The following is a 55,341-nucleotide window of genomic DNA, read 5'->3' on the forward strand; positions in this document are numbered from 1 at the left end:
CTTGAACATCAAGGTCGGATCGAGCGGCGGCCGGCCGTTGTCGGCGCAGTAAAGGCCGGCAACGCGATCGTGGATGAAGGAAAAGTCGATCACCGCATCGATCCGACGAAGCAGGTGATCCTTCGGACGGGCGGTTGCCCGGCCTTGTTTTATGCGGCTGCGTTGTCGACAGCCCATTTTCTGAGGATTTTCGCGGCGCGCTCCTCGTTGATCTCGACCATCCGCGCCAATTTGCGTTCCGGGCCTTCCTTGACGCGACGGTTGAAGTTGCCGTCGTCGTCGCCAAGGCTGAGCAGGTCCTCGGTACTGTCGAAGCCGAAGTCCGAACCGAAGCCGTCCATGAGTGCACCACCGGCGCCCACACCTCCCGCCGGAGCGAAATCCGGAAGTTCGAGACCGGCGCTTTCCGGCGAGGTGTCGCCGATGACTGCCGTGCCGTTACCCGTCACGCTGCGGATCATCGGGCGGACGCCCATCCAGATCACCAAGAAGGCGACCGCGACGAAGGCGAGCGAGTTGATGATGCCGGCCAGGTTGCGGCTCAGCATATCCATGACGCGGACGCCGCCGCCGGTTTCCTCGAGGAGCTGGTTCTCCAGGAAGTCCATTGCCGTGACGGTCACCACGTCGCCGCGGTTGGTGCTGATACCAGCCGCCGATGCCACGATCTTCTGCATTTCGGCAAGGTAAGCATCAACTTTCGCCTGGTCGGCGGGTTCGCCGACCATCTGAGCAATGCGACCCTTGTTGACGACGACGGCGATGGAGAGCTTTTCGATCTTGTAGCTGTTACGCGTCGTTGCGGTCGTCTTGCTGTTGATTTCGTAGTTGGTCTGCTCTTCTTTCTTGTCAGACTTGTCCTGCGATTCTGGACCGCTGGCGCCACCCGAGTCAGGCGCTGCCTGCGGGATGTTCTGCTCGACCGTGGTCGCGTTGTCGGACTGCTTCTGCTGTGACTGCGAGGCTTCCTTGGTCGTGCGAATCGAGCGCTCGACCTTCGATTCCGGATCGTAGGTCGTTTCCTGGATCTGCTGGCTGTCGGTGTTCAGTTCCGCCGTGACGCTGGAACGGAAGTTGTCCATGCCGAGGAAAGGTGCGAGCGCCTTGTCGATGTTGGTTTCAACTTCGCCCTGGACGTTCTGAACGATGTTCAGCGAACGGTTCAGCGAGCTGTTGCTGGCTTCGTCACCGGAAGCGAGCAGTTGCCCAGCCGAATCAAGGATTGTGACATCACCGACGTCGAGGCCGGGAACGGCTGACGCAACAAGGTGGCGGATCGACGTCGCGGCGTTGCGGCCGGTGGCGGCACTTGCGCGGATCATCACGGAAGCAGTCGGCTTCTGTTCGGCTTTGCGGAAGTTGCCAACCTCGGGCATGACGATGTGGACGCGAGCAGCTGTGATGCCCGAGATCGACTGGATCGTGCGGCCAATTTCGCCTTCAAGCGCGCGAACCCGCGTGACTTCCTGCATGAACGACGTCAGGCCAAGCGAGCCGACATTGTCGAAAAGTTCATAGCCTGCGTTGGCGCTGTTCGGGAGACCGCGTTCGGCGAGCAGGAGACGCGCCTTGCCCGTCATGCCAGCGGGAACTGTAATGCTGGTCCCGTCGGTTCCTACCTGGAAGCCGATGTTCGCTTCGGCGAGCGCTATGCTGATTTGGTTCAGATCAGGCGTATCAAGCCCGACATAGAGCGTTTCCTGAGCCGGCTTGTTGACCAAAAAGGCCGCCCCGAGGATCAGCGCGACGGAAACGACGCCCACGCCAGCCAGCGCCAGCAGACGATTCCGCCCTAGCGAACTGAAGTTCTTAAAGACTTGAACTAATTGATTTAACAGATTCATTCTGTTCTCGCACGACCGTCACAGACAAAGCGGGCTTATTGCCTCATTTCGACGATAGATGCCGAAACTTGTGCGAGCGTTTCGCGGGGATGTGCGAGTAGAAACGGATCAGAAGAAGTCGAAGTCTCCGGCTGCCTTCGCCAGGGGCTGCACATTGCCATAGTGATTGGCACCACCACCCAGCGCTCGTTGCATTTCACTCAGTTTCACCAGGCTCAACGCCGTTGCGACATCGACTGCCCAATCCTGCGGTATTTCTCCGGTGATCGTGTCAATGAACTCGGCAAGACCGCGTGTCTTCTGCACGGCGAGGTCAATCCCCTGCATCACTTTCATGCTTTCCGGCGAGTTCAGCAGTTCGGCACCGCCTCCCACGTCGAGGAGCTGCGGCTCGATCCGCTCGATCAAATAGGCGACGTCATGCAATTCCGAGACGATACGCATCAGGACATCAGGCAGGGCTTCAGCGGGCGACGGCTGCTCTGTCATTGCATTCACGGTCATCAATAAGGTCCTCGCCCTCAGAAGAATTCGATGCTGGTTTCAACGGGTTTCTGCGGAGCCGCCGGTCGCTGCTCAAGCGCAACAGTTCTCTGCGTTTCCGCACCGGTCAACGGGTACTGCCGAGCGCGCCCGGAAACCGGCCAGTATTCGAGCTTGCGCCCATGGTCACCACCTGTGCTGGAGCCGACGACCGGAATACCCTCATCCTTCAGGAACTGCACGGCAAAAGCGGCGTTCTGTTCACCGACATTCGAGAATGTCGAGATCGTCTTCGCTCCGCCGAAGATCTTGGCCTCCAGGCGGTCGCGGCGCGCGCCCTGCTTGAGGAGGCCGTTGATCAGCAATTCCATCAGATGGACGCCGTAACGCGTGGCGTCTCCGCCCGTCATCGGTGTGTTTCCAGTCCCCGGCAGGAGGAAGTGATTCATTCCTCCAACGCCCGCCACGGGATCTCGCAGGCATGCAGCTACACACGATCCAAGGATGGTCGTCAGGACCGCGTTCGGATCATTCAGGACCTTCCATTCGCCCTGGATGATATTGACGCGGCGGGCTGCAACGTCGAGATTCATTTCAATGCTCCAAATACGGCTTCGATAGCCGCCTTCATCTTCTCGATAGTGAAGGGCTTGGCGAGAACGTTGTTAGCACCAAGCTGCGCGGCCTTCGTGACCAGCGCACGGTCGCCCTGCGCCGTCAGGATGATGAAAGCCGCCTTCTTCGTCGCCGGGTTGGCGCGAACAGCCTGAAGGAAGCCGAGACCATCCATCTTCGGCATGTTGAAGTCGGAAATCACGAGGTGATGCGGCTGCTGCGTCATGATCTTCAAGCCCTGCTCGCCGTCACCGGCAGCGGTAATCTGCTTGAAGCCGAGCTGGGTCAGCGCATCGCTGAGCAGCAGACGGCTGGTGACCTGATCGTCGACGATCAGAACTTTGATTTTCTCTGCGATAGACATTAATCCGTTCCTTCCTTTCGGGCGGCTGTCATTTTTAGAATTTCTTCGCCGATGGCGTTCAGGGGCAGTTGCTGCTCGACGGCACCGAGTTCGTAGGCGACCCGTGGCATTCCATAGACCACCGAGGTCTTTTCATTCTGACCAAGGGTGCGCGCGCCGGCATGGCGCATCTTCAGGAGACCCGCGGCTCCGTCGCGCCCCATGCCGGTCAGAATCACGCCGACGGCGTTGCGACCGGCCAGCTCGGCCACCGAGTCGAACAGCACATCGACGGATGGCCGGTGACCGTTCACCGGATCGCGTTCGATCAGGCGGCAGCAAGGCGCATGGGCGTTGGTAACCTGCAGGTGGCGCTCGCCTCCTGGCGCGAGGTAGATCTTGCCGATCTCAAGGCGCGCGCCGTCCGTCGCTTCCTGGACGACGGGCGCACAGAGCCGGTTGAGGCGCTCCGCGAAGCTCTTGGTAAAGGTCGGCGGCATATGTTGTGTGATAACAGTCGGCGGGCAGTTTGCCGGGAACTTCTGAAGCACCGCAATCAATGCCTCGACGCCGCCGGTCGACGAACCGATAGCGACAATCTTGCGTCCGACGCGGAAGTCGGCCACCGCCGGTGGCGGAGCGGCCGGCGCCGGCTGCGTGTACTGGCGACGCTGCGAACGGGCGGCCGCCTTCACCTTTTCGGCGAGATCGCCGAAGGGACGAGAATCGCCCGGAAGCGGCTTGCCGACGCAGTCGAATGCGCCAATTTCAAGCGCTGCCAGCGAGGCATCGGCGCCGCGATGGGTCAGTGTCGAGACCATGATGACAGGCATTGGGCGCAGCCGCATGATCTTCTCGAGAAAGTCGAGGCCGTTCATGTTCGGCATCTCGATATCGAGCGTCACGACATCAGGGTTCAGCTTCTTGATCGCCTCGCGTGCCTCGAGCGCGTCGCCTGCCTGACCGATGACGTTGACCTCCGGATCGGCGCTCAGCACAGCCGTGATCAGGCCGCGCATCGTGGCGGAGTCGTCGACGACGAGAACTTTAGCTGGTGCGCTCATGCCTTCCTCCCCACGCCCTTGCTCGTGTAGCGGTAGGTCGTGATTCCGACATTGTCGAAGACATGCTTGGCGTCACCGGAGACGCGCTCGGAATGACCGATGTAGAGATGGCCGCCTTCCGGCATCAGATCCGCAAATCGCGACCAGATCTTCATCTGGGTCGGTTCATCGAAGTAGATCACCACATTCCGACAGAAGATGACGTCGAACTTGCCCTTGAACGGCCACTGCCCCATCAGGTTCAGCTCGTTATAGGTGATCAGACGCTTGACGCGATCATCGACCTGGAACTTACGCCGTCCTTGAACCTCGACCTCACTGAACCATTGCTTGCGCATGGCGGGCGAGACAGTTTCGAGCGCATTTTCGTCGTAGGCGCCCGCACGGGCGATCGCCAGGATCTTCGGATCGATATCGGTCGCCAGAATCTTGAAGTCGTAGTCCGCGACATTAGACATCATCGACAGAACGGTGAGCGCGATCGAATAGGGCTCCTGGCCATCCGAGGAGGCGGCCGACCAGATGCGGACCCGACCGCCCGTCTTCGCGCGGTGCAGCAGTTCCGGCAGCACATGGTCACGCAGATGCTCGAAATGGTGGTTCTCGCGGAAGAAGCGCGTGAAGTTCGTCGTCAGATGCGACAGCATCTCACGGCGCGGCGCGGCACCGGCCGGCGAGGAGACGAGCGCACAATATTCCCGAAATCCGGACAGGCCGAGGTTGCGGATATGCTTCGACAGACGCGAATAGACCAGCGACGCCTTGGTCTCGTTCAGGAAGATGCCGGCATCCGAGTAGATCATCGCAGCGATTTCCGTGAGGTCGCGGCGCGTCAGCGGGTACTCTCCGCTCGCCAGCACCTCCTCGGGGCTTCCCTGCCGCATGTCTTTTGCACTCAGGACATTCATGCGGCTTCGCTTTCAGTTTCGGGGAAAATGGCTTCGAGTTCGAGCAGGCAGATCATGCGCTTGTCGATCGCCAGGATACCGCGGGCGAACTGACGCTGCAGTTCGGAGGCTATTTCCGGCGTCGGTTGCACATTGTCTTCGGTGACGGACAGAATGTCAGACACAGCATCGACCAGCAGGCCGACGACCTTTTGGTATACCTGCGCCACGATAATCACGTGACGCTGCGAGGGCACCGCCGGCTTCATGCCGAGACGGGCGGACAGGTCGATAATTGGCAGCACCGCGCCACGCAGGTTGATGACACCCTTCATGTAGGACGGCGAGTGCGGCATCGCCGTTGCTGGCGTCCAGCCACGGATCTCGCGGACCGACATGATATTTACGCAAAACTCCTGATCCCCGACGCGGAACGCGATCAACTCGCGGTCCCTCTCGTTCAGATTTTTCACGGCATACGACATAAGCTTATCCTACCGCTGCCAGCGATACGTCCTGCTTCAGCGCCTGACCGCGCGAAGCGCCGACAACGGCATCGACGTCCAGAATGAGCGCCACGCGGCCATCGCCGAGGATGGTTGCGGCAGCGATACCGGGAACGTGCGTATAGTTCGCCTCAAGGCTCTTGATGACGACCTGGCGTTGGCCCTGGATCGCATCGACCATGAGGGCGCGCTGTCCGCCACCTTCCGATTCCACCAGGAGAGCAACGCCTTCGACGGGGTTCGCCTGGGTTGCGCGGAAGTTCAGGATCCGGCCGACATCCACCAGCGGGCAGAAGCTGTTGCGGATCGAGATCAAGCGGTGGTTCGCACCAAACGAATGGATCGCGGCAGCTTCCGGCTGCAGTGTCTCGACGATCGCCGTCAGCGGCACCACCAGCGTCTGGCCGGCAACCGTGACGACCATGCCGTCGAGGACGGCGAGCGTCAGCGGCAGGCTCATTGTGAAGACGGAGCCCTGGCCGGGCTTCGAAGTGATGTTGATGCGACCGCCGAGCGCCTGGATCGAGCGCTTGACGACGTCCATGCCGACGCCGCGGCCGGAGATGTCGGAGATCTTGTCAGCCGTGGAGAAGCCGGGCAGGAAGATCAGGTTGTCGATTTCCTCGTCCGTCAGGTTGGCATCGGCCGGGATCAGCTCGTTGGCGATCGCCTTCTGCTTCACCTTCTCGCGGTTGATACCCGCGCCATCGTCCGCGAGCTCGATGAGGATGCGGCCCGAGCGGTGCTTTGCCGTCAGGCGAACCGTACCCTCGATATTCTTGCCGTTGGCAGCGCGCTTCTCCGGCGTCTCGATGCCGTGGTCGACGGCGTTGCGGATCATGTGCGTCAGCGGCTCGGCCAGCTTGTCGATGACCGTCTTGTCGACTTCCGTGTTTTCACCTTCGGTGATCAGGCGGATCGTCTTGCCGGTCATGTCGGCGATTTCGCGAACGATACGCGACATGCGCTGGAAGACCGGCTTTACCGGCTGCGCGCGGATCGCCATGACAGAGTCCTGGATCTCGCGGGTGAGCTGCTGCAGCTCTTCCAGACCCATGTTGATCGACGACGTGCCGGTCGTATCGTTTTCGATGACGCTCTGCGAGAGCATCGCCTGGTTGATGACGAGCTCGCCGACGAGGTTGATCAGGCGATCAACGCGGTCGAGATCGACGCGAATCGTCTGGCCGGCGGCATTGTTCTGCGCGGCGGCAGCCGCACTCGCAGCAGCGGCGGCAGCAGATTCCTTCTTCTCGACACGGGCAGCGGCGGCAGCCATCTGTGTGACGTTGGAAGCCGTCTCGGCAGCGGCAACGGCAGCGGCAGCGTCGGATTTCGGCTGTGCGGCCGGCACTTCGGCAGCGCCCTCATCAAGAATGGAGAGGTCGAAGGGAACCGGGATCATCGGCAATTCTTCGGCCTCGGCGGCGGCTGCCTTTGCCTCGACGGGTGTGATCTGCAGGTCGCAATCCCACTCGGCGAATTCGAAGACGGTACGGATCGCGTCTTCGCCCTTGTCCGTCTTGAGCGTCACGTTCCAGTAGAAATAGGCCGCTTCCGGATCGAGATCATCGAGACCGGGCAGCGCATCCATGTTGCAGTAGCAGCTCATCTCGCCGAGACGGGAGAGGTCGCGCAGCAGCAGGGTCGCATCATTGCCCTTGGAATAGAGGTCCGAACGCGGCTTGAAGGTGATTTCGTAGGCTGGCAGATCGGAGCCGGCTTCTTCCTCGCCGCCGAAGTCATCGAAAGAGAAGGGTATCGGCTGGAAGCCGCTGTCATCGGTCGGCTTCGGCGCCGGGGCGGCGACAACAGGTGCCGGCTTCGCTGCCGGAGCTTCCACGGCTGCGGACGGCGTAGGCAGTTCGCCGTTGGCGAGCGCTTCCAATTCCTTCACCAGACCGCGGCTGCGGCTTTCATCAACGCTGCCGCCGTCGCGAGCGGCGTTGGTCAGATCGGCTAGCACGTCTGCCGACTTCAGCATGACCTTCAGGACATCCTGTGTCGGCTCAAGCTTGTTGGAACGAACGCAATCAAGTGTAGTCTCGAACACATGCGCGAAAGCGACGAGATCATCCAGACCGAAAGCGCCAGCGCCGCCCTTGATCGAATGGACAGCACGGAACACCGCGTTGACGGTTTCCGGATCGCGATCGCCATCATTCATTTTCAGAAGACCGGATTCCAGTTCAGCGAGCTGCTCCTCGCACTCCTGGAAGAAGATCTCTTTGATTTCGTTCATATCCATAGGCGAAAATCCTGGGTTTAAGCGGTTACACGCTCAATGGCATCGATCAGCTTGGCAGGGTCGAACGGCTTGACGATCCAGCCGGTGGCACCGGCCTGGCGCGCGCGGTTCTTCTTTTCCGCATCGCTTTCGGTCGTCAGAACCAGGATCGGGATCGCGCGATACTTGTCGTTGCGGCGAACACCTTCGATGAAGCCGAAACCGTCAAGGCGCGGCATGTTGATGTCGGTGACGATGACATCGGGATTGGACTCTTCCAGAACCTCGAGGCCCTCGACGCCGTCTTCCGCCTGAATCGTCTCGAAGCCCGCATTGTTGAGGGTCACGAGAAGCATGTTCCTGATGGTCCGTGAATCATCCACGGTAAGCACTTTTTTCTTCATTGCCGGATCTCCTTGGCGAGCAGATGGTGGATATCGACACCAATCAGCTGCATGGTTTTCTGAAATGCGTCCGAAACCTTGCTGAAGCTGAATGCGAACTTGTCCTGGTCCCAGGTCTTGGCGGCAGCCATGAGGACCTGGGCGCTCAGCGCACCGATGCGTTCGACGGCAGAGGCGTCGATGGCCAAATCGGCGCCTCGCAACGACGCAAGCTTGTCGCGAAGCGCGGTCGCTTCGTTCAGATCAAGCACCGCTGACAGGTTCAGCGTCTTTCCAGTTTTCCTTGCCGCCATCAGCTCTTCCTTGTCTCCTGGTTCTCACTCAACAAACGTGAGCAGCGCTCATATACTGGTCTGTTAGTAAACAATCCGCCCTCCGACCGAGGCGACCGGCTGCGCGAATCCGAAATCCTCGTGGTCGGCCACGACATCGGCAGTCTGCTTGCCATCGATCGCCGAGGCCAACAGCGGCGCGCGGCCTGCGGGCTCGGCGTTTTGCCGGGCAATGCGAAATTCGCGGATCGTCTGGCCGAGTTCGACGATAACGGTGTGCAGGTAGTCCGCTCCTTCGGCGGAACGCGCGGCCGAAGCCGCGTTGTCGGTCATCTGCACGCCAAGCCCCTTTACGTCGGCCGTTACGACGTCGATGTTCGCGGCGTGCTCGCTTGCCTGATTTGCGACGGCGGCGATCGCCGTGTTGATCTCGCTGACCTGGCGAACGATGTTGCCGATCGAATCCTGGGTGCGTCCGACCATTTGGACGCCTGCGTCCACTTGCGATTTGGTGGTGCTAACAAGCGTCTTGATCTCGCGCGCGGCGTCCGCCGAGCGCTGCGCCAAGGCCCGCACTTCCTGTGCGACGACGGCAAATCCACGCCCGGAATCACCCGCCCGGGCAGCTTCGATACCGGCATTGAGCGCCAGGAGATTGGTCTGGAAGGCGATCTCGTCGATTGCCCCGATAATCTGGCCGATTCTCTCGGCGGACTGCTCGATATCGGCCATGGCAGCGATCGCGCGCCCGACGACTTCGCCGCTTTGTTCGGCTGCCGTGCGCGTCGAAGCCGCGGCCTGCTCGGCGGCACGGCTGCCTGCGGCACCGTGGCGGACGCTTTCCGAGAGGTCGGCAAGGGCGGCGGCAGAGGAGAGCAACTGCCGGGCATGAGAGGACGCATTGCCGGCAAATTGCTTCGACGCATCGCCGAGCGTCTGCACGGACGTTCCAGCAACCGCGGTCTTTTCGGCGATCGCCTGAAACTCGGACTGGACGGCATCCAGCGCACCGTTGAGCGCCAACGCGATGTCCCGATGGGCGCCGTCCTCCTCGACGGTTGCTCGAACCGTCAAATCACGGGCGGCAAGGCCATTGATCACATCGGCGAAAACGCGAGTGATCTCGGCTTTGTCACAGCTGCGCTGATCGGCGAGCGCGCGTTGCTGGGTCGCCCGCAGGGCATTGAAACGCAGGGAGACGGCAATCTCGACGTCCACCATCACGAGGCGAATGATTGCCGAAATTAGGTCGGAGATTTCCTTGGCGCGACGACGGCTGCTCGGCAGGAAGGAACGGCCGGCCAGCTCGGTCGCAAGGCCACCGATGACATGCTCGAGAACAACGCCATGGCCGGCAACGTGCCAGCGCGGGTCAAGGCCCATCTTGCTTTCGGAATCGGACAGAACCTTCACGCGCTCAGCATAAAGGCTGTCGAAACGCGCATCCGTCAAAACGTCCCAGTGCGAGGCCTGCAGGTCGTGGAGCCGCTCGACCTGGCGCTCACTTTCAAAATTCCGTGCGGCGTCGGGAAAGGACTGAAACCGCTGGAAGAGGTCACGCAGGCCGGCGGTCAGGTGTTGCTGAAGATCGACGCGATGGCGCCGGACCAAATCACAGTGTTCGGCATCGAGACCGGCAAAGCGGAGTCGGTCACGCAAGCTTCCTGCCTGCGCTCCTCGTGCCTGATCTGATGGCATTTCCTGCCCCAACGCCTGTCCCCAACCACATGCCGGGCAAGAGGCCCGTCACTAATCTATTGCCCCGAGCGGCAGGTACGTTGCTGACAGGTGGCTTGCCTCCGGCCGCCGCCGGCGGCCTGAAGCCTCCCGATCAGTAGATTCTGCTTCGGAGCTGCTTGATGAGATGGATTCCGGATCGACCGGTACGGCGGTGCGGCGTCATGCCTGGTGGGAACGAGTGAATTTTCCCATTCCGACGTTTCATGCAATGTTTATGGTTAATTCCTTGCCTGAAGGTTAATGCGTATTTTATGAATGTCGACTTTCCAGCAGGCCCTAATAACCATCTACGAATTACTGGGCTTGCGTTGCATCGCTGCTACAAGTCCGGCGCAAGCTTTGTGTTATACGCCCAGAAATAACCGTGACATGACGTCAGAAGGATTGGGCAATGATTGTTCTCGGATTGGGGTCTTGCTTCCTCGCAATTGCTGTTCTCGCGGCCGTTACGCTGCTGGACCGCATCGAAGCGACCCGCGGCCAAATTTCCCTGCGCGTCCTTTGAATTTCCATAACTAGGCGGTAAAGACCAGCCACGCGCCCGGCACGCCGGCGCGCTAAACTTCGGCTCTACTACTGCGTTTGCGTTTAACGGAACTTCCGTTCATGTCCGCCAGACTTGGCCTCTTTATCATTCTCGGCGTGACGCTCTGGCGAGTGATCACCCTTCATTTCGACACGACTGATCTGTTCGTCGATGAGGCGCAATACTGGCTCTGGTCGCAGCATCTCGACTTCGGCTACTATTCAAAGCCGCCGATGATCGCCTGGGTCATTCGGGCAATGACCGAGCTTGCGGGATCGACATCGATCTATTGGATCAGGCTTTGCGGACCGCTGATCCATATGGCGACCGCAATCATGATGATGAAGACTGCCAAGCGTTTTGTCGGGTCCGACATCGAAGGGTGGACCGGTGTCACCTTCATCACCCTGCCGGGCGTTGCGCTGTCATCGGTGTTCTTCTCCACGGATGTCGTGCTTCTCTTTTTCCTGACCGTCGCGCTGTGGGCCTATTTCGGCCAGACCGCGAAGCGTTCCGCGGGTCTCGCCCTTCTTATGGGATTTGCCTTCGGCTGTGCCTTTCTGTCGAAGTACGCGATCCTCTTTGTTGTTCCCGGAGGGCTGATCGCGCTCATTCTGCTTCCCAGCGCACGTATAGCCTGGCGCGATTTCTTCATATCCGTCATCGTTGCCGTTGCCGTCGCAGCGCCGAACCTCTGGTGGAATCTTGCCCACGACGGCACAACCGTTCGCCACACCACCAACATCGCGCATTGGAGCAAGCTTCGCATCGACGTTGCCGGAGGCCTGGAATTTTTCGTGGCACAATTCGGCGTCGTCGGACCGATCGTGTTCTTCGCGATGCTCTGGGCCGTCGCGCGCGCGATCAAGGACAAGAGCGAACCGCGGGAAAGGTTGCTGATCTGGCTATCGATGCCGGTCGTTCTGCTGATCACGCTTCAAGCACTGGTCGCCAAGGCCTATGCCAACTGGGGTGTGACCGCCTATATCGCGGGAACGATGCTTGCCGTATGGCTGCTTGACCGTCTCTGGCCAAAGGGATTGCGCATCTCGCTGATGATAAATGGCACGGCCAGTTTCCTGTTTCCGCTCGCCGCGGTCTTTGCGCACCAGCTGGTGCTGCCGAACGGCAACGAGATCATGAAGCGCTATCTCGGCCGCAGTGCGATCAGCCGCGAGGCTGGCGAGGTGGCGCGTCAATCGGTTATCCCAATCATTGTCAGCGACAGCCGCGACTTGCTGGCAGACATGTTCCACACGCTGCGAGACGATCCTGTCCGCATATACGCAAAGCCACCATCCGATGCACCAGACAACTATTACGAGCAGACCTTTGCCCTGCCGAGCGATGTTGCCGAGAGTGTTCTTTTCGTGACGACGCATCCGGTGGAGTGCGCACAAACGCCCGAGTTGGTCCGGAGCTGGCAGCCGGTTGAAGGCTATTATCGCGGCAAGACGATCTTTTCCTACAGGATTTCACCGGCCTGCCTCACCGGCAAATAGACCGTCACTTTGGGACGGATGGGAGCCCAAGGCACGTTCCCGACCCCTCAACCTCCACAAACACGACGCCGCCTTTTTCGAAGGCAAGACGCAACTGCGCCTCGGTTGCACGATGAATTTCGTGGTGCTTTCCTTCATAGTCGCGGATTGTGCTGCGAGACACGGCCGCATGCTCTGCGAGGTCGAGCTGCGTCCAGTCAAGCAATCCGCGAGCGGCTCGGCAGAGTGCCGGTGTCAGAATTGTTTCCTTTGCGCCTTGACCCATAATGTCAAACCACCCATATTGGTTGAAATAAGCCATATATGTCATGTTTTAGCCGGGATTTCTAGTTCAGGAGAGAGTGATGCCGCACGATACGCCCCTGATTTCGACAATCGTCGGAGGCCTCGTGCTTGCGTTCCTTCTCGGCGCGCTTGCCAACAAGCTGCGACTGCCTCCCCTGGTCGGATATCTTGTGGCCGGCGTTCTCGCTGGCCCGCATACGCCGGGTTACGTCGCCGACCAGAGCCTTGCGCCCGAACTCGCCGAGATCGGCGTCATCCTGCTTATGTTCGGTGTCGGGCTGCACTTCTCCCTTAAAGATCTCCTGTCCGTTCGTGGCATCGCGGTCCCAGGCGCGATCGCGCAGATCGGATTTGCCACATTGCTCGGCTGGGGACTGGGCGCACTGATGGGATGGCCGACGGGAGGGAGCCTCGTCTTTGGACTTGCTCTTTCCGTCGCTTCGACAGTCGTCCTCTTGAAGGCGCTGCAGGAGCGACGGCTGATCGAGACCGATCGCGGCAAGATCGCGGTCGGTTGGCTGATCGTCGAGGACCTCGCAATGGTTCTGGCGCTTGTCCTCATCCCGGCCGCGGCCAGTATCGGCGGCGGGGATCACGCGACGGTCGAACCCCTTTCTGCCGCGATCAATAGGCTCTTCGGCCTCGACCTCGGCATCGGTGGCATAATCGTCATGACCCTCGTCAAGGTCGCGCTGTTTGTCGGGCTGATGCTGGTTTTCGGGCGACGGATCATTCCCTGGACGATGCACCGCATCGCCCACACCGGATCCCGAGAGCTGTTCCGCCTCGGTGTCCTGGCAATCGCTCTCGGCGTCGCCTTCGGCGCCTCCAAGCTCTTCGGTGTTTCGCTGGCGCTCGGCGCCTTCTTTGCCGGCATGGTCCTCGCCGAAAGCGAGCTCAGCCATCGTGCCGCCCAGGAGAGCCTTCCGCTTCGCGATGCCTTCGCGGTGCTGTTTTTCGTCTCGGTCGGCATGCTCTTTGATCCGAATATTGTTGTCCAGAAGCCGTTATTGCTGCTTGCCACTCTCTTCATTATCGTGATTGGAAAGTCGATCGCCGCCTTCCTGATCGTGCTGTTGTTCCGAAAGCCCGTCGGCACGGCGCTGACTATTTCCGCGAGCCTTGGGCAGATCGGCGAATTCTCCTTTATCCTGGCGACGCTGGGCGTCTCTCTCGGCCTGCTGCCAGAGGAGGGACGCGACCTCATCCTGGCGGGCGCCATCATCTCGATCATTCTCAACCCGCTGCTCTTCTACGGTTGCGATCGCCTGCGTCTGTTGTTGGAGCGCACGAAGCGCGACGAGTCTGCCGCGGAGCCGGCGGCACCGGAGCCGGCTGAAGAACCGGCGGTAGCGGATGATGTGCAACCGACAACCCTTCGTGGACACGCAATCCTTGTCGGCTACGGTCGCGTCGGCAGCATCGTAGGGCAGAACCTCAAATCGTCCGGGACGCCTTTCCTTGTGATCGAGGACTCGGACAAGCGCATTGGGGAACTTCGGGACCAGGGAATCGAAGCGATCAGCGGCAATGCGGTTTCGCGCGAGGTACTCGACCTTGCGAACCTCGCCGGCGCGCGCAGTCTTGTCGTCGCCATTCCCAACGCGTTCGAGGCCTGCCGTATTGCCGAGCAAGGCCGCGCCATCACCCCATCCATCCTGATCGTGGCGCGCGCGCATTCGGACGCCGAGGTCGAGGCATTGAAGGAATACGGTGCAGACACCGTCATCATGGGCGAACGAGAAATCGCCATGGGCATGGTTGACCGGCTGGCCCAAGTGCATCATGACAGTGTGCCCTATGAAGACAAAGCCGAGACTGCTACAATCGCAGCCGAGGAAGCGCCTTCTCCCGATAAAGAATGAGAGACTTTTGCGCCGTTGAGCCGGTACGAGGTTGAAAATCCAAATGATCACGAGATGAGGCTCGACGCGCGCCGCATGAGCAGCCGCGTTGCGATCTCCCTGGTCGTTGCCATTTTCGCCTATCTCGGTCTGCTGCTCGGCGGCAATCTCGTCATCGGTCCGACGCGCGGCCCGAATTCGGTTTCTTCGTCCAGCAAGGACAGCCAGCCGCCGCAGGTAAGCGCGCGAGACGTCGTTCGCGGCATCTTGACCCCCGAGCGCAAGCAGGCCTTCAAATATACTCCCTATGATTCCGGTAGCGCGGCAACAAGCGTAACGCCTAGAATCGCGCTCCTCTCAACTGGGGAGCCCACGTATCCGGTCGCCTTCCCCCCGCAGCTTCATGCTGCCGATGGCAAGGCTTACGATTCGCATGGCCCGCCAGCGGCCGCGGCATGAATGCGCGCCTACCCGGCGCTTTCCATTGCTTTTAAGACACGCCGCCTGCGCGAGGAGCGCAGGCTCAAGCGTTATCAAGGATAAACAACAACATGCGTAATTCACCATGGCTGGTGTTCACCTATACGGTGATCATTCTCCTCGGCATCCTGATCGCTTTGCCGAACGCACTGCCGCAATCAACGCTCGACCGCTTGCCTTCATGGTTGCCACACAACCGGGTTTCGCTCGGTCTCGACCTTCGCGGCGGCTCGCACCTCGTTCTCGAAGTCGACGAAGCTGACCTGACCCGTGAGCGCCTGCAATCTCTCCTGCAGGACGCCCGTCGCGTGCTTCGTGAGAAGAGTATCCAGACCAAGTCGATCGTCCGCAACCAGAACCAGATCGTTGTCACCTTGACCGATCCGGCCCAGAGCGACGAAGCCGTCACGCAGCTGAAAACCCTCGGCAACGCGATCGCCACCGGCCTCAGCGCTGGCCAGTCCGATCTCTCGGTAACAACCAATGGCGGCAATATCATCGTCGCCTTCTCGCCCGCCGGCATCGCGGCAAACGTCGACTCGGCCGTTCAGCAGAGCCTCGAAGTCATTCGCCAGCGCGTCGACCAGGTCGGCGTTGCCGAACCGACGATCCAGCGTATCGGCGGGAACCGCGTGCTCGTACAGCTCCCAGGTGCACAGGACCCGTCCCGCCTTCGCCAGCTTCTCGGCTCGACCGCGAAGATGTCCTTCCACATGCTCGCCCCGAACAACCAGCCAGGACCGGGCGTAACGATGCTGCAGGACGAAAAGGGCAATACCTATCCTGTTCTCGACCGCGTCGAGATCTCGGGTGACCGCCTCTCGGATGCCCGCGTCAGCTTCGATCCAAACACGCATGAGCCGGTCGTCAGCTTCCGCTTCGACAGCGCCGGCGCAACCCGATTTGCCGAAATCACCCGCCAGAACGTTGGCAATCCCTTCGCCATCGTCCTCGACGACAAGGTTCTGAGCGCACCTGTCATCCGCGAACCGATCACCGGCGGCTCCGGCCAGATTTCCGGCAGCTTCTCGGCCGAGAGTGCAACCACGCTCGCCGCCATGCTGCGCGCCGGTGCCTTGCCCGCCAAGCTCACCGTCATCGAAGAACGCACCGTCGGTGCTGACCTCGGCGCAGACGCTATCCGCATGGGTATCTATTCGGGTCTCGTCGGCTTCGTGCTCGTCGCAGCGTTCATCTTCATCTTGTACGGCACGTGGGGCTTCCTTGCGAACTTCGCGCTGCTCGTCCACACGATCCTGACCTTCTCGGCCCTGACGCTCGTGGGCGCGACGCTCACCCTGCCAGGTATCGCGGGTGTCGTTCTCGGTATCGGTCTTGCGGTTGACGCGAACGTTCTCATCAACGAGCGCATCCGCGAAGAGACGCGCAAGGGCAAGAGCGCCTTTGCCGCCATCGACACCGGTTTCCGCCGCGCCTATTCCACGATCATCGACGGTAACATGACGGCGCTGATCGCGGCGGCGATCCTGTTCTGGTTCGGTACTGGCCCGGTTCGCGGCTTTGCCGTGACCATGGCGCTTGGCCTGATCATCTCGATGTTCACGTCCGTCGCATTCGTTCGTGTAACGATGATCGAGATCACGCGTCGTCGTAAGCTGAAGGTCCTGAACATCCGTCCGCTGATACCGATGATGTTCAATCCTTACGGCCGCCACATCCAGTTCATGAAGGCTCGCTTCTTCGGCGTGACGGTCTCGGCGCTTCTGTCGATCGCCTCGGTCGTGCTCTTCATTCATCCGGGCCTCAACTACGGCGTCGACTTCCGCGGCGGCATCCAGATGTCGGTTAAGACGCAGGAGGCCGCCGATCTCGGTCGCTTCCGCGAAGGCTTGAACGGCCTTGGCCTCGGCGAAGTCTCACTCCAAACCTACGGTGACAACAACACCATGGCGGTGCGCGCGCAGCGCCAGGACGGTGGAGAAGAAGCCCAGACGGCAGCCGTCGAGAAGCTGAAGGCGGAGATCATCAAGATCGACCCGTCGGCAACCGTGACCGGCACCGACGTCATCGGCCCGAAGGTCAGCGGCGAGCTTGCCTGGGCCGGCATCCTGTCGGTCGTTATCGCAAGCTTGGCGATGCTGTTCTACATCTGGTGGCGCTTCGAGTGGCCATTCGCTGTGGGCGCCATCGTCACGCTCATCCTTGACGTGACCAAGGCGATCGGCTTCTTCGCGCTGACCGGCCTCGACTTCAACCTCACCGCCATCGCCGCAATCCTGACGCTCGTCGGCTATTCGGTGAACGATAAGGTCGTGGTCTATGACCGCATGCGCGAAAACATGCGGCTCTATAAGTCGATGCCGCTGCGCGAAATCATCGACCGGTCGATCAACGAGACGCTGGCACGAAGCCTCTACACCAACGCGACGGCCTTCCTCGCCCTGCTGCCGATGGCGATCTGGGGCGGCAGCGCGGTCTCGAGCTTCGCGATCCCGATGGTCTTCGGCATCCTCGTTGCTGGCGCTTCGTCGATCTTCATCGCAGCGCCGATCCTGCTCTTCCTCGGCGACTGGCGTCGCCGCCACGGCAAGGCCCTCACCGCGGCCGAACCCGAAGCAGAGATCATTCCTCCGCAAGAGGGCCAGCCGCGCAAGACCGCCGGCTGAGTATGATGCTGAGCTGAATGAAATGAGGGCGCCGGCTGCAGAACCGGCGCCCCTTTATTTTCAATGGAGGGAGATTCCGCGGCCCCGGCGCACGCGCCTCCACGATCAACCGCCACCCTCCGGCAATTCCTCGACGTTCTGGACGAACTGGACAGTTTGGATTTGCAGCCACGCGGAGATACTCTAGTTCTTTGGGCAGAACATTCGAAGCAAGCTCCAACTGCAACGGCATGACGTTTATAATCGCACTGATTCTGGCGCTTACGTCGCCCTCCAAGCCATCCGGACTGTATTCAATGGTATCTGGCATCCATCACGTGACCCTTATCACCCGAAAGGTACAGGCAAACGTGGATTTCTACGCGGGGTTTCTCGGCATGCGGCTGGTCAAACAGACCGCCGGCTTCGAAGACGCCACACAGCTTCACCTCTTTTACGGAGACGCCAAAGGCAGCCCCGGTTCGCTGGTAACCTTCCTCGTATGGGAAGACGGCTCGCCCGGGCGCGTCGGCCACAGCCAGATCGGTGAGTTGTCGCTTGCCATCGATCCCGCCAGCATCGGTTATTGGCTGACGCGCGGCATGAGTTTCGGGATCCGTTCGGAAGGTCCGGTCGATGAGTTTGGTGAACCAGTCCTGCGCCTGAAGGATCCCGACAACATCATCGTCAAGCTCGCCGGAGCCCGCGATCTGAAATCTTCGGCCGTTTGGGATGGGGCGGGTGTGCCGGTGGAGCACGCGGTTCAACGCGTGCGCGGCGTTACCATGCTGACGGAAACGCCGACCGAAAGCCGCGACTTCGTGGAGCGCCATTTCGGTTATCGCTTCCAGGCCAATCGCGGCAACATCGATCGGCTTGTGTCAGAATCCGGCGATATCGTCGACGTCAGGAATGCCCAGGGGTTCTGGTCCGGCGCTCCGGGTCCGGGGACGGCTGATCACGTCGCGTTCCGCGCTACCAGCGTAGAGCGGCTTCACAAGGTTCACGATGCGTTGAAGGAGAGCGGCGCGTCTGCGACGAACCTGCACGATCGCAAATATTTCGAATCGCTCTACGCCCGCGAGCCGGGCGGAACCCTGATCGAACTGGCGACCGACAAGCCCGGCATGACGGTGGACGAGCCACAGGCCACGCTTGGCACCAAGCTTTTCGTTCCCAAGGATCCGATCACCGATCTCAAGGATCTGAAGGTCGTTCTTCCGCAGTTTTCGATGCCCGGCGAGCCGCGTATCAATTATCGCGACCTGCCCTTCGTGCACCGCTTCTATACCCCGCCAGACCCCGACGGCAATGTCTTCGTCCTGTTGCATGGCTCGGGCGGGAACGAAACGACACTAATGCCCCTGCTGCACGAGGTTGCCCCGCATGCCACGCTGCTTGGCGTACGCGGACGGGCGACCGAAGAGGGCATTCCGCGCTGGTATAAGCGCATCACGCCATTCTCCTTCGACCAGGACGACATCAAGAGCGAGGCCGAGGCCTTTGCCGCCTTCATCGAAGGCGCCGTATCCTCATATGGACTGGATCCGAAAAAGATCGTCTATGTCGGCTATTCCAATGGCGCGAACCTGCTCAACTCACTGCTCTATCTGCATCCGAATCTGGTGCACAAGGCGGTCCTGCTGCGCTCCATGTCAGTCCTGAAGACCTATCCGCACGCCGATCTCAAGGGCACGGATCTCCTGGTCATCAGCGGAAAGACGGATGCCTATGGCAAGTACGCCAGCGAGCTTGAGACGCGTCTGAGGCAATCGGGAGCGACCGTCGATTCGGATGTCATTTCCGGCGGACACGACCTCGGCGACGCGGACGTTCCGATCATCCAGAAATGGTTGTTACAGCGGAGCAACTGACTGGACGGGTTCTGGCTGCGCCGGTACGGCGTCTCAGGCGCGGCGAGTCCTGTCTCAGGTATGGCGTCCGCGCGGAAACGCCGGCAATTCCGTCCTCTTGCATTGTTCGGAAGCAACGATTGAAAGAAAAAGCGAGCAAGCCGCCGTCAATTCGCGCCAGACGATAGCAAAGAAATAACTTCCGTCCCTGTCGGTTGCACTTTCTGCTTTGCGCTGCGTCTGAACAGTGGTCGCGGCGCGCCGGCGCGTGTTGGTTATTTGTTATTCATGAAGAAGTTTGCGTTCGTTTCTCCAGGGTTCTAAAGCCGCTCGCATCATCTACTACGAGACATACAACGCATAAGCATCTCTCAGGCAATATTTGGCGCCTTATAAAATAAATTTTGCTTTCTGCATGTTGCAGAACGCTATTCTCATCTTATCAATATTTAATTTCGTACAATTATGAATTTTTAAGAATTATTGCAACTTGATTTATCCACGGTGTTTAAGATCTATTTTTTACATCTATATTTAGATTGTATTATTCTCTACAAGCGGCAAGAAATTACCACATTCGTCTGCGAACTGCTCCATCTGTTCTATTTTGCTGCAGCGCAAAATGCTCCTTGCCGAAGCAGGGTCTCAGCCCTATCCTCGCTTCGACATCGATCGCAGAAGGGGAAATTGAATGCCTCCTCGACCCGTGGACATCAGCCTGATCATCTCGTCGAGAAATCGGGCCCATGGACTGACAAACTGCCTGGATGCTATTTCTGTTGCCGCCCGGCAGGCAGACTATCTGAGACTTGAACTCGTCTTCGTGGACAATGGATCCACAGACGAAACGTCGGATGTCGTGCGGCAGTGGGCGTCGACCGCTCCGATCAAAACCAACTTGATCTATGAAGCGAAGCCCGGTCTCGCCGTCGCCCGCAATACGGGCTTGAGCGCCGCGAGAGGCCGCATCCTCGCCTTCACCGACGACGATTGCGAAATCTTTCCCGACTATTTCAGCACGCTCGCGGCCCTGTTCAGCTCCGATACGGAGATGGTCATGCGCGGCGGCCGGATCGAGCTCGGCGACGCGCGCGACCTGCCGGTGACGATCAAGCCTGAGATGGAACCTGCGGTGCTGACCAGCGACCTGCATGCCGGTGGCTTCATTCATGGTGCCAACATGGCGTTTCCCTACACGCTGGTTGAGAAGATCGGTCTCTTCGACACGCGTTTCGGCGCCGGATCACCGTTCCGTTCCGGCGAGGACACCGATTACGTTCACCGCGCCTTCAATGCCGGCGTGCGTGTCGAATATCTGCCCGATTTTGCCGTCAAACACTTTCATGGGCGGCGCGAGCTTGCGGATATCAAGCGCCTCCAGACCGGCTACGCCTTCGGCAACGGAGCACTATACGCCAAATACCTCTTCGATCGCCGGTCGAACATGCGCGGTATGCTGCGCTGGGAAATCCGCCAGGCGCTTATGGAAACGATGGGGCGCAGAAAACTCAACGAAGAGCTTGGCCTGACCTACCGCAGCCAGCTTCGTGACAACCTGACCGGCATGCTCGCCTACTGGCGGGCTCCGAAGGCAAAGCAGCCCGCCTGAGGCGCTCGCCTCGCCGCCAACAGAATCAACACGCGACTCTTCGCGAGCCAAATTCGATTGGATAATGCATGGCCGATACGGCAATTGCCCACGCCGACCTCAAAAAGAAAACCGCGCTTTCCGTCCTGTGGTCGGTGGTCCGCGTCGCCTGGAGCACGATCGCAACCTTTGTGATCTTCGTCATCCTCGCCCGCATTCTCGGCCCCGGCGATTTCGGCACCTTTGCGCTTGCAAGCCTGTTCGTGGAAATTGGTCGCGTGCTTGCCTATGCGGGCCTCGGCGACGCTGTCACGCGTCAGCTCGATCTCGACGAGGAGCTTGCCGACACGGCCTTCTGGGCGACGATCGCCTTCAGCGCCATCGTTGCTTCGCTTGTGTTCTTCTTTGCACCCTACTACGGCAATCTGGTGCGCGATCCGTCGGTGTCAGGCATCCTTCGCTGGCTGGCGCCGCTGCTTCCGATTTCCTCGCTGGCGGTTATCCATAATGCGCGCCTCGCACGCGAATTCGGCCACAAGAGCCTCGCCGGACAGGCAATCGCCGCAAGCCTGCTGTCAGGCATCACCGCCGTCGTCTGCGCCTTTCTCGGCTGGGGCGTCTGGGCGCTCGTGGCGCAGACCGCGGTCAACGCCGCCGTGACCGTGCTCCTCGGCTGGTTCTACTATCCCTGGATGCCGAAGTTTCGCTTCAACGTCACGATGTTCCGGTCCGTCTTTCTCTTCAGCATCAGCCTCGTTGTGACGCAGCTGATGTGGATGCTGCTTGCCCGCGTGCAGGACATCTTCATTTCGCGCTGGTTCGGCCCAGTCGAAGTCGGCCGTTATCGCATTGCCTGGCGGCTGATCGAACTGATCGGGCAGGCAGTGCTCGCGCCGATTGGCAGCGTGTCGCTCGTCACGCTGTCGCGGCTGCAGAACGACCACACGGCCTTCCGCAACGCCTACAACAAGATCGTCGGCGCTGCCGCGCTCGGAACCATGCCGCTGCTGCTCGGCTTCGGCGCTATGTCGAACGACATGATCGCGCTGCTCTTCGGTGACAAGTGGGGCAATGCCGGCGACATCGCCACCGTGCTCGTGCTGATGGCGGTTCCGTTCGTCATGAACTTCTTCGCTTCGTCGGCGCTTTCCGCGGTCAACCGGGCGGAGTCGATCCTGTCCGTCGCCGCCTTGCAGCTTGCGACGACACTGATCCTTACCTGGCTGCTCGTCCCCTACGGCGTTGTCGCTGTTGCTGCGGGCTACACGCTACGCGCCTGGCTGACGATGCCTTATCAGCAATATGTCCTCGCCCGATATGCGCACATCGACGCGAAGAGCACGCTGAAGGCCGTTGCCCTGCCCTTCTGCGGCGCGGCGCTGATGGCCGTCTGCGTCTGGTTTGCGCATCCTGTCGTCCTGGCGCACGTTCACAACCGCTGGCTGGCGCTCGGCCTCAGCATTGGCCTTGGCGGCGTGATTTACCTAGCCTTCCTGCCGATCTTCGGCCGCTCGGTGATCCGCCCCTATATCGCGCTCGCCATGTCCCTCAACCCATTCCGCAAACAGGCCGAAGCTTAGCCGCTTGCATGGACTACTTGTCCGTAAACAAGGAGCATTTCATGGAATCCAATATTACGATCATCAACCGTCTTCAGGGCGTGATCGCCAATTGCCTTTCCGATCTCTTTGATCCGTCCGAGCGTTTTGCGCTTCTCGACTTTCCGAACCATTACAATATCGGTGACAGCGCCATCTGGCTCGGCGAGCTGGCCTATTTCGACCGCAAGCGCACGCGCCCGTCCTACGTAACCGAAATCCCGACCTACGATGAAGACCGGATGCTCAGCGCGATCGGCAGCGGCCGCATCTTCCTGCATGGCGGCGGCAATTTCGGCGATATCTGGGCGGGCTACCGCCAGTTCCGTGAAGGCATGCTCGACAAACACAAGGGCCGCCCGATCATCCAGATGCCGCAGACGATCCATTTCAAGGAGCAGGCCAACGTCGACAGCACCGCACGCGCCATCGAGCGTCACGGTCAGTTCACGCTTCTCGTTCGCGACCAGCGAAGCCTGGAATTTGCCCAGCGCTGGTTCCAGTGCGAAACACGCCTTTGCCCCGACATGGCCTTCTGCATCGGTCCGGTCACCCGTCCGACGCCCCAGCATGAGCTGCTGCTCAATCTGCGCGAGGACCAGGAAGTCGGCGCCGCGCAGGATCTGACGGCGGCAACCTCGCGTCCGGGTACCGTGAAGTCAGACTGGCCCGACGAGCCCGCCGATTTCCAGCGCCAGACGAAACATGCCGCAATCTTGAAAGGCCTGCTGACCGGCCGCATCGGCGGCCGCGCGCGGATGACGGAGCTTGCCTATCGCGAACGGGCGCAGCAGCGTTTCGACCGCGGCGTGGCGCTGCTGGGCTCGGCGCGCCAGGTCATTACCGACCGGATGCACGGGCACATCATGTGCGTGCTTCTCGGCGCCGATCACTGCGTCCTCGACAACAGCTACGGCAAGACGAGCAGCTTCATCCAAGCGTGGGGCACCTGCAACAGCGACAAGGCGGAGCTTGCCTCGACGGTCGACGAGGCGCTTGCCATCCTCGATGCGCGCCGCGTCGCGCCGGCGACCGCGGCCTGAAAGGCTCTCGATCAGCCTCGCCGGGCAACCAGAATCCCGGCGAGCACCACGACGCCGCCGATCGCCTGCATTGGGCCGATCGGCTCGCTGAGCAGCACCCAGGCGAGGATTGCCGCCACGACGGGCTGCAGCAGCAGCGTCAGCGAGGAGAAGGTGGCCGGCAGATAGGCAAGTGCGTAAGCAATGGCCACCTGCCCGCCCGCATGGCTGACGAAGGCGAGGCCGAAGACGATTGCCCAACCGTAGGCCGTTGGCGGCAGCATGTGGCCTTCATAGAAGAAGCCTAGCGGAAAGATACAGACAGCGGCGGACGCAGTGCTCCAGAGCATGATGCGAACCGTATCGAAGCGGCTGCGCAGCTTGCCGATCGCCAGGATGTAGCCCGCATAGAACACGGCTGCGATCACCGCGACGCCATCGCCGCCGAGATCGCCATTGCCCAGTGCCGCCGGGCCTCCCTTCAGGATGACGACACCGGCGAGCGCCAATGCCAGACCGAGAACGAAGACAGGCGTGACCGCCGCGCCGAAAAACAGTAGCCCGATCACCGTGACAAAGACGGGGGCAAGATTGGCGAGCAGCGTTGCGTTCGCCACCGACGTCATGGTGATCGAGACATGCCAGGCGGCAAGATCCATGGCAAGCACGACGCCAGGCAGGATCAGCAGGGCATAATCCGAGAGCTTTTCAGGCTTCGGCCCGGCATCCCTGCCCTTCGCAAGCGAGAAGATGAAGATCGGGATCAGGGCTAGGGCCACTCGCCAGAAGGCGGTTGCCATCGGCCCGACTTCGGACAGCCGCACGAAGATCGGCGAGCCGCCGATCGCCGCGCCGCCGAGGATCAGGGCAGCAAGGGGAAATCGGTTGGATGCGGGGGTTTCAGCGATAGTCGAAGCGGCTTGCGACATGTCTCTCGAATGCTTTCTGACCGCCTTAAGACTGGCGGCGAGCAACGGACCTATCAGAAGCTGTGGCGAGCGAATAGCCGAGGAACGGCAAGGGCAGGCAAACGCGCAATCTTAAATATCTGTCGATGCGAATTTACCGCACTGTACAAATCAGCCCGAGATGACGGTCGAGAATTCAGGCGTCCCGCGGATGGTGTTGCTGACCGTGCAGATCTCTTCCGCCGCATGCGCGATCTTCAGGCGCGTCTCTTCGTCGAGGTCGCCTTTGATCGAGAAGACGATGTTGAATGCCTGGACGCGCGACGGGCCATCGCTCGCCTTTTCACCTGTGACGTCGGCGGTAATCTCGGTGACGCGGTCGAGAATGCCCATCTGGCTCGCGGCAATACGGGCGCTCAGGACCAGACAAGCCGACAACGACGCATATAGAAGGTCCAGCGGATTGAAGCCCGGTTGCGAGGCGCCGGTGACGATATCGAGCTCGCCCCTGGTGGCTGACGTGATATGCGGAAAACCCGTGCGGCCAAGAACGGCGGCAGCGCCAACGGGACGGGGACGGGCCTTGAGGTCGGCCATACGAAAATCCTTTGGTGATGATAGCCTGTGCTAGATAGGCATTTTGAACCACCTGGGCAACGCGCTTCTCGTTAGTGGCGGAAGGACAGCAGACCATCCCAGGTGATTCGCCCTAATCTAACCGCTCGTCAACCTCAGTTTGCCATCCCGATTTCTGAGGATAGCCCCGCGCCAGCTTCAAGACGCAATATAAGTATGCCCTAAAACAGAAACGACTCATTGGAGTTATCCATGCGAGCACTTGCGGCTGTTCCTGTTGCACCGAGCGTCATCATCGATGCCGAGCCCTTCGGCTATGTCAGAAAAGTCTACGTCGACGACGAAGCCTGCTGGGGTCTCTTCGATTCCGATGGCGACGTGATCTTCGTCGGCGACGTCGCCCGCGATTGCCACGACTACGCGGCCAAGGAACAGATCCGGATCCAAATCATCCATTGAACTGTCGGCCGCGCCCGGAACGGCATGAAATCTCAAAGACGGGCGCGGTCAAGCTGCCCGGCAAGCGCAATAGGCCTGCCGGACCGAAATGCATGAAAGGCCATCAGCGATATGACGGCGCCGGCGGTGTAACCACCGCCTTCTCGCCGGAGAAGACGATGAACGCGAAGAGTAACACGCCGGCCAGCGTGATGAACGACGCAATCGCCACGATCGGCTCCATGGCCGCGTTGCCCTGAAGCATGAGATAGAGCGACGGCACCATCATCGCGATACCGGCCGTATAGACGTAGTACTGGATCATGGCGATGCGCTTCTCCGCTTTCTGGGGATTGAGCGCATGGTAACCGCCAAAGATCGCCATGGTCACCCAACCCAGGAGATTACAGTGCGCATGCGCGCCGATGACGCTATGATCGCCGGAGATCGCCATTTTCAGGCCCACGACGATGCCGATGATCAGAAATAGAATGGCTGTCTTGAAGTAGAGTTGCGAGAGTCGCGGCATAGAGTTCCCCCTCCGTTTGCACCGCAAGTATTATCATGGCGCAGGAGAAAGGAGAACGGCCGACACGGTGGACCGTTAGTTTCACAACACTGTCCCATTACAATCGCCAAAGTGGATCCGCGAATCGGCATTCTTGACCGGTGAGGCGAGCGGCACAGGCAACAGACGACAGCAAATTTATAAGCAATTCCTTAAACTCATCTCAGTTACTCTGTATCGTCGGCTCGTTCGCGGAGAAACGGAAATGCGAGACGTCTACAAACCCTTCGTCGCCAACGACGACCCCGATCGGGACATCCGCTGCCAGGACGCGCTGCAGTTCGCCTTCCGCGATCTCGTCGCGGCATCGGTCGAGGCAGGCTGGAACGAGCAGGAAGCGCTCGAGGCCATCATCGCGCTCGCCGACGACAGCCTCAGGCGGATCGGCGCCAATGACGATGCCAAGGCGCTGCTAGATATGTTGCGCAAGATGGCTTAGGCGGCGATCGGCAGCATATCCTGTCGATCTGAGATCATAGTCGAGTTAGGAAATCTTAGGATTGGTGCCCAGAGCCGAGGCACGGAAAATCAACAAAAACAATATGTTAGGCTGCTGCTTGACACCAAAAAGTGCTACGCAATCATTATGCTTTTTCGAAGAGTGTCCAGCCCTCTTTGGCAGCTTTGCGCCACGAGCAATCGTTGCCGGGTCCAAATGAAATCCAGCGAACCTCCTGGCCATGAGGTCCGCGCCACGCCTGAAGTTCACCGTTGACGCTCAGCAGGAACTATCTTCGATAACGCTACCGCTTCCGGGAACAACACCATCGGACTTTCGTTGTTAGGGCGAGGAAGTCACATCGACCTCAATTGCACGTTCCCAGCAAGCTACTTTGCCAACCGCGGACTGAGGCCCGCATCCGTTTCAACGGGCCGATGCGGTGTGCTGGCCGCGGCACCTCGAAGGGTGTAGAATTCTGCGCCATATCCTTTGAAGTGGCGCGACATGACAGTCCCCCCGCTCGACCGGAAGCTGCTGGCGATCTTGGCGGCAGATGTGATCGGCTATTCGAAGGCGATGGAAGCCGACGAGGCCGGCACCATTGCGCGACTAAGAGCCATCCGCGCCGAGCTGACCGATCCCACCATCGCCCGGCACCACGGCCGGATCGTCAAGCTGATGGGCGACGGTGCGCTCGTCGCCTTTGACAGCATCGTTGATGCAGTTGCCTGCGCAGAGGAGATCCAGAAGGCCATGGCCGCGCGCAATGCCGTGTTGCCTGAACCTGAGCGCATGGTGTTCCGCATCGGAGTTAATCTCGGCGATGTGGCACTGGTGGACGGCGATGTCTATGGCGATGGCGTCAATGTCGCCGCGCGGCTGGAACAGCTCGCCGAGCCCGGTGGCGTGATGGTTTCGGGGACGGCGTTCGACCACCTGCAGGGCAAGCTCGATTTCTCCCTCGATTTCGTCGGCGAACAGAAGCTCAAGAACATCGCTCGGCCGGTGCGCGTCTTTCGCGTACGTCTCGACGCCACGGCCGCCCCGGAGCGCACCGGCCGGCGCCGGGGGTTATTCGCTGCTCTGGCTCTGATGATTTTGCTTATTGTCGGCGCGCTGTGGACCGGTTTTGGCTCCGAGTGGAAATTTCTCAGCATTCTGCGTCCTGGCGATCAATTCACAAACGGTGCTGAAGTTGGCACGAAACCAGCGATCGCCATTCTCCCGTTCGAAAACCAAAGCGACGATTCGGCTCGTGAGTATTTCGCGGATGGATTGACGCAGGATATCATCAACGCACTGGGTCGGTTCTCAGCGCTGACCGTGATGTCGTGGAACGCTGTAGCCCCCTACAAGCGAAAGCCTGCAAGCCCCGAGGATGTCGGCCGCAGTCTCGCTGTAAGTTATCTGGTCGAAGGCAGCGTCCGCCAGACCGGCGACCGTGTGCGGGTCATCGCGCAACTCGTCGACACAAGGCAGGGACGAGTGCTTTGGTCTGCAAGCTTCGAGGAGGCGCTGGCGGACGTGTTTACGCTGCAGGACACCATTATCGCTCACATTGTCAGAGTACTGGCGATTCGCGTGACGCAGATCGAGCAAAATCGAGTGTTCGCAAAGCCAACCGAAAATCTCGCAGCCTATGATTACGTGCTCCGCGCCAGGCCGGCATTGCAGCGCCCGACGCGGGCAAACAATGTGGAGGCGCGCGCCCTGCTCAAACGCGCCATCGAGCTTGACCCGAACTACGCTGCGGCCTATGCGGCACTCGCCGAAACCTATCACCTTGCCAGTTCGATGGGCTGGGCGGAGTCACCGACCGCCTTCCTGAGCCGTGCCGAGGAACTGGCAGTCAAGGCGCTGAGAATTGACGACTCCGAAGTGCGTGCGCACATTACTCTCGCCCACATCCACCTCTTTAATCAGAGATACAACGAGGCAAAGGCCGAGATCGAGCGGGCCATTGAGATCAATCCGAACGATGCCCTCGGCCTCGCCGGGCGCGGCACCATTCTGCTGTGGCTGGGACAGACAGATGCGGCGATCGAGGCTTTGGAGCAGGCGCAGCTTATCGACCCCGATCTCAATGCGATTGATCGCTTTGCGCTGAGCCTGGCCTACTATCTGAAAGGGCGCTACGACGCGGCGATCGAATAGGCGGAACTTAATCTTCGAACAAACGCAGACGCGAACTTCAGCCGTGTCTTACTGGCGGCCGCCTATGCACAAGACAACCGAGCGGAGGACGCTGCGCGTGTCGTGACGACGATACGCCGCATCGACCCAACCTTCGATCCGCAGGAGTTCGGAAACAAGTTTCTAAGCTCTGGCGATCTCGAACATCTGCGCGACGGACTCCGCAAGGCCGGCCTCTACCCCGTCACTGGCGACCTGCCGCCGAGAGGATGAACCGCTAGTGTCCTTGAAGTAGCGCGCGGTTCTTGTTGGCCTTCGCGATGTTCGCAGAAAGGTCTTGCTGGAAGAGCGCGGGTCCCATCGGGGCCGGCTTGCCGAAAATATAAAGCTTGCCGTCGCTTATCAGCCAGTACTCTGGGTTGGCCTTGTCCACCTCGCCCAAGGCCAGCGCCATTGCACAATAATCTCCGAACTGCGGCGCGTAGCGAACTGGATCGGCCTTAAAAAGCTCGCGATGCTCGGTGTTCGCGAAGAGATAGCGATGCTCGTCCCATTCGTACTCGATCTCCGGCAGCCCGCGCGTGGGGCGTCCGTCGGTGAAATAGGCGACTGGGTCATAGCCCTTAATCGCAAGCGGCACCGTTTCCGTGGCAAAGGAGGGCATCGAGGTTGCAACCAGCGCGACTCCGACCGCTAAAACGAGGCTAGTGGCATTTCGCCGAGAGACATTGCGCATGGGGAATCTCCACGCCAGCCATTCGGTTAGGAGACTAACTCTCGCTCTTGTAGCCCTCGGCCGCAACCCTTTTCAGAGATTTGCCGCATTATTTCTGACCTTGGAAACCTAAAACCACAGCGTCCGCCTTCAACGCGTTGCATCCACGACCGTGTAAGTCCGAAATGAGGGCGCGATGCAGCCGAAAACTGACAGCGAGTAGGAGGTCTGCTTTGGGCCCGAGAACGATCATTAAGAGATAGTGGTATCCAGCCAAACAGGATCTCTGGACACTTAGCAAGGTAAAACACAACAAAATCAATGGTTTTTTGGTGCCCAGAGCCGGAATCGAACCAGCGACACGCGGATTTTCAATCCGCTGCTCTACCAACTGAGCTATCTGGGCCAACCCGCTTCGTGGACATTCTTTCCTGCGAAAGAACCGAGGGGCCTTGGTTCGCCCCGGAAGCGAGCGGGGTTATAGCATCTTGTCCGGACATGGCAAGCGCCAAATGACAGTTTTTTGAGAAGCCGTGGAATTTTCCAAATTCATCAACGAATTTAATGGCTTCACTCGTGGAAAAACCGACTTAGTTCTCGTCCTCGCGGTCCGCCTTCGCTTCGTCGTCGGCAACGGGAATGGCGTAGGAGCCGGATAGCCAGCGCGAAAGATCGAGCTCGCGGCAGCGGTTCGAGCAGAACGGGTAGTGTTCGCGCTGGGAGGGCTTGCCGCATTCCGGGCATGGCCGCGTCTTGCGCAACGGTTCGACCTTGGCGGCTGTTTTCTTTTCGTCCGACATCAGCGGTCCCTTCGAGGATCAGCCCTCGGGCCACCGGCTATGCACGTCGAAGCCTTCGCCGGCCAGCAGAAGGATGGTTTCATAAAGTGGCAGACCGACGACATTGGTGTAGGAACCAACCATCTTCTGCACAAAACTGCCGGCCAGACCCTGGATGCCGTACGCGCCGGCCTTGCCGCGCCACTGCCCTGACGCAAGGTAGTTCTCGATCTCGAAACCGGAGAGGCGCTTGAAGCGAACCTTGGTCTCGACGATCTTCTGGCGGATCTTGCGGTCGGGCGTCACCAGGCAGACGCCGGTATAGACCCAGTGGCTACGGCCGGAAAGCAGATGCAGCGAGGCCGACGCCTCGTCCGCGAACTCGGCTTTGCCCAGAATCCGGCGCCCCACGGCGACCACGGTGTCGGCAGACAGAATGTAGCTGCCCTTCCACATCATGTCGCCCTTGATGGCGGCAAGTGCTGCCTCGGCCTTTTCCGTCGACAGGCGCCGGGCGAGCGAGCGCGGGTGCTCGGACTTCTTCGGTGTCTCGTCGATATCCATAGGCATGAGACGCGACGGCTCTATCCCTGCCTGATTGAGCAGATCGACGCGGCGGGGCGAGCCGGAAGCCAGAATGAGCTTGTATTTCAGCGTCATGGAACCTCGACCACCGGAAGACGGAGAAAGGAGCCTTTCGAGCCCTGTAAGCCCTACTTGAAGCGGTAGGTGATGCGGCCCTTGGTCAGGTCGTAGGGGGTCATTTCAACGAGAACCTTGTCGCCAGCCAGAACGCGGATGCGATTCTTGCGCATGCGGCCAGCCGTGTGAGCGATGATCTCGTGTTCGTTTTCGAGCTTCACGCGGAACGTCGCGTTCGGCAAAAGCTCGGTCACAATACCCGGAAATTCGAGGACTTCTTCTTTAGGCATATAGTGGTTTTCTTCCTGTCGGTTGAGATGACGGCAAATAGCCGCCCCAAATTTTGCGCGGAAACTACACAATCAGCGGAGGTTTGTGAACCTAATTGATCGCGTTTCCGTCATTTGTTTCATGCCGATTGCGCGGCGATGCCGTTTCTCCTGACCAGCCGGCTCTCGATGAGTTCGGTCAGATGATCGCGAACCTCCCGGTAGCTGTCCAGAATCTGCTCTCGCGTGCCTTGGACGACGGTCGGATCCATCGTCGGCCAGTAGACGACTTCGATGGCGTTTGACCGGGTCAGCTCCAGCGCGGCATGGTGTGCCTGCGGCGAGAGCGAGATGATCAGGTCGAAGTAGTCGTCCTCGAGTTCTTCCAGCGTGTGCGGATGATGGCGACCGAGAGAAAGGCCGATCTCCTCCAGCGCGACGTCGACGAAGGGATCCCGCTCCCCGGCCCGGACGCCTGCGGACCTGACGTAGACATTCGCCGGGAGCATGCTGCGGGCGATCATTTCGGCCATCGGGGAGCGAATGGCGTTCATGCCGCACATGAACAGGATGGCGCCCGGTCTTGCTCCCTCGCCTGCTTCGACCAGCGTTTCCATCGGCGTCATCCGCGCCAGTAAAGCACGCAGACCAGCGTGAACAGCCGGCGCGCGGTATCGAAATCGACCTCGATCTTGCCGTTCAGACGGTCCCTCAGCGTCTGTGATCCCTCATTGTGAATGCCGCGCCGCCCCATGTCGATCGCCTCGATGCGGCTGGGCGAGGCCGAGCGGATGGCCTCGTAGTAGCTTTCGCAGATCAGGAAATAATCCTTCACGATGCGGCGAAACGGCGTCAACGACAGGATGTGGGTCGCCACCGCACCGCCGTCCTCCGTCGTGATTGCGAAAACCAGCTTGGAATCGACCAGCGAGATGTTCAGCCGGTACGGACCACCGGGATGGCCGATCGGCGTGAAGCTGTTTTCCTCAACAAGATCGAAAATGGCGACCGCGCGCTCGTGCTCGACGTCGGGCGTCGCTCGGCCGATGGTGTCGTCAAGGACGACGTCGCAAAGCCGAAAGTCGCCCGCTGCCATCTGTCACCCTTCCAGGTTCAGGCGGATCGCGACCGATCGCGCATGCGCGTCCAGTCCTTCGGAAACGGCAAGCGCGATGGCGGCAGGGCCGAGCGTGCGAAGCTGCTCGGGGCCGAGACGCAGGATCGAGGTGCGCTTGACGAAATCGAGTACGGAAAGACCAGAGGAGAACCGGGCCGAGCGGGCCGTCGGCAAGACGTGGTTCGAACCGCCGACGTAGTCACCGATCACCTCAGGCGTATGGGCGCCGAGGAAGATCGCGCCGGCATTGCGAATCCGCGGCAGCAGCGCGTCCGGATCGACAACGGCAAGCTCCAGATGTTCAGGCGCGATCCGGTTTGCCAGCGGAATGACGTCCTTCAGCGACTTCATGAGAATGATCGCCCCAAAATCGCGCCAGCTCGCGGCAGCGGTTTCGGCACGATTGAGTGTCTTCAGCTGTCGCTCGACGGCAGCCTCCACCGCCTTGGCGAGCTCGGCATCATCCGTCGCAAGGATCGCCTGCGCGCTTGCATCGTGCTCGGCCTGCGCCAGCAGATCGGCGGCGATCCAATCCGGGTTGTTGTCCTTGTCGGCGATGACAAGCACTTCCGAGGGACCTGCGATCATGTCGATGCCGACGGTGCCGAAGACCTGGCGCTTGGCAGCGGCAACATAGGCATTGCCCGGACCTGTGATCTTGGCGACAGGCGCGATCGTCTCGGTGCCGTAGGCAAGGGCTGCGATCGCCTGCGCGCCGCCGAGGCGATAGATTTCGGTGACGCCCGCAAGCTTGGCGGCGGCGAGAACGGCCGGATTGACCGTGCCACCGGTTGCGGGAACGGCAATGACGATGCGGTCGACGCCGGCAACCTTCGCCGGCACGGCATTCATCAGTACCGAGCTCGGATAGCTCGCCGTACCGCCCGGCACATAGAGCCCGACCGCCTCGATCGCCGTCCACCGGGAGCCGAGGCCGACACCCATGTCGTCTTCGTAAATATCGTCCTTCGGCAACTGGCGACGATGATGCGATTCAATACGCACTGCGGCGACCTTCAAGGCGCCCAGAACTTCGGCCGGAACCGCTTCGACGGCGGCGTCGATCTCGGCCTCGCTCACGCGCATCGGAGTCACGGCGAAGTCGATCCCGTCGAATCTCTTCGAATATTCGGCAAGGGCCGCGTCGCCGCGCGCCCTGACATCGTCAATGATGGCGCGAACGGCGTTGTTCACATCCTCGGAGACCTCGCGCTTGGTTGTCAGGAAGGCGGCAAACCGTTGCTCGAAGCCCTCCGATGCCTGATCCAGCCAGATTGCCAATGCGATGTTCCTCTTTAGATACTCTAAGAACCAGATCTCACGCGCCGGGATGACGCGGCTTGGATGCGGTTTCCCACGCCCCGCCGATATCCGCAAGCTGAACCTCGATGCATTCGACATCCAGCGCAATCGTTGCGGTGCCTGACAGCGCCAATTCAACCGTCCCCTCGGGCCCTTCGCCCTTCTGCTCGAAGCGAATGGCCAAAAGGGACAAAACGTCGTCGCGGTTCTGGCGGTCGACACCGGTCGAGCGCACCGCAAGCGCGCGCTTGAAGACGACAGCAGCGCGGCGGCGCTCGAAGCCCTTGCGCTTCTTGCCGGCTTCCTCCCACACGAAGCGGTTGACGGCAACCGAGAACTGACCCTCGCGTGGCGACCAGGCGATATCGGCGACCTTGAAGACGCTATCCTGCAAATGCGCGGAGACGACGGCAAGATCTTCGTTATCGAGCGCAACGAGCCTCAGATCGGTCATTCAGGCAAAACCCCATCGCCAATGCATCGCCGGAACGGCGATGCGTCTGACAACGGACATAAGGCGCGACAGAAGAATGCGCAACCATGACAAAGGGCGTGTGACGCCCTTTTAGTTACTCGCTGACGCGCTCGACGATGGCGCCGCAGCGGGTGAGCTTTTCTTCCAACCGCTCGAAGCCGCGATCGAGGTGATAGACGCGGGACACCATCGTCTCGCCTTCGGCGGCAAGGCCGGCGATGACGAGCGAAACGGACGCACGCAGGTCGGTCGCCATAACAGGCGCACCCTTCAGCCGCGGAACGCCTTCGATCTTCGCCGTTTGGCCCGACAGCGAGATCTTCGCGCCGAGACGCGCCAGTTCCTGCACGTGCATGAAGCGGTTTTCGAAAATCGTCTCGGTGACATGCGAGATGCCGGTCGAGCGCGTCATCAGCGCCATGAATTGCGCCTGCAGGTCGGTCGGGAAGCCCGGAAATGGATCGGTGACGATATCCACCGGCTTGATGCCGACGCCATTGCGGCGGATGCGCATGCCGTTGTTGGTCGGCGAGATCTCGGCACCCGAGCGGCGCAGCGTTTCGAGCGCCGTGTCGAGGAGCGCGACATCCGTGTTCTCGAGCGTAACATCGCCGCCGGCCATGGCGACGGCCATGGCGTAGGTGCCGGTCTCGATGCGATCGGGCAAAACGCGATGGCGCGCGCCGGAGAGCGATGTAACGCCTTCGATCGTGATCGTGCTGGTGCCGGCGCCGGAGATCTTGGCGCCCATGGCGATAAGGCAGTTGGCGAGATCGACGACCTCAGGCTCGCGGGCGGCGTTGCCAATGACCGTCGTTCCACGAGCAAGCGTCGCCGCCATCATCATGACGTGGGTCGCACCTACCGATACTTTCGGGAAAGTATAGCGGGCGCCGATCAGGCCGCCTTGCGGCGCCGTCGCGTTGATATAGCCGCCGTCGATCTCGAGGTTTGCACCAAGTGCGGTCAGGCCATCGAGGAAGAGGTCGACCGGACGCGTGCCGATGGCGCAGCCCCCCGGCAGCGAGACGCGGCACTGGCCTTCGCGGGCGAGCAGCGGACCGATGACCCAGAAGGAGGCGCGCATCTTGGACACCAACTCGTAAGGAGCGGTGGTATCGACAATGGTACGGCAGGTGAAGTGGATGGTGCGCGAATAGGCGTCTTCCTGACGCTCGCGGCGGCCGTTGACGGCAACGTCGACGCCATGATTGCCGAGGATGCGCATCAGGAGCTCGACATCGGCCAGATGCGGCACGTTTTCGAGCGTGAGTGTATCGCTGGTAAGCAGCGAGGCGATCATCAGCGGCAGGGCGGCATTCTTGGCGCCGGAAATCGGAATGATGCCGTTAAGCTCATTGCCGCCGACAATTCTAATACGATCCATGTGCGCTTACGGGCGATGCCCGCCTTTCTGAAAGGCTGTCTGAAAAAAGATGCGGGTGTTTAGACGAAATTAGCGGGAGCTTCAATTCGCCGTGAACCGAACATTACGATTCGTCCATTTTTGCGGCAGGCAGCCCATCCGTCTCGTCCGCCTGCCCGGATCGGCGCGCCCGGGTCTGCTGTTTGCGGCGGGACAAATTTTCTCGGAGCTTTTCGGCGGCGCGCTCGCGGCGCAGTTTCGCCTGGCGTTCGATCTCCGCCTTGCGGCTGTGCTGGCCTTTTTCGGTATTCTCGGTCATGCCGCAGGCTTACCTGAATTTGCGCCAATTCAAAAGTGGCCCGACCTCAATCTCTACAAAGATGGAAATTGCGGCTTGCGCTTATCATGAAGCTGTGGCAATAGCCCCCCCGTTCACGCAATGCAGCCGGTTCGGTTGCGCGTCTGGTCCTTGCTGCCGTAGCTCAGTGGTAGAGCACACCCTTGGTAAGGGTGAGGTCGGTGGTTCAATCCCACTCGGCAGCACCAGTTTTCCATTAAAAAAAATCAAGAAAATGAGAGCCGCTTTTTTGTCTTCGATGGGCCACTTGCCCCCGCAAGATACACGAGGATCATCCATGCTTTTGTTTGATGCATTTCTGATCTGGAAAAAGGTAACCCATTCGATACGGCGCAGCCTCATCGGAAAGAAGAGGTTCCATTCAGAAAATGCTCGCTACGCATTCGAGACGATGCCTAAGAAAGTTCCACGCGTCGTATGGATGTATTGGGACAAGCCGCTGGATCAAGCGCCGCCAATCGTCCGCTACGCTGTGGATTCCTGGATCAGGAAAAATCCATCCTGGAATGTGAATGTCCTGAGCGATGCAAACGTGTCCGAATTCGTCAGCGTGCCGCCTCATAAACCCGGTCGCAAAATTCAGTGGAGAGCAGATCTAATCAGGGTTGCCCTCCTAAGGGATCATGGCGGGGTTTGGGTGGACGCGACGACTTTCTGCGTCAAACCGTTGGACGAATGGCTGCCACCGCTAATGGAAAGTGGATTCTTCGCCGTTCCGGACAGTTATCCAGGTCGGACAATGGGGATTTCCTTTCTGGCCGCGGAGCCCCAAAATTATCTCGTGTGCAAGTGGTTCCGGTTGATGGTGAAATACTACTCAAAGCCCGGCAAGCTCCTGCATTACTTTTGGGTCATGTATCTTTTTGAGTACATTATAAGGACCGACCGCAGAGCACTCGCTATTTGGAAAGCTACCCCGAAGCTTTCATCGAAGGGTCCGATTCTTCTAAAGCGCATCCTCACGCAGCCGGATCTGTTGGAGCCTGTTCCGGACAACGTCGATACGACAGCGATACCGTGGCTGAAGATCAGCTCTGATACCAAGCTTAGCAACAAAGAGGTCTTGTCCGCCCTCGAAAACAACACCGATATTGACCTCCGGAAGGTCGCCGAAAGCGCGCTTCAAGATCGGCGGCGCGGAGGCCACGCATCATAACTGCACCTCGGTCCGGAGCCCTAACACCCTGAGATTTCAGTTGAAACGCTCTGCGAGTGCTGCTTAATTGCCAGCAACCAGGAGGACGTCTCATGCGAAATGTGGTTCTAGCGGCTGTGCTTTTGCTGTCGTCCGCATCCTTTGCCGGCGCCGTCACCCAGATCAACGCCCGCGATCATACATGCGGCGAGATCGCGCAAATCATTCGCCAGGAGAAGAAGGTGTTCGTGCGCGTCGGCATCGGTGGCCGAAACTTCCGTTACCCGCCGGCTCGCTGCGGGCCGGGCGACAAGCGTGAGACAACCAATCTGCGCGATGCCGAGGGAAAGCAGTGCCTGCTAGATTACGCCTGCGTCTACGATCCGGAATCGCTTTATAACTTCCGGTAGGTTCGTGGCGCGCAACGGCAGGTCGTTGGCTCGAAGACGAACGGCCTCAGCGTGATGTCAGGCGTCGAAGTGCCAGTCCTTCGTCGGACGACATGACAGATAATCGGATGCATCGAGATCCTGGATCATCTGCCTCAACGTTCGGACCGTCTCCTCAAATGCCGCAAGCTTCGCATCGGTGACGTCCACTTTGCTGCCGGTGGCGTCGTTGACCTCGAGCCATCGATATTCACCACGTCGCATCGATACGACCAGAGACACATATTTCTGGCATTCCGCGTTCAGCACATGCTTGAGGTCCTGCATCTCCGATCTCCAACGCTGACAGGGGGCGGCTTACGTTGAGGCTTTATGGTTGCACAAAGCGCAACATTCGGCCAGTTAAAAGTGCAAGCAACCGGTCTGCCGCCGCGCGAAGGGAGACAACGCCTTGCTGTGCAAAAGATCGTTAGACCCGGACGCCACGAATACAGCGGTCGACCCCGCACCAGTTTTCCCATTTGCGGGGTCTGAAAATATCGCTAAAATACCTTCAGCATGAGACCTTCTGCAGGAACAAGGGGGCTGATGCGCACGTTTTTGGCCTAAGCAATAGAGGAGCACGCCGATGGCCGCAGAGAGATGGAATGATCCTATCCACGTGGGATTTGAAAATACGGGCGCGCGCACCATCCTCGGTCCCCTGGACGCGCTGAAATACTTGGCAGACCTTTGGCCGAGTGCTCGCGGATTGCGTTATCTGAAGGCAAGAAGCACATGCAGAGCCGCTCTCGACGGCCGCAAGACGGTTGAGGAGGCCCGCGCTGAGTTCGTCGCGGCTGCAGAGGAAGCGAAGCTGAAGGTCCATTGATCAGCTTCATCCGCCGATCCGCGCAGATTTGACAACCTGTCTCAGAATAGGGCGATAGTTTATTTTTGGTTAACCTTTGGCGGCACTTGCTGTTATCAGCACGACAAAGCTGATTGCCATTCAGGCACGTCCCTCAATAGAACATCGACAGCCATCATGATGATGGTCAGAGGCTCGTCACCCTCTGCGAAAGCAAACGAGCCTCGATTGCAATTAGCCGCCTCACGCCGGCTTTAGACGCCTTCTCCCGATCCTGTCCAACACTTTGCGCCCGAGCTTCTGGCCCGGCCCTTCGATACGCGTGAAACCGAGGTAAGCCAACGCATAGGCTAGCGGCAGAAGGGCGGCCACGACGATCGCGAACCGTACCGGCGCGGAAATCTCAGCCCCGAAATGCCTGATGATGAACGCGGCGATCGGCTGCAGCAGCAGCAAATGGGTCAGGTAGACGCCGAACGAAAGTTCGCCGAGCCAATGACAGAAGCGATTTCCCATGACGGAAGAGACACGGTCGCCGAGCCGTCCGATGAGGCCAGGCAACAGGTGATAGTGCACCAGCGCGAAGAAGCCGATCACGAGAAGCACGCGGATGGCGACCTTCGTCGAGGTCATGTCCCCGCCAATCGGAATCATCACCAGAATGACGGCAAGCAAGCCGTTCATGATCGTTTGCCGCTGCGACACGAACAAGCCGTTGGCGATCAGCATGCCGCACAGGAAGACGTGCATCTTCAGCGGCAGGAAAGACGCCATAGGAAAATCGACATGCGCGGCCTGAATGGCCTTGGCGATGAGGAAGGCGGCAAGCGCAACAACGGCAGCGCCCGGCAGCCATCTGGTTCTCCGCAAAAGCAGCATCGCAAGCGGGAAGACTGCATAGAACTGCATCTCCAGCCCAAGACTCCAATCCGGCAGCGGCGTGCGGAACGCATAGGCAGGGTGCAGCCCGAAGACGAAGCTTGCATGAATGAAGAGATTGCGCAGGCTGCCATCCAGATAGCGCTCCGGCAATTGCGGGCCATGCGCGAGAAAGGTGTCAATGACCATGCGGCTCTCATAGAGCTGCGGCCCTAACAGCAGGGCGATGCACAGCATCACATAATAGAGCGGCGCGATGCGGAAGAAGCGCTTCAGCCAGAAGCCGAACCAGGTGGATGGCTTTTCCCAGGGATTAGCCGTCTCGCGCAACTGATAGTGAAAAACCATCAGGAAGCCGGACAGCATAATGAAGAGGTCAACGCCCAAATCCGGCGACGAAAGGATCGGAAGGTGCCAGCCTGTCAGTTGCAGGCTATGGCCCACGAGCACCCAAAGGGCGGCCAGGCCACGCAGGCCGTCGAGGCATCCGATCCGCTTGCTCTCAATGATCATCGGGTATCCTTCTGGTTGAGGCTCAGCTTCGCGGGAAGCTAACGCAATGTGCTGCAACGCACAACGCACAACCAGAAAAGTTGATCAGCCCTACCGAAGAGAGCGCGATCTTGGCTACTCTATTTCATCGAATTTCCAAGCGAAGCAGAGACGATCAACAGTGACCGTCGCTCTGCACTTCGAGGTAGCCGACGCCGATAATCGTGCCGTCAAAAGACCGAATGAAGGATGGAACATAATGGGTCGTCGGCCCGGTGCATGACACCGAACCGGTATATTCGTTCATCGCCATCTCATCCCGCGGCAGGGCGGAATAGTCGCTCGTGATCTCCAGCGAAGCCGAAGCTGGCGTGATGAAGGTCCCTATTGCCAGCGCAAAAGCCGGCACTCCCAGTCGAAGAAGTCTTCGCATGCGCCTCTCCCGTATTTTGATTACAAGCATTAACTAATGAAAAGCGTTTTTAGTTCCAGTGGCGCCGCTACTACTTTCGCACAGTTAACTCTTCGTATTTTCGATTAAGCTAAATTGTATGATTTTACATGCCGGTAGGTGGACGCTTCTATATGCGCAGCTACGTGCAGTATGCGCGCGCCAAAACTGATGAATTTACAGTATTATATGTGAGTAGCCCGGCTAACGTCGTAGCATCCGGCCGCAGACGTGCCCCTTGCCCACCACGTCTTCAGCGACCGCAATCGCCCGCTCGATATGGCCTTTATGCCGGACGAATCCCTCGAGAACGACGTAAGGTCCGAGGATCGACACGACGATTTCGCTGCTATCGATGTCATCGGCGGCGCTGAGGGCGCTTTCCACCGAGGCGCGGGTTGATGCGACGTCGTGGCCTTGCCCGCAGGCGTCGCCGTGACCTTCCGTCGTCTGAAATCGAAGCACCATGATCGCCTCCGAATGGCAAGAACCAGTCACTGACCAACGCCGGAGGGGAGGTTTAGTTGCGCCGCATCTATCTATACTTGGACGAATCTCACATAGGCCAGCAGGCGCTACTTGGCTTCTCGACCTAGAGGACCATATATACCCACGGTTTAGTGCGGGGTTGCAACGATGAAAATTCTGCTTCCGACAATTCTATCGGTCGTGATGCTATCGGGCTGCGCCACGGACAGCTCGACCGAGGTACAGCCGATCCCGGGCAGCATCACCTATGGCGAGCAGCCGCGCACAAAGTTGACGAAATCCCCACCCGGCAGTGTCATCTACAATTCCTTCTACGACTCGACCGGCAGCAGGGTTAAGGAAACCTATATCCTCCAACCGGATCGCACCCTGAAGCTGACCCGACGTGTTATCGTACCCGATTACCCCTCACGAAACGGTTCTTGACAGCGGCGTCCTTCGAGAACATTCAAGGAACGTCGAATATTTCCGCGGTGCGATTCTCCGCCGAAGCAACCGGACGGCTGAATGTATCTTGAAAAGCTCAATCCCCAGCAGCGCGCGGCCGTCGAATACGGCACGCTCACTGAGGGCACCCATGTTGCTGGTCCACTGCTGGTCATCGCCGGCGCCGGTTCGGGCAAGACGAACACCCTCGCGCACCGTGTTGCGCATCTCATCGTCAAGGGCGCCGATCCACGCCGGATCCTGCTGATGACATTTTCGCGGCGCGCGGCCACCGAGATGGCCCGGCGTGTCGAGCGCATCTGCGCCCAGGTCCTCGGCGGCAATTCCGGCATCATGGCGGATGCCCTCGCCTGGAGCGGCACCTTTCACGGGATCGGGGCGCGGCTCCTGCGCGACTACGCGGAGCAGATCGGCATCGACCCCGCCTTCACGATCCATGATCGCGAAGACAGCGCAGATCTGATGAACCTCATCCGGCACGAGCTCGGCTTCTCGAAGATGGAGAGCCGATTTCCGACGAAAGGTACCTGCCTTGCGATCTACTCGCGCGTCGTCAATTCGGAAAGCGAACTCTGCCTCGTTCTGCGCGACGCGTTCCCGTGGTGCTCGGCCTGGGAAAATCAGCTACGGGAACTCTTCGGCGCCTATGTCGAAGCCAAGCAGAACCAGAACATTCTCGATTATGACGATCTGCTGCTCTACTGGGCGCAGATGGTCAGCGAGCCGATCATCGCGGACGATATCGGCAGCCGTTTCGACCATGTGCTGGTTGATGAATACCAGGATACGAACCGGTTGCAGGCCTCGATCCTGCTCGCATTGAAGCCCGGCGGACAAGGCCTGACTGTCGTTGGCGACGATGCGCAGTCGATCTATTCCTTTCGTGCGGCCACTGTGCGCAACATTCTCGACTTTCCGGCGGCATTCAGCCCCTCCGCAAACATCATCACGCTCGATCGCAACTACCGCTCGACGCAGCCGATCCTGGCGGCGGCGAACGCCGTCATCGATCTCGCCTCGGAGCGCTTCACCAAGAACCTCTGGACGGAGCGCCAATCGGCCCAGCGTCCAAAGCTTGTCACCGTGCGCGACGAGACCGACCAGGCGCGATACGTCGCCGATAAGGTGCTGGAGAACCGCGAGGAAGGCGTGAAGCTCAAGCAGCAGTCGGTGCTTTTCCGCGCATCGCATCACAGCGGCGCGCTGGAAGTCGAGCTGACCCGCCGCAACATTCCGTTCGTGAAATTCGGCGGGCTGAAATTCCTCGACAGCGCCCATGTGAAGGACATGCTGGCCGCTTTGCGCTTTGCCCAGAATCCGCGCGACCGCGTCGCCGGCTTCCGGTTGATGCAACTGCTCCCGGGCGTCGGACCCTCGACGGCGCAGCGCGTCATCGACCAGATGGCGGCGGATTCGAGCCCGATGCAGGTGCTTGCCGAACTGCCGGCCCCTCCCCGCTCCGGAGAGGATTGGACGGCCTTCGTTTCGATGCTGCAGGAGGTAAAGATAGGCAAGGCCGGCTGGCCGGCGGAGATCGGCCTCGTTCGCGAGTGGTATTCGCCGCATCTCGAACGCCTGCACGAGGACGCCTCGACCCGCCAGGCTGACCTGCTGCAACTGGAGCAGATCGCCAACGGCTATCCTTCCCGCGAGCGCTTCCTGACGGAACTGACGCTCGACCCGCCGGATGCGACGAGCGACCAAGCCGGCGTACCGCTGCTCGACGAGGATTATCTGATCCTGTCGACGATCCATTCCGCCAAGGGACAGGAATGGACGAGAGTGTTCATGCTTAATGTCGTTGACGGCTGCATCCCGTCCGACCTTGCGGTCGGCACCAGCGCCGAGATCGAGGAAGAACGGCGACTTCTCTACGTCGCGATGACCCGCGCGAAGGACAATCTCGACCTCGTCGTGCCGCAGCGCTTCTTCACGCACGGCCAGAACGCGCAGGGCGACCGGCATGTCTACGCCTCGCGTACGCGCTTCATCCCGGCAACGCTGCTGCAGTTCTTCGAGGTGGTCGGCTGGCCGCAGGCCAGAGCCGGTGGCAGCGCCTCGCATCAGGCGCGACAGGTGCGCGTCGATGTCGGTGCGCGCATGCGCGGGATGTGGCGCTGAAGATTAGAGCGCGAGCGGTGGCTCAGCCGGCCGGAAGAAGGCATCAATGGCCGCCTGGTCGACCGCTTCCGGTGTCGCCGGCATCCAGTGTGGATTGCGATCCTTGTCGATAATGGCGGCGCGGATGCCCTCGTAGAAATCCGGGCTTTTCAATATTTGCTGGCAGGCGCCGAGTTCGCGGTTCAGGCACTCGGCAAGGTTTCTGCTTTGCCGGCCCTGGCGCAGCAGACGAAGAGCAATCTTAAGACTGGTCGGGGAGCGCGTCTCGATGATGCGCAGCGTTTCAGCGGCAAAATCGCCGGGCTCCCTTTGCAGCGCATGGATGATTTCCTCGACTGTGCCGAAATGAAAGCAACGTTCGATCAGGTCGCGGTTGCTTCTGATCGAGCTCGTCCCCGGATTGCTGGAAAGGTTTTTCAGCACCGCCTCGACGTCACGCTGCGCTGCGTTTCGCGGCAATTCCGCCAGCGTGTCGACGATGTCAGGCAGCCGGAAGGAAGCGATGTGGTGATCGGCCAATCCAGCATAGATGATATCTGCTGCGTCGATCGTCAGTCCCGTCAATCCCATCCACGTACCGGCCTCGCCCGGCGCACGCGGCAGCAGCCACGTCGCCCCGACATCCGGGAAATAGCCGATCCCGGTTTCCGGCATGGCAAGCTTGGTTCGTTCGGTCACGACACGGTGGCGCCCGTGCGATGAGAGACCGACGCCACCACCCATGGTGATGCCGTCCATCAGAGCGACATAGGGCTTGGGATAGGTCGCGATACGGTGATTCAGGCGAAACTCTTCGCGCCAGAAAGTCATGGCCAGATCGGTGCCGGCGCGGCCGCTTTCGTGCAGTGCGCGAATGTCGCCGCCGGCGCAGAAGCCGCGCTCCCCTTCCCCGGATACGATCACAGTGGCGACATTGGCGTCCGCTGCGAAGTCGTCCATTGCTGCGGCAAAGGCGCGGACCATGTCGAGTGTCAGGCTGTTCAGCGCACGCGGTCGATTGAGGCGGATGAGACCGGCCGAGGCGCGCCGTTCGACAATCACCTCACTCTGCTGAACCTCATCCCGCATGCTGACCTCCTCGCTTCCATGACACCGCTTCGCCGCAATTCGGGAACCTCGCTTGGAGTGAACCGGCATTGCCGCATGACGTCACCTTACCGCACTCGGCGGCATAGTCGATGGCCGCCGGCGGAGGTCGAGGATTGCATTGGGTCTCAGAACGACGCGGCGGCGAGCGCCCGGTGGAGGCTCTGTAGATCGTCGGCGTTGCGATTGAGCAGAAACTCTTCCCAGTCGAGCGCGCTTTGAACGATCGTCTCCAATGAATCGTGTGTCGGCTTCCAATCCAGAACGCGTTGGGCAAGCCGTGAGTCTGCGACAACGCTTGCGGCGTCGCCCGGACGCCTCGGCGCCATATGAACCTTGAAGGAGCGTCCGCGCAGACGGGTGACCATGTTAAGCACGTCGAGCACGGAATAGCCGGTGCCGTAGCCGCAATTGGCGACGAGCGAGCCGCTTCCACGGCGTAAATGCTGAAGCGCCTTCAGATGAGCCACGGTGAGATCGCTCACATGGATGTAGTCGCGCACGCCGGTACCGTCGTGAGTCGGGTAATCGATGCCGTAAACATGAACGCCGCTGCGTTTACCAAGCGCTGCCTCGCAGGCGACCTTGATCAGGTGCGTCGCGCCTGAAGTCGATTGACCGCTGCGTCCGAGCGGATCGGCGCCGGCGACGTTGAAGTAGCGCAGCGCCACATAGTCGAAGTCGTAGGCCGCCGCCGCGTCCCGCAGCATGAATTCCGTCATCAGCTTCGACTGGCCGTAGGGGTTCTCGGGATTGAGCGGCGCCGTCTCCTTGACCGGCTCGGACGTGTTCTGTGGCCCGTAGACGGCAGCCGTGGAGGAAAAGACGAAATGGCGAATGTTGACATTGATCGCAGCGCTCAACAGCGCCCGCGTCTTGCCGGAATTGTTGTCGTAATAGGCAAGCGGATCTGCAACGGATGCGGGCACGATCGCCGAACCGGCAAAGTGGATGATCGCTTCGATGTCGTTCTCGATGAAGATCGTCTTGAGAACCTGGGCATCGGCGACATCGCCGAGATAGAAACGCGCACCCGGAGCGACCGCCCAGCGAAAGCCAGTCGATAGATTGTCGAGGACAACGACGTCCTCCCCCGCATCCAGCAATGTCCAGACCATGTGGCTGCCGATATAGCCCGCCCCGCCCGTGACCAAAATTGCCATGTCCTGCATCTCCGCCTCATTTACGCGGGGTGCATCTGGCGCGGCTTTTCCTTACAGAATCTCCTATCGAATCCGGCTTCCAGGGTTTCAGCCCGGGTAAGTTTGATGGCGTGGTTAGAGGCCGATTTCGCGCTCTGCTACAATTTTATCGATCCGCCGTTTGAACAAGAAAGTGACCGCCCATGGCCCAAAACAGACATCTCCGCACCGTTCATACAAGGCGTTCCAGAAACACGCGTTCATAGCTCTTGAATGGCGGGGTTTTCCCATATCTTGAATTCGCCTCTATCGCTTCAGCGTCTCTGGCAACCTCTTCGCGATACAGAAAATAGGCGGCGTCATCCAGGAAAGTGAATCGCGCAACAGCAAGCGCACGAAGTTCATCCTTCCCTGCTCCTGGGAAGCCCAAGACTGCCCCAGCCGGGCCCTGACGAGAAATGAAGTATCCGTCGTGCGTCCCGCCGTAACGTTCAATCAGCTTCATCCAAGTCCGCGCGTAGCTTTTGAACTCACTAATCGCATCCGGGTCGATGTAATAGCGAACCTCGCAAATGACGGGGGTGTTGGACATTGGAGCTCCTCAGGACAACAGTGGACCGTTTACATGGCCTTTCGAAGAAGGCCAATCATCGAATGACGGCCGCCGGGGCCCAAAGTCGACGATCAGTCGGTCAATGACGATGGATTGTGCTTTCAGTTTTGCTTCCGCAACTCACCTCGGCGAGACGCGAAGAGTGCCGCGACATCAATCCTAAATGGTGGTACGCTTCTCCGCGGGTCGCTCCGATCCCCGGAGAAAAGGGCATGGGTAATTCTGAGGAAAGGCCTTCGTCCGCGTCATCGCGCGGCGGGGGTAGGGTCATTGCGGACGAAATCCGTCGATCTCCTGCTCTCGCGCTTATTGTTTTCGTGCCCGTTGTTATTCTCCTGGAACGGATCGTGCCCGATGCGCATACGCTGCTGTTCCTCGTTTCAGTGGTGGCGATTGTGCCTTTGGCCGCGCTCCTCAGCCGCGCAACCGAAGCCATTGCCGCCAGGACCGGAGACGCTGTCGGCGGCCTGCTAAACGCCACCCTCGGGAATCTGACCGAACTTGTGATCTCGCTTGCGGCTCTTCAGGCCGGGCAATACCTCTTGGTCAAGGCGTCCCTGGCAGGCGCGATCGTGACCAATACCCTATTCATGCTCGGAGGTGCATTTTTCCTTGGAGGTCTCAAGCATCACGTCCAGGAATTCAATCGCATCAACGCACGCTTTCAGGCCTGTCTTCTATTCCTTGCAACAATCGCCATTCTGGTTCCATCGTTGATTAGTGAAGTGGACCAGCCTCCTGCCCTGCATGTCTCTCAAGACCTCAGCCTGGGCTTGGCGGTTCTTCTCATCGTGGTCTATGCGCTCGGTATGCTGTTTTCATTGAGGACACACCGGGAGCTTTTCGCCAGCGTCGGCCACGCGGATGAAGACGAAAAACCTTGGCCGCTCGGGCTCAGCGTCATCCTGTTGATCGTCGTTACGCTATTGGTCGCGATGGTGAGCGAGATCTTCGTCAGTTCGGTACAAGTCGCGGCAGAGCACCTTGGAATGACACCCGCCTTCGTCGGTTTCATCGTCGTAGCCTTGGTGGGCGCAGCCGCGGAGATGACCACCGCCTTTTCGGCCGCCCGTGCAAATCGCCTCGATCTCAGCGTCGGGATCGCACTGGGCAGTGCAGCCCAGATTGCCCTCTTTGTCGCGCCGGTCCTGGTGCTCGTCAGCTATTTCGTCGGCCCAGAACCGATGACCCTTCAGTTTTGGCGGGGCGCGGTCACGATGATGATCGTTGCCACGATAGCAGCAACCCTCTTGTCCAATGGCGGGCGTGGAGCATGGTATGCCGGGGTCATGGCCCTTGCGCTCTATGCCATTTTTGCATTCACGTTGTTTGTCTTGCCTCCTGCAAATCCGTCTTGATGTATGCGCACTGAGCAACTGGCATAAGACGCCAGGTGCGTGGTCATCCGCGCCTCGGACCTCGGGCATGCGGTTCGACAGCACTGCAAGGGAGGCATGGCGACGCACCATACGAACTGAGAGGGAGAAGGCATGGCGGAAAGCTCCAGGGTTCAATCGAAGCGAATGAGACGACTGTTCTTTGCCGCGCTGTTCCAGCAGGTTCGCATATTATGGCCAGTCATCTCCGGGATTCTTGTCATCATGATTGGCTTCGGCGCGGTCATCGGCCAGATCGAAGACTGGCGATTCGGTGAAACGGTGTATTTCACTTTCGTCACGGGACTGACGATCGGCTACGGTGATCTTGCGCCGAAGCATACCTTGGCGCGGATACTGGCGTTGGTGATCGGCTTTTCCGGCATCGTCCTGACTGGCCTGGTCGCGGCCGTCAGCGTGAAAGCGCTCGACGCGGCGGACCGCGAAAGCCGGACGGAATGAAGCCTCCTCCGGCAGTTTTGTGGTGTCGGCTTCCGCAAACTCTGAGACTTCGGCACTGGTAAATCTTATCGACGCGCCGTCTTCAGACGCCGACGCTCTCGATTGCCGAGGCTGCCGCCGGTGTCTTGAGGCGCAAGCCGAGAACCATCGGCACACTGATCGCGTAAACGACGACGACCGATAGCCAGATGGCACCGGGCCATTGCTCTCTGACGACGAAGTAGAAGCTCGAGAAAGCCAGCGGCCCAACGATCGACGCCAGACTCACGGCGGATGCCAGCACGCCCTGGAACTGGCCTTGCTGGCTCTCGTCGACCTGCCGGGTCGCCAGCGATTGCAAAGCCGGCACGCCAATGCCGCCGAGAGCGAAAACCGGCATGATCGCGAAGATCATCCAGCTTTGGGTCGCGAAAGCCATGACGATCAGTGCAATGCAGACGCCGGCAACGCCCGTCAGAACGGCGGCGCGTTCACCGACCAGCTTCACGATTGGCCCCGGGAGGAACGCCTGGGCGAGCGTCTGGCAGACGCCGAAGGTGCCGAGTGAAAGGCCAATCCAAAGCCCGTTCCATTGGAATGTGTCGCTACCCCAGAGGGCCCAGCATGTGCCGTAGGCCTCCCCGGTGGCGCTGAAGACGAGAAAGATGAAGATGATGGGCAACACGCTCCTCACCGAAAACGCCCAGCGCAGTGGTCGAAGGGGATTGAGTGCGCTCAAGTCGATCTTCTCGCGGGTCGGCATGTGTGACTCCGGTAGCACCAAGAACGCCAGCAGGAGATTGCAGGCGTTCAGCACCGCCGCCGCGATGAACGGCAGCCGCAGCCAATGGTCGCCAAGGGCACCGCCGAGGATAGGACCGATGATGAAGCCGATGCCGAACATGGCGTTGAACAAGCCGAAGCGACGGGCGCGCATGTGTTCAGGAGAAATGTCGGTGATGTAGGCGGTAGCCACGGACATGTTGGCGCTTGTCAGGCCCGCGATCGCGCGGCCGAGCAGCAGCATCCAGAGATTGGATGCAAACGCCAGGAACGAGTAGTTGATGGCTGCGCCAGCAAGGGAAATCAGCAGCACCGGTCGACGGCCGAGCCTATCGCTAAGGGCGCCAAGCACCGGCGCAAAAATGAACTGCATGACCGCGTAGAGAGCGGTCATTGTGCCTATGTAGGGCGCCACGTCCCTGGAATGAGTGACCTCCTGCAGCAACGAAGGCAGAATCGGAAAGATGAGGCCGATGCCGACGGCATCGAGGACAATGGCGGTAAAGATGATAATGAGTGGTCTGTTCATGGGCGTGTTCCGATCGACGCAAGCGTGCAGCGTCGCCGCGAGGCGCCTGAGGCTTGCGGTGGTTGGGCCTGACGCGACGTCAGGCATTGCTTTTTGGAAAACGCTGGCCGAACCATGCTTCAAAAGCGCATGGCTGGCGTGTACTCGGCCACCTGGACGACTATTCGTCCACCTGTTTACTCCGCTGTTGACGGATCAAGGGAAGCGGCCGCTTTGCGCGATAATCGCCAATTACACCCGACGATCGCAGACGACAAGTCACTTTTTGCCAATGACGAACGAACCGGTGGCGGGTCGCTGACGCCCTCAGCGCCGTCGAAGGAATTCCGTAAGGTCTTCCCACAGGATCACAAGCCCAATGACAAGTAGTCCGCCGGGAACGAGATAATACAGGATTCTAACGGGATAGACGGTGAAGAACAGCAGGTACAGAAGACCGTAGATCCCGGCGACCACCAGAACCGTGCCCAAAACGAGGGAAATTATCTTCCTCACCAAGACGCCCCCCTCACTAAACCCCTAAGGGAATTGCTACACCAAACATGCCCAAGCTGTATAGCAGAACGACGTCACCGTCGTTCGGAACGCCTCGACGAGACGACGAGGTATTCAGCGCAGGACGCCGTCCTCGCGGTCATTCTAGGCGTGCTCCGTACGCGCAGCTCATGCTTCCCGGCGATACATTCATCTGCAATCGGGCCCGAAGCGGACCTGCTCTCACAACTCCATGACCATCTCGTGCCAGGCCATGCCGCCATGATCTGACGCGGAGGGCTTGATGTAGCGGTAGCCCATTTTCGCGTAAAGCGACACATACTTGTCCTTACACATGAGGTGGATCGTCTCCTTCCCCACCTCCCTCATCTGTTCGATGAAGCGCTGCATGAGGAGCTTCGAATAGCCCTTTCCCTGCGCGGACGGATCAACGACGACGGACATGATAACAACGTTCGGAGCTTCAGGATCATGACCAACCAGTTCCTTAAACTCTTCGTCGGACATCACGACGTGGAACGCGCAGCCGCTGTTGATGAAACCAACGATTTCTTCGTCGGCTTCCAGGATAAGAAACCCCCGAGGGTACTCCGCAATTCGTTTGACGATCCTTTCTAATGGCGCGGCTTCGTCGCCTTCGTAAGCCGAGGTTTCGATTTGAAAGCATCGGAGGGCGTCATCAGGTGCTGGTTGGCGGAAACATAAAGTGGTCACTGGCTAATCCTTGTGGTGTCGCGAGCCTAAATCACAGCGCATCCATGCTTGCGCTGCATTGTTTGCATGCCATAATGTAACACATGCATTCTGCCCTGCGTCGACTAGACCTCAATCTTCTCATCGCCTTCGACGCCCTGATCCGGAATCGGAGCGTCCTCGCTGCTGCCGACGAGATTGGCATGAGCCCATCGGCATTCAGCCACGCGCTTGGACGATTGCGCACCGCGTTGTCGGACGAACTCTTTGTCCGATTTGGAAATGCTATGCAGCCGACGACCTATGCGGTTGAACTGGCTGAGAGCGTTCGGGAAGCCCTGCGGATCCTCTCCGATGGACTGGCTGGAGCACAGATGTTCGACCCGGCGACGAGTGCTCAAACCTTCATTTTTGCTGCCACAGATTTTACCGCCTTTGCTGTCCTTCCGCGCCTGATCGCATTATTGGACAAGGCTGCGCCGGATCTGCGAACCAAGGTCGTCTATTCGACGCGAGCCCAGGCCTTTGACGATCTATCCGCAGGCCGCGTCGATTTCTCACTCGGATTTTCAGAGGATGCATTGCGAGCCGAAGGCGTCGAGGCCTTCGACTGTTTCGGGGACGACTATGTCGTGGCGGCGCGGCAGGCTCATAGCAGGATCGAGGAGACGCTGTCCTTAGAGGATTATCTACGAGAAAAGCATGTCGTCGTCACACCGTGGAGCGAATCGTCCAGCGTCGTGAACGCGGCGCTACTCCGCCAAGGATACCGTCGGGAGGTTGTCGTCGAGCTTCCAAGCCTCTTGGCGGCACCGTTCATCGTCGGGAGAACCGATCATCTGATAACGCTGCCCAAGCTTGCGGCGATGCAGATGGCGGAGGCGGCATCTCTGAGAATATTTCCGGCACCATTCGAAGTTGCGCCTTACACCCTGCGCGTTTTCTTCCATTCGAGGCATGCTGGAACGTCGGCGCATCGATGGATGCGAGATCAACTGCAGAATTTGGCGAAACAGATGCGATTAGGGTTGATGCGATGACCGCTGTTGGGACAGACGCCTCTATCGGATCCTCTGAGTTCGCGTGGTGGCTTTGGCGCACAATCGCGCAAACTCCCAATGGAGCCGGGCACCGGACCGCACTAAAGCTTCAGGATGTAATCGCACAACCTGTCCGCCGCCATCCGGATCTGGGCCGGATCGCGCAGGAAGCAGGCGCGCAGGAAGAGCTCGCCGCCCGGGCCGAAGGCCGCACCCGGCGCTAGCCCGACACCTGTCTTGTCGACAATGTCGATCGCTGCCTTGCGGCTGTCGGTCACCCCATCGATCTTCAGAAAGGCGTAGAGCGCGCCATCCGGCTTCAGCGTTTCGACGCGGTTCGTCGCAATCAGCGCGTCGCAAAGGATGTCGCGGGAACGCCTGGCCTTTTCAATGTTGGACTGCACGAACGCGTCGCCGTCGTTCAAGGCGGCGACCGCCCCCCGTTGCATGAACTGCGCCACGCCCGAGGTCGAATACTGGATGAGGTTCTCGAGCACCTGGCCGGTCTGCGGTGGGGCAACGATCCAGCCGACGCGCCAGCCGGTCATCGACCAGTTCTTCGAGAAGGAGTTGACGAACATGACCTTGTCGTCCGGCTCCATAATGTCGAGGAAAGACGGCGCGCGACCGCCGGCAAAGTAATAGCGCGCGTAGATCTCGTCAGCCATGATCCAGAGGTCATGCTTGCGCGCGAGCGCGAGGATATCTGCCAGATCGTCCCTGGTTGCTGTCCAGCCGGTCGGGTTGGACGGCGTGTTGATGAACAGCCCCTTCGTCCTCGGCGTGATCGCCGCCGCGATAAGATCGAGATCGACTGACCACCTGCCGCCCTCGAACGTCAGCTGCACGCCGACCGAACGGGCGCCGGCAATTTCCAGGGCGGCCGCTATGTTCGGCCAGGCGGGCGTCAGATAGACGAGCTCGTCACCTGGCGAAGTCAATGCCTGCACGGAGATCTGGATCGCCTGCATGCCGGAACCGGTGACGTAAAAATGCTCGACCGGCAGGGTCACGTCGAAATGCCTGGCGTAGTAGTCCGAGAGCGCCTGACGCAGTTCGGGAATGCCGCGCTGGTAGGTATAGAAGGTCTCGCCGCCCGCAAGCGCGTCAATTGCCGCCTTGTTGATGAACTCCGGCGTCGGCAGATCGCCCTCGCCGACCCAAAGCGGCAGAAGGCCATCGCGGCCACGGGCATAGTTGACGACTTCGACGATCCCGCTTTCAGGTGCCATAACGGCGCGCGGGCTAAGGCTGCTGACAATCGACATGCATCACTCCGGTTTGCGCCTACATAAAGCAAAGACGGCCGGAAATCTCATGACAATCGGTGAAGCCGCATCGATTTCTGTGATGATTGATCCCGCCGAAACGGTAGGATCGATCCTCAACTCATGCCGGGCGCTTGGCCAGCAGGTCGCGGATTTCCGTCAGCAACGCGACATCGGCCGGCGGCGCAGCGGCCTCCTCCTTCGCCTGCTTGATCTTCAGCTGCTTGTCGACCTGCTTCTGCAGCGTATTCACGCCCTTGACCATCAGGAAGATGATCCAGGCAAGGATGAGGAAGTTGATGAGAACCGTGATGAAGCTGCCATAAGCGAGCACCGCTCCCTGCTGGCGAGCGGCGGCCAGGGTCTGCGCGTTGACATTGGAGGACAGGCCGATGAAGTAGTTCGAAAAGTCGAAGCCGCCAAAGACGGCGCCGACGATCGGCATGATCACATCGTCGACCAGCGACTTCACGATACCGCCAAAGGCACCGCCGATGATGACACCGACAGCAAGGTCCATGACGTTGCCGCGGGCGATAAATGCTTTGAACTCACTGAGCATCCGATCCGTCTCCCTCTGATGCAGTCTCATTGACAGGTCATTGTTTTCATTAGCTACATCTTCGATGCAATTAATCAATTGGCGATAATCAATTATCGACAGCCTTCGAACGTCTTTGACTTAAGGCCTAGAGCCCGCCCGATGTTCAAACTTTGGGAATTGCCTTAGTCTTGGTGCTCCGTGAGGACCGGCGCGTGGTGCCGGTGGAGGTTCGATGCTGCCAGGTTGGGTCATAATTGCATCCGCGTTCGGCTATCTGCTCCTGCTTTTCGCAGTGGCGAGCCATGGCGACCGCAGACGGCGAATGTTCGGTACGCCGGCCGGCGGCCGCCCGGCCGTCTATGCGCTCAGCCTCGCGATCTACTGCACATCCTGGACCTATTTCGGCAGCGTCGGGCTGGCATCGCAGCGCGGGCTGGAATTCCTCGGCATCTATATCGGCCCCATCCTCGTCTTCACGCTCGGCATGCCCGTGCTGCGACGGATCACCGAGCTTGCCAAAGCCGAGAAGCTGACGTCGGTTGCCGATTTCATTTCCGCGCGCTACGGCAAGAACCCCGCGGTCGCGACCATCGTGGCGCTGATCTCGCTGGTCGGCGCCATCCCCTATATCGCGCTGCAGCTGAAATCGGTGTCGAGCACCATGACGGCGATGCTCAACCCGTCGGACTACGGCATCGGCAGCGGCAATCTCTATTTTCTCGACCTGCCGCTGCTCGTGACGCTCGTGCTGGCCTGCTTCGCAATCATGTTCGGCACACGCCATACGGATGCGACGGAGCACCAGGATGGATTGATCCTCGCCGTCGCCATGGAGTCCGTGGTCAAGCTTTTTGCCTTTCTCACGGCCGGCATCTGCGTGATCTGGTTCCTGTTCGACGGTCCTCTCGACCTCTGGCAAAAGGCGAGCGAAAACCAGCTTGTGCTCTCGGCTGTGCACTACAAGACGCCGATCAGCCGCTGGATCGCGCTGACGCTGCTATCGGCCTTCGCGATCATCATGCTGCCGCGACAATTCCACGTCACGGTTGTCGAGAACAGAACCGCACGGGAACTTCGGCTCGCCGGCTTCCTCTTCCCTCTCTATCTGATAGTCATCAATCTCTTCGTACTGCCGGTGGCAATCGGTGGCCTGCTGACCTTCGGCGGCAGCGGCAGTGCCGACCTCTACGTGCTTTCGCTACCGCTCGCGGGGCCGATGCCCGTCGTCTCGCTGATTACCTTCATCGGCGGCTTTTCGGCGGCGACGGCCATGGTGATCGTCGCGTCCGTCGCGCTCTCGATCATGGTGTCGAACGACATCATCATGCCGATCTTCCTGCACCGGAAGCTGACCGATCGCACAGGGCAGCGCAGCGACTTCGCCAAGACGCTGCTCAACATACGGCGCAGCGCGATCTTCGCCGTGCTGCTGCTCGGCTACGCCTATTATCGCTCAACCGACAGCACAGCGGGGCTCGCCTCGATCGGCTTGCTCTCCTTCGCCGCGATTGCGCAGATGGCCCCTGCCCTGTTCGGCGGCCTGGTCTGGCGGCGGGCCAATGCACGCGGCGCCATCCTGGGGCTCACGTCGGGTTTCGTGATCTGGGTCTACCTGCTGTTCCTGCCTTCGCTTGGCGGGCCGGACTATTCGGGCGTCGCAAGCGCCGTTCTCGGCTTCATCTTTCCGGGTACGACGATCTTCACTGGCAACGCTGCCGATCCGCTGGTCAACGCCACGGTGATGAGCCTGCTTGTCAACACGGCCTTCTTCATTATCGGTTCGGTGACCCGTAATGCACGACCGCTCGAACGCATCCAGGCCGGAATCTTCGTCAAGCGGCAATCCCGCTCGCAGTTTGCCACGCGCGGCTGGAAGACCCGTATCAGCGTCGGCGATTTGAAGGCGACGGTCTCCCGCTATCTTGGCGAAGAGCGCATGGAGCGCTCGTTCCAGACCTATCAGCAAAATTCTGGCCGCGATCTGGAAGATGATCAGCCGGCCGACATGGCGCTGATCCACTTTACCGAACAGCTGCTCGGCAGCGCCATCGGGTCCTCGTCCGCCCGGCTCGTCTTGTCGCTGATCCTCCAGAAGGTGGAGGACGCCTCCGCCGATACCGCCTGGCTGCTCGACCAGGCGAGCGAGGCACTGCAATATAACCAGGACATGCTGCAGACTGCGCTTTCGCAGATGGACCAGGGCATCGCGGTGTTCGACAGCTCGAACAACCTGACGATCTGGAACCGGCGTTTCCGGCAATTGCTTGATCTGCCGGAGAATACTGGACAAGTCGGCTTCCC

58 protein-coding genes and 2 tRNA genes (1 of these 60 only partly in view) are annotated in these 55,341 nt (G+C 60.0%); 22 read left to right on the forward strand and 38 right to left on the reverse strand.

Translation table 11 applies throughout. The features are described from left to right. Nucleotides 1–149 precede the first annotated feature (149 nt). The 11 genes from fliF to ATY79_RS11345 form a co-directional block, all read right to left on the reverse strand. Complete coding sequence (gene fliF / locus ATY79_RS11295; protein WP_088703934.1) at nt 150–1,844, reverse strand: flagellar basal-body MS-ring/collar protein FliF; 1,695 nt, start codon at nt 1,842–1,844, stop codon at nt 150–152. A gap of 108 nt (nt 1,845–1,952) precedes the next feature. Further along, entirely contained in the window at nt 1,953–2,348 is a 396-nt protein-coding gene (locus ATY79_RS11300) for a hypothetical protein (protein ID WP_088691362.1), read from the reverse strand. 17 nt (nt 2,349–2,365) lie between these two features. Further along, a complete protein-coding gene (cheD, locus tag ATY79_RS11305; protein WP_088703935.1) occupies nt 2,366–2,920 on the reverse strand; it encodes a chemoreceptor glutamine deamidase CheD in 555 nt (184 codons plus the stop codon). Then, on the reverse strand, nt 2,917–3,306 hold the full coding sequence (locus tag ATY79_RS11310) for a response regulator (RefSeq protein ID WP_007530058.1): 390 nt from the start codon (nt 3,304–3,306) through the stop codon (nt 2,917–2,919). The genes cheD and ATY79_RS11310 overlap by 4 nt, the downstream gene beginning before the upstream one ends. Next, the gene (cheB, locus tag ATY79_RS11315; protein ID WP_088691360.1) at nt 3,306–4,349 is read right to left on the reverse strand and encodes a protein-glutamate O-methylesterase CheB; all 1,044 of its coding nucleotides are present in this window, start codon (nt 4,347–4,349) and stop codon (nt 3,306–3,308) included. The genes ATY79_RS11310 and cheB overlap by 1 nt, the downstream gene beginning before the upstream one ends. Then, nucleotides 4,346–5,257, reverse strand: a complete 912-nt coding sequence (gene cheR, locus ATY79_RS11320) for a protein-glutamate O-methyltransferase CheR (RefSeq protein ID WP_088691359.1) — start codon at nt 5,255–5,257, stop codon at nt 4,346–4,348. Before cheR ends, cheB begins: the two co-directional genes overlap by 4 nt. Continuing rightward, nucleotides 5,254–5,721 (reverse strand): chemotaxis protein CheW, encoded by a 468-nt coding sequence (locus tag ATY79_RS11325; protein WP_088691358.1) that lies wholly within the window; start codon nt 5,719–5,721, stop codon nt 5,254–5,256. Before ATY79_RS11325 ends, cheR begins: the two co-directional genes overlap by 4 nt. 4 nt (nt 5,722–5,725) lie before the next feature. Continuing rightward, complete coding sequence (locus ATY79_RS11330; RefSeq protein WP_088703936.1) at nt 5,726–7,990, reverse strand: chemotaxis protein CheA; 2,265 nt, start codon at nt 7,988–7,990, stop codon at nt 5,726–5,728. A gap of 17 nt (nt 7,991–8,007) precedes the next feature. Continuing rightward, nucleotides 8,008–8,373 (reverse strand): chemotaxis response regulator CheY1, encoded by a 366-nt coding sequence (gene cheY1 / locus ATY79_RS11335; RefSeq protein ID WP_007530053.1) that lies wholly within the window; start codon nt 8,371–8,373, stop codon nt 8,008–8,010. Next, a complete protein-coding gene (locus ATY79_RS11340) occupies nt 8,370–8,666 on the reverse strand; it encodes an STAS domain-containing protein (RefSeq protein WP_088691356.1) in 297 nt (98 codons plus the stop codon). The genes cheY1 and ATY79_RS11340 overlap by 4 nt, the downstream gene beginning before the upstream one ends. A gap of 63 nt (nt 8,667–8,729) precedes the next feature. Then, nucleotides 8,730–10,343 (reverse strand): globin-coupled sensor protein, encoded by a 1,614-nt coding sequence (locus ATY79_RS11345; RefSeq protein WP_088703937.1) that lies wholly within the window; start codon nt 10,341–10,343, stop codon nt 8,730–8,732. 648 nt (nt 10,344–10,991) lie between these two features. Between ATY79_RS11345 and ATY79_RS11350 the strand changes: the two genes are divergently transcribed. Then, a complete protein-coding gene (locus ATY79_RS11350; RefSeq protein WP_088703938.1) occupies nt 10,992–12,413 on the forward strand; it encodes a glycosyltransferase family 39 protein in 1,422 nt (473 codons plus the stop codon). Between the two features lie 4 nt (nt 12,414–12,417). Here ATY79_RS11350 and ATY79_RS31475 read toward each other — a convergent pair whose 3' ends face one another. Next, nucleotides 12,418–12,723, reverse strand: coding sequence for a transcriptional regulator (locus ATY79_RS31475; RefSeq protein WP_088691353.1), 306 nt, complete (start codon nt 12,721–12,723; stop codon nt 12,418–12,420). 34 nt (nt 12,724–12,757) lie between these two features. Here ATY79_RS31475 and ybaL point away from each other — a divergent pair, with 34 nt between their 5' ends. The 7 genes from ybaL (at nt 12,758) to ATY79_RS11390 (ending at nt 23,710) form a co-directional block, all read left to right on the forward strand. Then, on the forward strand, nt 12,758–14,563 hold the full coding sequence (gene ybaL / locus ATY79_RS11360; protein ID WP_088703939.1) for a YbaL family putative K(+) efflux transporter: 1,806 nt from the start codon (nt 12,758–12,760) through the stop codon (nt 14,561–14,563). A 54-nt stretch (nt 14,564–14,617) separates the two neighbouring features. Beyond that, nucleotides 14,618–15,001 carry a hypothetical protein gene (locus ATY79_RS11365; protein ID WP_088691351.1) on the forward strand — a complete coding sequence of 128 codons (384 nt, stop codon included), beginning with the start codon at nt 14,618–14,620 and terminating at the stop codon, nt 14,999–15,001. A gap of 92 nt (nt 15,002–15,093) precedes the next feature. Further along, complete coding sequence (gene secD, locus ATY79_RS11370; protein ID WP_088691350.1) at nt 15,094–17,649, forward strand: protein translocase subunit SecD; 2,556 nt, start codon at nt 15,094–15,096, stop codon at nt 17,647–17,649. Nucleotides 17,650–17,879: 230 nt separating this feature from the next. Continuing rightward, a complete protein-coding gene (locus ATY79_RS11375) occupies nt 17,880–19,502 on the forward strand; it encodes a VOC family protein (protein WP_189638010.1) in 1,623 nt (540 codons plus the stop codon). Nucleotides 19,503–20,172: 670 nt separating this feature from the next. Beyond that, nucleotides 20,173–21,090, forward strand: a complete 918-nt coding sequence (locus ATY79_RS11380; protein ID WP_088691349.1) for a glycosyltransferase family 2 protein — start codon at nt 20,173–20,175, stop codon at nt 21,088–21,090. A 68-nt stretch (nt 21,091–21,158) separates the two neighbouring features. Beyond that, nucleotides 21,159–22,649, forward strand: a complete 1,491-nt coding sequence (locus ATY79_RS11385) for a lipopolysaccharide biosynthesis protein (RefSeq protein WP_088691348.1) — start codon at nt 21,159–21,161, stop codon at nt 22,647–22,649. 41 nt (nt 22,650–22,690) lie between these two features. After that, nucleotides 22,691–23,710: a polysaccharide pyruvyl transferase family protein gene (locus ATY79_RS11390; protein ID WP_088691347.1), complete on the forward strand. Its 1,020-nt coding sequence runs from the start codon at nt 22,691–22,693 to the stop codon at nt 23,708–23,710. Between the two features lie 11 nt (nt 23,711–23,721). Here ATY79_RS11390 and ATY79_RS11395 read toward each other — a convergent pair whose 3' ends face one another. Both ATY79_RS11395 and ATY79_RS11400 read right to left on the reverse strand, forming a co-directional pair. Then, nucleotides 23,722–24,618, reverse strand: a complete 897-nt coding sequence (locus ATY79_RS11395; protein ID WP_088691346.1) for a DMT family transporter — start codon at nt 24,616–24,618, stop codon at nt 23,722–23,724. A gap of 150 nt (nt 24,619–24,768) precedes the next feature. Then, nucleotides 24,769–25,194, reverse strand: coding sequence for an OsmC family protein (locus ATY79_RS11400; RefSeq protein WP_088691345.1), 426 nt, complete (start codon nt 25,192–25,194; stop codon nt 24,769–24,771). 231 nt (nt 25,195–25,425) lie between these two features. Here ATY79_RS11400 and ATY79_RS11405 point away from each other — a divergent pair, with 231 nt between their 5' ends. Next, nucleotides 25,426–25,632, forward strand: coding sequence for a hypothetical protein (locus ATY79_RS11405; RefSeq protein ID WP_088691344.1), 207 nt, complete (start codon nt 25,426–25,428; stop codon nt 25,630–25,632). A gap of 103 nt (nt 25,633–25,735) precedes the next feature. Here ATY79_RS11405 and ATY79_RS11410 read toward each other — a convergent pair whose 3' ends face one another. Beyond that, complete coding sequence (locus ATY79_RS11410; RefSeq protein ID WP_088703940.1) at nt 25,736–26,140, reverse strand: hypothetical protein; 405 nt, start codon at nt 26,138–26,140, stop codon at nt 25,736–25,738. A 244-nt stretch (nt 26,141–26,384) separates the two neighbouring features. Here ATY79_RS11410 and ATY79_RS11415 point away from each other — a divergent pair, with 244 nt between their 5' ends. From ATY79_RS11415 to ATY79_RS31480, 3 genes are all read left to right on the forward strand, one after another. After that, entirely contained in the window at nt 26,385–26,618 is a 234-nt protein-coding gene (locus tag ATY79_RS11415; protein WP_088691342.1) for a hypothetical protein, read from the forward strand. Nucleotides 26,619–27,125: 507 nt separating this feature from the next. Beyond that, complete coding sequence (locus ATY79_RS11420) at nt 27,126–28,775, forward strand: tetratricopeptide repeat protein (protein ID WP_245312365.1); 1,650 nt, start codon at nt 27,126–27,128, stop codon at nt 28,773–28,775. 102 nt (nt 28,776–28,877) lie between these two features. Further along, on the forward strand, nt 28,878–29,027 hold the full coding sequence (locus tag ATY79_RS31480) for a hypothetical protein (protein ID WP_245312366.1): 150 nt from the start codon (nt 28,878–28,880) through the stop codon (nt 29,025–29,027). Between the two features lie 4 nt (nt 29,028–29,031). Here the strand turns inward: ATY79_RS31480 and ATY79_RS11425 are convergent, their stop codons facing one another. The 11 genes from ATY79_RS11425 to ATY79_RS11475 all read right to left on the reverse strand — a co-directional run bounded on the left by ATY79_RS11425 (nt 29,032) and on the right by ATY79_RS11475 (nt 35,738). Further along, nucleotides 29,032–29,490 (reverse strand): YHS domain-containing (seleno)protein, encoded by a 459-nt coding sequence (locus tag ATY79_RS11425; RefSeq protein ID WP_088703941.1) that lies wholly within the window; start codon nt 29,488–29,490, stop codon nt 29,032–29,034. 309 nt (nt 29,491–29,799) lie between these two features. Further along, nucleotides 29,800–29,875 (reverse strand) — tRNA-Phe (locus tag ATY79_RS11430). Nucleotides 29,876–30,059: 184 nt separating this feature from the next. Next, entirely contained in the window at nt 30,060–30,269 is a 210-nt protein-coding gene (gene yacG / locus ATY79_RS11435; protein ID WP_088703942.1) for a DNA gyrase inhibitor YacG, read from the reverse strand. An 18-nt stretch (nt 30,270–30,287) separates the two neighbouring features. Next, nucleotides 30,288–30,908: a Maf-like protein gene (locus ATY79_RS11440; protein WP_088691340.1), complete on the reverse strand. Its 621-nt coding sequence runs from the start codon at nt 30,906–30,908 to the stop codon at nt 30,288–30,290. 53 nt (nt 30,909–30,961) lie between these two features. Further along, the gene (gene infA, locus ATY79_RS11445; protein WP_003545338.1) at nt 30,962–31,180 is read right to left on the reverse strand and encodes a translation initiation factor IF-1; all 219 of its coding nucleotides are present in this window, start codon (nt 31,178–31,180) and stop codon (nt 30,962–30,964) included. A gap of 119 nt (nt 31,181–31,299) precedes the next feature. Beyond that, entirely contained in the window at nt 31,300–31,776 is a 477-nt protein-coding gene (locus tag ATY79_RS11450) for a low molecular weight phosphatase family protein (RefSeq protein WP_088703943.1), read from the reverse strand. Between the two features lie 5 nt (nt 31,777–31,781). Then, nucleotides 31,782–32,255 (reverse strand): UPF0262 family protein, encoded by a 474-nt coding sequence (locus ATY79_RS11455; RefSeq protein ID WP_007529989.1) that lies wholly within the window; start codon nt 32,253–32,255, stop codon nt 31,782–31,784. 3 nt (nt 32,256–32,258) lie between these two features. Beyond that, nucleotides 32,259–33,557 carry a histidinol dehydrogenase gene (hisD, locus tag ATY79_RS11460; RefSeq protein WP_088703944.1) on the reverse strand — a complete coding sequence of 433 codons (1,299 nt, stop codon included), beginning with the start codon at nt 33,555–33,557 and terminating at the stop codon, nt 32,259–32,261. A gap of 37 nt (nt 33,558–33,594) precedes the next feature. Further along, entirely contained in the window at nt 33,595–34,032 is a 438-nt protein-coding gene (locus ATY79_RS11465; RefSeq protein WP_088703945.1) for a DUF2948 family protein, read from the reverse strand. 115 nt (nt 34,033–34,147) lie between these two features. Beyond that, on the reverse strand, nt 34,148–35,440 hold the full coding sequence (murA, locus tag ATY79_RS11470; RefSeq protein WP_088691336.1) for a UDP-N-acetylglucosamine 1-carboxyvinyltransferase: 1,293 nt from the start codon (nt 35,438–35,440) through the stop codon (nt 34,148–34,150). A gap of 103 nt (nt 35,441–35,543) precedes the next feature. Further along, complete coding sequence (locus tag ATY79_RS11475; RefSeq protein ID WP_088691335.1) at nt 35,544–35,738, reverse strand: hypothetical protein; 195 nt, start codon at nt 35,736–35,738, stop codon at nt 35,544–35,546. Nucleotides 35,739–35,890: 152 nt separating this feature from the next. On the opposite strand from ATY79_RS11475, the gene ATY79_RS11480 reads away from it, so the two are divergent. From ATY79_RS11480 to ATY79_RS11490, 3 genes are all read left to right on the forward strand, one after another. After that, nucleotides 35,891–35,965, forward strand: a tRNA-Thr gene (locus tag ATY79_RS11480). 89 nt (nt 35,966–36,054) lie between these two features. Continuing rightward, nucleotides 36,055–36,933 carry a capsular polysaccharide synthesis protein gene (locus tag ATY79_RS11485; protein ID WP_088703946.1) on the forward strand — a complete coding sequence of 293 codons (879 nt, stop codon included), beginning with the start codon at nt 36,055–36,057 and terminating at the stop codon, nt 36,931–36,933. A 92-nt stretch (nt 36,934–37,025) separates the two neighbouring features. Continuing rightward, nucleotides 37,026–37,322, forward strand: a complete 297-nt coding sequence (locus ATY79_RS11490) for a hypothetical protein (RefSeq protein ID WP_088703947.1) — start codon at nt 37,026–37,028, stop codon at nt 37,320–37,322. 57 nt (nt 37,323–37,379) lie between these two features. Here the strand turns inward: ATY79_RS11490 and ATY79_RS11495 are convergent, their stop codons facing one another. Further along, nucleotides 37,380–37,628 (reverse strand): hypothetical protein, encoded by a 249-nt coding sequence (locus tag ATY79_RS11495; RefSeq protein ID WP_088691332.1) that lies wholly within the window; start codon nt 37,626–37,628, stop codon nt 37,380–37,382. Nucleotides 37,629–37,929: 301 nt separating this feature from the next. Between ATY79_RS11495 and ATY79_RS11500 the strand changes: the two genes are divergently transcribed. Further along, nucleotides 37,930–38,172: a DUF982 domain-containing protein gene (locus ATY79_RS11500; protein ID WP_088691331.1), complete on the forward strand. Its 243-nt coding sequence runs from the start codon at nt 37,930–37,932 to the stop codon at nt 38,170–38,172. 222 nt (nt 38,173–38,394) lie between these two features. Here the strand turns inward: ATY79_RS11500 and ATY79_RS11505 are convergent, their stop codons facing one another. The 3 genes from ATY79_RS11505 to ATY79_RS11515 form a co-directional block, all read right to left on the reverse strand. Continuing rightward, entirely contained in the window at nt 38,395–39,543 is a 1,149-nt protein-coding gene (locus ATY79_RS11505; protein ID WP_088703948.1) for an acyltransferase, read from the reverse strand. A 154-nt stretch (nt 39,544–39,697) separates the two neighbouring features. Then, nucleotides 39,698–39,955, reverse strand: coding sequence for a hypothetical protein (locus tag ATY79_RS11510; RefSeq protein WP_088703949.1), 258 nt, complete (start codon nt 39,953–39,955; stop codon nt 39,698–39,700). A gap of 222 nt (nt 39,956–40,177) precedes the next feature. Further along, the gene (locus ATY79_RS11515; protein WP_088703950.1) at nt 40,178–40,441 is read right to left on the reverse strand and encodes a BON domain-containing protein; all 264 of its coding nucleotides are present in this window, start codon (nt 40,439–40,441) and stop codon (nt 40,178–40,180) included. 168 nt (nt 40,442–40,609) lie between these two features. Between ATY79_RS11515 and ATY79_RS11520 the strand changes: the two genes are divergently transcribed. Then, nucleotides 40,610–40,888, forward strand: a complete 279-nt coding sequence (locus ATY79_RS11520) for a hypothetical protein (protein ID WP_088691327.1) — start codon at nt 40,610–40,612, stop codon at nt 40,886–40,888. 81 nt (nt 40,889–40,969) lie between these two features. Continuing rightward, a complete protein-coding gene (locus ATY79_RS11525) occupies nt 40,970–43,030 on the forward strand; it encodes an ATP-dependent helicase (RefSeq protein ID WP_088703951.1) in 2,061 nt (686 codons plus the stop codon). A gap of 3 nt (nt 43,031–43,033) precedes the next feature. Here ATY79_RS11525 and ATY79_RS11530 read toward each other — a convergent pair whose 3' ends face one another. From ATY79_RS11530 to ATY79_RS11540, 3 genes are all read right to left on the reverse strand, one after another. Further along, nucleotides 43,034–44,098 (reverse strand): enoyl-CoA hydratase/isomerase family protein, encoded by a 1,065-nt coding sequence (locus ATY79_RS11530; protein ID WP_088691325.1) that lies wholly within the window; start codon nt 44,096–44,098, stop codon nt 43,034–43,036. A 146-nt stretch (nt 44,099–44,244) separates the two neighbouring features. After that, a complete protein-coding gene (galE, locus tag ATY79_RS11535) occupies nt 44,245–45,279 on the reverse strand; it encodes a UDP-glucose 4-epimerase GalE (RefSeq protein WP_088691503.1) in 1,035 nt (344 codons plus the stop codon). 211 nt (nt 45,280–45,490) lie between these two features. After that, the gene (locus ATY79_RS11540; protein WP_088703952.1) at nt 45,491–45,850 is read right to left on the reverse strand and encodes an NIPSNAP family protein; all 360 of its coding nucleotides are present in this window, start codon (nt 45,848–45,850) and stop codon (nt 45,491–45,493) included. Between the two features lie 233 nt (nt 45,851–46,083). Here ATY79_RS11540 and cax point away from each other — a divergent pair, with 233 nt between their 5' ends. Next, complete coding sequence (cax, locus tag ATY79_RS11545; protein WP_088703953.1) at nt 46,084–47,229, forward strand: calcium/proton exchanger; 1,146 nt, start codon at nt 46,084–46,086, stop codon at nt 47,227–47,229. A gap of 165 nt (nt 47,230–47,394) precedes the next feature. Continuing rightward, nucleotides 47,395–47,709, forward strand: a complete 315-nt coding sequence (locus ATY79_RS11550; protein ID WP_088691502.1) for a potassium channel family protein — start codon at nt 47,395–47,397, stop codon at nt 47,707–47,709. A gap of 82 nt (nt 47,710–47,791) precedes the next feature. Here ATY79_RS11550 and ATY79_RS11555 read toward each other — a convergent pair whose 3' ends face one another. The 3 genes from ATY79_RS11555 to ATY79_RS11565 all read right to left on the reverse strand — a co-directional run bounded on the left by ATY79_RS11555 (nt 47,792) and on the right by ATY79_RS11565 (nt 50,209). Then, on the reverse strand, nt 47,792–49,000 hold the full coding sequence (locus ATY79_RS11555; RefSeq protein ID WP_088703954.1) for a TCR/Tet family MFS transporter: 1,209 nt from the start codon (nt 48,998–49,000) through the stop codon (nt 47,792–47,794). Nucleotides 49,001–49,306: 306 nt separating this feature from the next. Then, complete coding sequence (locus ATY79_RS11560; protein ID WP_245306755.1) at nt 49,307–49,495, reverse strand: hypothetical protein; 189 nt, start codon at nt 49,493–49,495, stop codon at nt 49,307–49,309. 222 nt (nt 49,496–49,717) lie between these two features. Beyond that, nucleotides 49,718–50,209, reverse strand: a complete 492-nt coding sequence (locus tag ATY79_RS11565) for a GNAT family N-acetyltransferase (protein ID WP_088703955.1) — start codon at nt 50,207–50,209, stop codon at nt 49,718–49,720. A gap of 83 nt (nt 50,210–50,292) precedes the next feature. Between ATY79_RS11565 and ATY79_RS11570 the strand changes: the two genes are divergently transcribed. Further along, on the forward strand, nt 50,293–51,228 hold the full coding sequence (locus ATY79_RS11570) for a LysR substrate-binding domain-containing protein (protein ID WP_088703956.1): 936 nt from the start codon (nt 50,293–50,295) through the stop codon (nt 51,226–51,228). A gap of 101 nt (nt 51,229–51,329) precedes the next feature. Here the strand turns inward: ATY79_RS11570 and ATY79_RS11575 are convergent, their stop codons facing one another. Both ATY79_RS11575 and mscL read right to left on the reverse strand, forming a co-directional pair. Beyond that, nucleotides 51,330–52,496 carry a pyridoxal phosphate-dependent aminotransferase gene (locus ATY79_RS11575; protein WP_088703957.1) on the reverse strand — a complete coding sequence of 389 codons (1,167 nt, stop codon included), beginning with the start codon at nt 52,494–52,496 and terminating at the stop codon, nt 51,330–51,332. A 121-nt stretch (nt 52,497–52,617) separates the two neighbouring features. Then, nucleotides 52,618–53,058: a large conductance mechanosensitive channel protein MscL gene (mscL, locus tag ATY79_RS11580; RefSeq protein ID WP_088691318.1), complete on the reverse strand. Its 441-nt coding sequence runs from the start codon at nt 53,056–53,058 to the stop codon at nt 52,618–52,620. 214 nt (nt 53,059–53,272) lie between these two features. Between mscL and ATY79_RS11585 the strand changes: the two genes are divergently transcribed. After that, nucleotides 53,273–55,341 carry the 5' portion of a PAS-domain containing protein gene (locus tag ATY79_RS11585; RefSeq protein ID WP_088703958.1) on the forward strand. It continues 1,435 nt past the right edge of the window, so the window shows 2,069 of its 3,504 coding nt (coding positions 1–2,069); it begins with the start codon at nt 53,273–53,275; its stop codon lies beyond the right edge, outside the window.

The organism is Rhizobium sp. R693, assembly GCF_002211315.1.
Taxonomy (GTDB): domain Bacteria; phylum Pseudomonadota; class Alphaproteobacteria; order Rhizobiales; family Rhizobiaceae; genus Rhizobium.

Excerpts from the sequence above, each read along its gene's own strand:
- fliF (WP_088703934.1), bottom strand. The coding sequence starts at position 1,844 with ATGAATCTGTTAAATCAATTAGTTCAAGTCTTTAAGAACTTCAGTTCG.
- ATY79_RS11300 (WP_088691362.1), bottom strand. The coding sequence starts at position 2,348 with ATGACCGTGAATGCAATGACAGAGCAGCCGTCGCCCGCTGAAGCCCTG.
- cheD (WP_088703935.1), bottom strand. The coding sequence starts at position 2,920 with ATGAATCTCGACGTTGCAGCCCGCCGCGTCAATATCATCCAGGGCGAA.
- ATY79_RS11310 (WP_007530058.1), bottom strand. The coding sequence starts at position 3,306 with ATGTCTATCGCAGAGAAAATCAAAGTTCTGATCGTCGACGATCAGGTC.
- cheB (WP_088691360.1), bottom strand. The coding sequence starts at position 4,349 with ATGAGCGCACCAGCTAAAGTTCTCGTCGTCGACGACTCCGCCACGATG.
- cheR (WP_088691359.1), bottom strand. The coding sequence starts at position 5,257 with ATGAATGTCCTGAGTGCAAAAGACATGCGGCAGGGAAGCCCCGAGGAG.
- ATY79_RS11325 (WP_088691358.1), bottom strand. The coding sequence starts at position 5,721 with ATGTCGTATGCCGTGAAAAATCTGAACGAGAGGGACCGCGAGTTGATC.
- ATY79_RS11330 (WP_088703936.1), bottom strand. The coding sequence starts at position 7,990 with ATGGATATGAACGAAATCAAAGAGATCTTCTTCCAGGAGTGCGAGGAG.
- cheY1 (WP_007530053.1), bottom strand. The coding sequence starts at position 8,373 with ATGAAGAAAAAAGTGCTTACCGTGGATGATTCACGGACCATCAGGAAC.
- ATY79_RS11340 (WP_088691356.1), bottom strand. The coding sequence starts at position 8,666 with ATGGCGGCAAGGAAAACTGGAAAGACGCTGAACCTGTCAGCGGTGCTT.
- ATY79_RS11345 (WP_088703937.1), bottom strand. The coding sequence starts at position 10,343 with ATGCCATCAGATCAGGCACGAGGAGCGCAGGCAGGAAGCTTGCGTGAC.
- ATY79_RS11350 (WP_088703938.1), top strand. The coding sequence starts at position 10,992 with ATGTCCGCCAGACTTGGCCTCTTTATCATTCTCGGCGTGACGCTCTGG.
- ATY79_RS31475 (WP_088691353.1), bottom strand. The coding sequence starts at position 12,723 with ATGACATATATGGCTTATTTCAACCAATATGGGTGGTTTGACATTATG.
- ybaL (WP_088703939.1), top strand. The coding sequence starts at position 12,758 with ATGCCGCACGATACGCCCCTGATTTCGACAATCGTCGGAGGCCTCGTG.
- ATY79_RS11365 (WP_088691351.1), top strand. The coding sequence starts at position 14,618 with ATGAGGCTCGACGCGCGCCGCATGAGCAGCCGCGTTGCGATCTCCCTG.
- secD (WP_088691350.1), top strand. The coding sequence starts at position 15,094 with ATGCGTAATTCACCATGGCTGGTGTTCACCTATACGGTGATCATTCTC.
- ATY79_RS11375 (WP_189638010.1), top strand. The coding sequence starts at position 17,880 with ATGACGTTTATAATCGCACTGATTCTGGCGCTTACGTCGCCCTCCAAG.
- ATY79_RS11380 (WP_088691349.1), top strand. The coding sequence starts at position 20,173 with ATGCCTCCTCGACCCGTGGACATCAGCCTGATCATCTCGTCGAGAAAT.
- ATY79_RS11385 (WP_088691348.1), top strand. The coding sequence starts at position 21,159 with ATGGCCGATACGGCAATTGCCCACGCCGACCTCAAAAAGAAAACCGCG.
- ATY79_RS11390 (WP_088691347.1), top strand. The coding sequence starts at position 22,691 with ATGGAATCCAATATTACGATCATCAACCGTCTTCAGGGCGTGATCGCC.
- ATY79_RS11395 (WP_088691346.1), bottom strand. The coding sequence starts at position 24,618 with ATGTCGCAAGCCGCTTCGACTATCGCTGAAACCCCCGCATCCAACCGA.
- ATY79_RS11400 (WP_088691345.1), bottom strand. The coding sequence starts at position 25,194 with ATGGCCGACCTCAAGGCCCGTCCCCGTCCCGTTGGCGCTGCCGCCGTT.
- ATY79_RS11405 (WP_088691344.1), top strand. The coding sequence starts at position 25,426 with ATGCGAGCACTTGCGGCTGTTCCTGTTGCACCGAGCGTCATCATCGAT.
- ATY79_RS11410 (WP_088703940.1), bottom strand. The coding sequence starts at position 26,140 with ATGCCGCGACTCTCGCAACTCTACTTCAAGACAGCCATTCTATTTCTG.
- ATY79_RS11415 (WP_088691342.1), top strand. The coding sequence starts at position 26,385 with ATGCGAGACGTCTACAAACCCTTCGTCGCCAACGACGACCCCGATCGG.
- ATY79_RS11420 (WP_245312365.1), top strand. The coding sequence starts at position 27,126 with ATGACAGTCCCCCCGCTCGACCGGAAGCTGCTGGCGATCTTGGCGGCA.
- ATY79_RS11425 (WP_088703941.1), bottom strand. The coding sequence starts at position 29,490 with ATGCGCAATGTCTCTCGGCGAAATGCCACTAGCCTCGTTTTAGCGGTC.
- yacG (WP_088703942.1), bottom strand. The coding sequence starts at position 30,269 with ATGTCGGACGAAAAGAAAACAGCCGCCAAGGTCGAACCGTTGCGCAAG.
- ATY79_RS11440 (WP_088691340.1), bottom strand. The coding sequence starts at position 30,908 with ATGACGCTGAAATACAAGCTCATTCTGGCTTCCGGCTCGCCCCGCCGC.
- infA (WP_003545338.1), bottom strand. The coding sequence starts at position 31,180 with ATGCCTAAAGAAGAAGTCCTCGAATTTCCGGGTATTGTGACCGAGCTT.
- ATY79_RS11450 (WP_088703943.1), bottom strand. The coding sequence starts at position 31,776 with ATGGAAACGCTGGTCGAAGCAGGCGAGGGAGCAAGACCGGGCGCCATC.
- ATY79_RS11455 (WP_007529989.1), bottom strand. The coding sequence starts at position 32,255 with ATGGCAGCGGGCGACTTTCGGCTTTGCGACGTCGTCCTTGACGACACC.
- ATY79_RS11465 (WP_088703945.1), bottom strand. The coding sequence starts at position 34,032 with ATGACCGATCTGAGGCTCGTTGCGCTCGATAACGAAGATCTTGCCGTC.
- murA (WP_088691336.1), bottom strand. The coding sequence starts at position 35,440 with ATGGATCGTATTAGAATTGTCGGCGGCAATGAGCTTAACGGCATCATT.
- ATY79_RS11475 (WP_088691335.1), bottom strand. The coding sequence starts at position 35,738 with ATGACCGAGAATACCGAAAAAGGCCAGCACAGCCGCAAGGCGGAGATC.
- ATY79_RS11485 (WP_088703946.1), top strand. The coding sequence starts at position 36,055 with ATGCTTTTGTTTGATGCATTTCTGATCTGGAAAAAGGTAACCCATTCG.
- ATY79_RS11490 (WP_088703947.1), top strand. The coding sequence starts at position 37,026 with ATGCGAAATGTGGTTCTAGCGGCTGTGCTTTTGCTGTCGTCCGCATCC.
- ATY79_RS11495 (WP_088691332.1), bottom strand. The coding sequence starts at position 37,628 with ATGCAGGACCTCAAGCATGTGCTGAACGCGGAATGCCAGAAATATGTG.
- ATY79_RS11500 (WP_088691331.1), top strand. The coding sequence starts at position 37,930 with ATGGCCGCAGAGAGATGGAATGATCCTATCCACGTGGGATTTGAAAAT.
- ATY79_RS11505 (WP_088703948.1), bottom strand. The coding sequence starts at position 39,543 with ATGATCATTGAGAGCAAGCGGATCGGATGCCTCGACGGCCTGCGTGGC.
- ATY79_RS11510 (WP_088703949.1), bottom strand. The coding sequence starts at position 39,955 with ATGCGAAGACTTCTTCGACTGGGAGTGCCGGCTTTTGCGCTGGCAATA.
- ATY79_RS11515 (WP_088703950.1), bottom strand. The coding sequence starts at position 40,441 with ATGGTGCTTCGATTTCAGACGACGGAAGGTCACGGCGACGCCTGCGGG.
- ATY79_RS11520 (WP_088691327.1), top strand. The coding sequence starts at position 40,610 with ATGAAAATTCTGCTTCCGACAATTCTATCGGTCGTGATGCTATCGGGC.
- ATY79_RS11525 (WP_088703951.1), top strand. The coding sequence starts at position 40,970 with ATGTATCTTGAAAAGCTCAATCCCCAGCAGCGCGCGGCCGTCGAATAC.
- ATY79_RS11530 (WP_088691325.1), bottom strand. The coding sequence starts at position 44,098 with ATGCGGGATGAGGTTCAGCAGAGTGAGGTGATTGTCGAACGGCGCGCC.
- galE (WP_088691503.1), bottom strand. The coding sequence starts at position 45,279 with ATGGCAATTTTGGTCACGGGCGGGGCGGGCTATATCGGCAGCCACATG.
- ATY79_RS11540 (WP_088703952.1), bottom strand. The coding sequence starts at position 45,850 with ATGTCCAACACCCCCGTCATTTGCGAGGTTCGCTATTACATCGACCCG.
- cax (WP_088703953.1), top strand. The coding sequence starts at position 46,084 with ATGGGTAATTCTGAGGAAAGGCCTTCGTCCGCGTCATCGCGCGGCGGG.
- ATY79_RS11550 (WP_088691502.1), top strand. The coding sequence starts at position 47,395 with ATGAGACGACTGTTCTTTGCCGCGCTGTTCCAGCAGGTTCGCATATTA.
- ATY79_RS11555 (WP_088703954.1), bottom strand. The coding sequence starts at position 49,000 with ATGAACAGACCACTCATTATCATCTTTACCGCCATTGTCCTCGATGCC.
- ATY79_RS11570 (WP_088703956.1), top strand. The coding sequence starts at position 50,293 with ATGCATTCTGCCCTGCGTCGACTAGACCTCAATCTTCTCATCGCCTTC.
- ATY79_RS11575 (WP_088703957.1), bottom strand. The coding sequence starts at position 52,496 with ATGTCGATTGTCAGCAGCCTTAGCCCGCGCGCCGTTATGGCACCTGAA.
- mscL (WP_088691318.1), bottom strand. The coding sequence starts at position 53,058 with ATGCTCAGTGAGTTCAAAGCATTTATCGCCCGCGGCAACGTCATGGAC.